Consider the following 54,810-nt stretch of genomic DNA (forward strand, 5'->3'; position numbering starts at 1 on the left):
CGTCCAGCACGGCGCCGTCGGCCAGGGCGACGAAGCCGCCCGCGCCTGGGCCGAGTTACGCCCCGTCGCCGTCCTCGCCCCCGGCTCCGGGCTCGGCCCGCACGGGGTCGCGGTGCTCAAGCGGGCCGGTGCCCGCGCGGTGGTGACCCTCGGTCCCGCGCGCGTCGAGGGCGCGCACGCCCTGCTGATGGACCACACGGTCGTCGGCCACCGCGCCGCCGCCCACCTGTACGACCGGGGGCGCCGACGCATCGGCGTGATCCTCCCCGAAGAACCCGGCCTGGAGTTCTTCTCCCACCCCCGCCTCACCGGCGTCCGCCGCGCCCTCACCGGCACCGACGCGACCGTGACCGGGCTGCCCCTCGGATACACGGAACGGGCGGCCGGTGAACTGGCCGCCCGTCTGCCCGAGTTGGACCTCGATGCCGTCTTCGCCCACAACGACGAGTACGCGATGCTCCTGATGCGCGCCCTGGACGACGCCGGGCTGCGCGTCCCGGAGGACATCGCCGTGGTCGGCGCCGACGACCTGATGCTCGGCCGCCTGCTACGACCCCGGCTCAGCACCGTCCGCCTGGAACTGCCCTCCGGCCGCGAACTCGCCGAACTGGTCGACCACGCCGTACGTCATCCCGGCGCCGGACCCGAGGTCCGCACCGTGCTGGACGCCACGCTGGTCCACCGGGAGTCGAGCTGACTCACTCCCCGCCGGGCTGCTGACCCTGGCCCTGGCTCTCCTGGGCCGCGATGTCCTTGCGGACCTCGTCCATGTCCAGCTTGCGGGCCTGGTCGATGACGTCCGTGAGCGCGGGCTCGGGCAGCGCGCCCGGCTGCGCGAAGATGGCCACCTGATCGCGGACGATCATCAGCGTCGGGATGGACTGGATGCCGAACGCCTGTGCCAGCTCGGGCTGGGCCTCGGTGTCGACCTTGGCGAACACCAGGTCGGGGTTCTCCTTGGCCGCCTTCTCGTACACCGGCGCGAACTGCTTGCACGGTCCGCACCAGTCGGCCCAGAAGTCGATGAGGACGAACTCGTTGTCCGCCACCGTCTGGTCGAAGTTCTCCTTGGTCAGCTCCACGGTGCCGCTCATGGTGTGATCCCTCTTCCTGGTGTGGAGGCAGTGCCACCGGCGGAAACATGTCCGCCAGGGCGCCTATTCCGGGCCGTCGTGCCCCGCCTTCCCTGCATCGGTCCCCTACAGCTTCCCCTCATGGAAACCTTTCGGCATTCCCGCGCCCCGGATCATGTGGCCACCGAGGCGCCCACCCACCACACTGGCCGCATGACGGAAACGGAAACCATCGCGTACGACGTCGTGGTGCTCGGGGCCGGGCCCGTGGGGGAGAACGCCGCCGACCGCGCCCACGCGGCCGGGCTCAGCACCGCGATCGTGGAGAGCGAGCTGGTGGGCGGCGAGTGCTCGTACTGGGCCTGCATGCCCAGCAAGGCGCTGCTCAGGCCGGTCATCGCCCAGGCCGACGCCCGCCGCCTCCCCGGCCTCGCCCCCGCCAACCAGGGCCCGCTCGACGCCGGGGCGGTGCTCGCGCGCCGGAACGACTTCGCCTCGCACTGGAAGGACGCCGGCCAGGTCCAGTGGCTGGACGGCGCCGGGATCGCGCTGTACCGGGGTCACGGCCGCCTCGCCGGACCCCGCACGGTGACGGTCACCGCCGAGGACGGCACGGTCACCACGCTCACCGCCCGGCAGGCGGTCGTCGTCGCCACCGGCACCCGCGCCCAGCTCCCGGACCTGCCCGGACTCGACGAAGTACGGCCCTGGACCAGCCGGGAGGCCACCAGCGCGCAGACGGTGCCGGGCCGGCTGATCGTGGTCGGCGGCGGTGTCGTCGCCACCGAGATGGCCACCGCCTGGCAGGCGCTCGGCTCGCGGGTCACCCTGCTGGTGCGGGGCAAGGGCCTGCTCAGCCGGATGGAGCCGTTCGCCGGGGAGCTGGTCGGGCAGGGGCTCACCGAGGCGGGCGTGGACGTGCGCACCGGCACCTCGGTCGAGTCCGTCAGCCGCGAGAACGGCACCGTCGTGGCCGTCACCGGCGACGGCGCGCACATCGAGGCCGACGAGATCCTGTTCGCCACCGGCCGCGCCCCGCAGACCGACGACATCGGCCTGGACACCGTCGGCCTCGAACCCGGCTCCTGGCTGGAAGTGGACGACACCCTCCAGGTCCCCGGCACCGACTGGCTGTACGCGGTCGGCGACGTCAACCACCGGGCACTCCTCACGCATCAGGGCAAGTACCAGGCGCGTATCGCCGGATCGGTCATCGCGGCCCGTGCGTCGGGCACCCCGCTCGACAAGGCGCCGTGGGGCGCCGACGTGGCCACCGCCGACCACTACGCCGTACCCCAGGTCGTCTTCACCGACCCCGAGGCCGCCGCCGTCGGGCTCTCCCTCGCGGAGGCCGAGCAGGCCGGGCACCGGGTCCGCGCGGTCGACGTCGATTTCGGCTCGGTCGCAGGGGCGAGCCTGTACGGCGACGGCTACAAGGGGCGGGCCCGCATGGTGGTCGACCTGGACGAGGAGATCCTGCGCGGGGTCACCTTCGTCGGGCCGGGCGTCGGGGAACTCCTCCAGTCGGCGACCGTCGCCGTCGCCGGTCAGGTGCCGCTGGACCGGCTGTGGCACGTGGTGCCGCCCTTCCCGACGCTCAGCGAGGTGTGGCTGCGGCTGCTGGAGGCTTACCGGGACAACTGAGCTCCGGCTCAGGGAAGTTCGAAGCCCTGGCTCAGGGGAGTTCGAAGCCCAGTGCCTCGGCCGCGGTCTTGGGTGAGGGCTGCGCCCAGCGGGCTGCCACCGCCTCGTTGGTCGACAGCGAGCGGAGTTCGGCGCGGTCGAGGTAGAGGGTGCCGTTCAGGTGGTCCGTCTCGTGCTGCACGATCCGGGCGGGCCATCCGGCGACCACCTCGTCCAGCTCCCGCCCGGTCACATCCTGCCCGCGCAGCCGCACCCGTGCGGGCCGGGTCACCACGGCCTGCCAGCCGGGCACGCTCAGGCAGCCCTCGAAGAACGACGCGGTGTCGTCCCCCTCCGGCTCGTACGACGGGTTGACCAGCACCCGGAAGGGCTGGGGCACCCGGCCCCGCACCACCGCGATCTCCTCCGGCACCGGTGCCGGGTCCTCGATCACGGCGACCCGCAGCCCCACCCCGACCTGCGGCGCGGCGAGACCGACGCCGGGAGCGGCGTGCATGGTGTCGCGCAGAGCCTCCACGAAGCGGGCCAGCAGCTCGGGGGCGAGCTGGCCGTCGTACGGCTCGGCCGGGTGGCGCAGTACCGGGTGGCCGGCCGCGACGATGGGCAACGGGCCGCCCGCCGCGAGGAGTTCGGCCACCCGCTCGGCGACGGGAGGGTGATCACTGACAGGTGTCATCGCGCCAGGATGTCACGCCGGCCCGCACGGAAGAGGGGCGCGCCGCACAGGCGGCCGGTGCGAAACCGGCCGTTCACACGACGCGCCCTGGGTTCAGTCCTGCGGGAAGTCACCCGCGAGGGCGGCGGCGATCCGCAGGTGCGGCGCGGCCTCCTCGTGGCGGGACTGGCGCTCCAGCGTGCGGCCCAGCATCAGCCGGGCGTAGTGCTCCACCGGGTCCCGCTCCACGATGATCCGCAGCTCCGCCTCGGCACGGCCGAGCTGGGCGGAGTGGTAGTAAGCGCGGGCCAGCAGCAGCCGGGGCGCGGTCTGCTCCGGGACCTCCTCGACCAGCCCGGTGAGCACACGGGCGGCGTTCGTGTACTCCTTGGCGTCGAAGAACATCCCCGCCCGCTCCCAGCGCTCGGCGGCGGTGCCGTGGTCGTAGTACGTGATGTCCACTGAGACCTCCTTCGGCGGGTACAGCGCCTGTCGGTTGTTGAATATTCCACTGTTGAATATTCCATCAAAGCTAGGGGTGTCGCCGGAGGGGGCCGCAGAGGCAAGATCGTCGGTGTCCCGCTCGTCCACCGGACCCGGAAGGAACGTACGAGATCATGCGCGTCATCGTGGCCCACGGCCCGCTGGAGGCGATCGGATGACCGGCGCCGAGGCCCCCGTACTGGTGCACACCATCGGCCGGGCCGCCCATCTCACGCTGAACCGGCCGAAGGCGCTCAACGCGCTGAACCACGACATGGTCCGGCTCGTCGACGAAGCGCTCACCGAGTGGGAGCGGGACCCGACCGTGAAGACGGTGGTCGTCACCGGGGCGGGGGAGCGGGGCCTGTGCGCGGGCGGCGACATCCGCGCCGTCCACGACGACGCCCGCGACGGTGACGGCACCGCCTCGGCGGAGTTCTGGCGGGACGAGTACCGGCTCAACGCCCGGATCGCCCGCTACCCCAAGCCGTACGTGGCCGTCATGGACGGCATCGTGATGGGCGGCGGTGTCGGCATCTCCGCGCACGGCAGCGTCCGGATCGTCACCGAGCGGTCCCGGATCGCCATGCCCGAGACCGGTATCGGCTTCGTCCCGGACGTGGGCGGCACCTACCTCCTGTCCCGGACGCCGGGCGAACTCGGCACCCACCTCGCGCTCACCGGCGCGCAGATCGGGGCGGGGGACGCGGTGCTGTGCGGGCTCGCCGACCATTACGTACCGTCCGCCGCGGTCCCGGATCTCGTGGCCGGCCTCGACGCGCTCGACGTGGCGGAGGCGCTCGCCCGGCACGGGCGCCCGGCCCCGCAGGGCGAGCTTGCGGACCAGCGGGAGTGGATCGACTCCTGCTACGCCGCCGACACCGTCGAGGAGATCATCGTCCGGCTGCGCGAGCACGGCTCGCCCGAGGCGAAGGCGGCCGCCGACACCCTGCTGACCAGGTCACCCACCGCGCTGAAGGTCACCCTGGCCGCGCTCCGCCGCGCCCGTCGGCTCGGGTCCCTGGAGGCGGTCCTCGACCAGGAGTACCGCGTCTCCTGCGCGGCGCTGTCCACCCCCGACCTGGTCGAGGGCGTCCGGGCCCAGATCATCGACAAGGACCGCTCGCCGCGCTGGTCGCCCGCGACTCTCGCGGAGGTCACCGGCGTGGAGCGGTTCTTCGCCCCGCTGGGCGAGCGGGAACTCGGACTGGGGGGCGCCTCTCACTCCGGGTGAGCCACCCCCTCGGCGGGGTCAGCGCGCGTGGACCGACTCCACGCGGAAGAGGCGGGGCTGGACGTGGGTGGCGATGGTGGCCGCCTTGTCCATGTGCACCCTGGCCTCGGGGTCGGCCAGCATGGCTCGGTAGTGCTCCTCGGTCTCCCACTGGGCGTAGTTGACGACGCTCTCGCCGTCCAGGGAGGCGTGGAAGTTGGCGCAGATGAAGCCGGGCTGGTGCTTCATCGTCTCCTCGGTGGCGCGGGAGAGGAGGTCGATCAGTTCGACCTGGCGGTCCGGGGCGACGGTGAACACGTTGATGAGCGTGGCCACCGGGCGCGTGGTGTCGATGTGTGCGGTGAGGGTCATGCCGGAAGGCTCCCCGGTGCAGCGGACCCGGGTCGCTCACGCCCCACCGGATTCGCCCGTTCTCCGTACACTTCCCGCATGGCATGCCGCATCAGTGAGCTGGTCATCGACGCCGCCGACCCCGAGCGGCTCGCCGCGTTCTGGAGCGGCGTACTGGGTTACGTGGAGCTCGGCCGCGAGGACGACGGCAGCATCGAGATCGGGCCGCCCGGCGCCGGCTTCGGCGGCCCGCAGCCCACCCTCGTCCTCAGTCCCACCACCGACCCCCGCCCCGCCAAGCTCCGCCTGCACATCGACGTCAGCCCCACCGACCGCGACCAGGCCGCCGAACTCGCCCGCCTCCTCGCCCTCGGCGCCCGCCCGGCCGACATCGGCCAGACCGGCGAGGAGAACTGGCACGTCCTGCTCGACCCGGAGAACAACGAGTTCTGCCTTCTGCGCAGGCGCCTGAACCCGGCGTAGCCCGCGCCACCGCGGCCGGACGGACGCGGGACTCGCGCTGCCGGAGCGGGCTACTGGGTCTGTTCCACGCGGTCCTCCGTCGACTCCCGTTCCTGCGGAGACCGTTCCTCGTGGGACAGCTTGCTCGGCCACCACACGGCCGGGCCGATGTCGCGGACCAGGGCGGGGACGAGGAGGGAGCGGACCACGAGGGTGTCGAGGAGGACGCCGAAGGCGACGATGAAGGCGATCTGGACGAGGAACGCCAGGGGGATGACGATCAGGGCGGCGAAGGTCGCGGCGAGGACGACGCCGGCCGAGGTGATGACGCCGCCCGTGGCGATCAGGCCGCGCAGGATGCCCTCGCGGGTACCGTGGCGGACGGTCTCCTCGCGGACGCGGGACATCAGGAAGATGTTGTAGTCCACGCCGAGCGCGACCAGGAAGACGAACCCGTACAGCGGCACCGACGCGTCCGTGCCGGAGAAGCCGAAGCCGTGACGGAAGACCAGGCCCGCGATGCCCAGCGTGGCCAGGTAGTTGAGGGCGACCGTCGCCACCAGCAGCACCGGCAGCAGCAGGCTGCGCAGCAGCGCGATCAGGATCACCAGGATGATCAGCAGGACGACCGGGACGATCAGGTTCCGGTCGTGCTCGGCGGTGCGCTCGGTGTCGTACCGCTGGGCGCTGTAACCGCCCACCAGCGAGCCGGGATCGAGCGCGTGCAGCCGGTCACGCAGCCGCTCCACGGTCGCCTTCGCCGCGTCGCTGTCGGGCGCGTCGGTCAGGGTCGCGTCGATGCGTACCCGCCCGTCCACCACCCGAGGGGCGCCGCCCGGCCTGCCCGTCTCGCTCAGCGGGGCGGCCGAGGCGACGCCGGGCGTCTTCGCCGCAGCCGTGGTCACCTCCGCGCCCTTGGCCGCGTCCGCGATGACGACCACCGGCTGGCCGGAGCCGCCGGGGAAGTGCCGGCCGAGCGTCTGCTGCGCGGAGACGGACGGGGCGTCGTTGACGAAGAGTTCGTCCAGCGGGACACCCTTCGACTTGAGCGCCGGGAAGAACGCGGCGCCCACGACGAGCACGACACACGTCGCCGCCCACACCTTCCGGGGACTGCTGTCGACCCGGTGCGCCACCCGGCGCCACAGGCCGTGGCCGCCCGACTCCGCGTCCGCGGGGCGTGGCTCGGCCGGCCAGAACGCGGCGTGGCCCAGCAGGGCGAGCACCGCGGGCAGGAAGGTGAGCGTCGACAGCACCGCGCACCCGATGCCGATCGCACCCACCGGGCCCAGCGCCCGATTGTTCGTCAGGTCGCTGAGCAGCAGCGCCAGCAGCCCGAGCGCGACGGTGGCCGCGCTGGCGGTGATCGCGCCGAACGAGTTGCGCAGCGCGCCCCAGGCCGCCTCCGCCCGCCGGCCGCTCCTCGCCAGCTCCTCGCGGAAGCGGGCGGTGAGCAGCAGGGCGTAGTCGGTGGCCGCGCCGATCACCAGGATCGACAGGATGCCCTGCACCTGCCCGTCCACCCGTACGACGCCGTGGCCGGCGAGGACGTACACGATCGCGCAGGCGATGCCGAGCGCGAACACCGAGCTGAGGATGACGACGAACGGCAGCAGCACACTGCGGTACACCAGCAGCAGGATGACCAGCACCGCCGCCAGCGCCACACCCAGAAGGACGCCGTCGATACCGCCGAACGCGTGCGTGAGGTCGGCCTGTGTGGCCGCCGGACCGGCGACCTGCGCGCGCGTGCCGTCGACGCCCGCCGCCGTGCGCTCGACCCGGTCCACCACATCGGTGACCCGCTCACCCAGCTCGGGGCCGAGCGGGACGACACCGTCCAGCGCGGCCCCGTCCCCGGACGGCAGCGCGGGTGACGGCCGGCCCACCACACCATCGGTACCGGCGAGCGACGCCAGCGCGCGGGTGGCCGCCTCGCGCTGGGCCGGGGTGATCCTTCCGCCGTCCTTCCCGGTCCACACCACCACGGCCGGCAGCGTCTCCTGCCGGTCGAACGTCTTCTGGAGGGCGACGGCCTTGGTGGACTCCGCGCTGCGCGGCAGGAACGCGGTCTGGTCGTTGGTCGACACCTCGCCCAGCTTGCCCGCGTAGGAGCCGAAGGCCCCGCCGAGACCGAGCCAGACGAGCACGAGGACGAGGGGGACCAGCAGGCGGACCGGTCGGCGTACGGGGTTCATGCGCTCCCCAGGGAGGAGTGGGCGGATGCCGGGCAAGGTGGCTCAACCGTAAAGTATCTCAATGATCGAGGTAACTGGAGATCATATCCTGGGGACATGCAGCCCGAACGCCCGCAGGAGCGTCCTCCCAGCGACCTCCAGGGGTACGCCGTCCTCCTGCGCACCCTGAACAGCGAGATGAACCGCATCGCCCACGCGTTCGCCCACGCGCACGGCCTCCACGCCACGGACGTCCACGCGCTCGCCGCGATCATGGACGCCTCGGCTCTGGACGGCGAGCCGATGACCCCTTCCCGGCTGCGCGAGCGCCTGAACCTCACCTCGGGCGCCGTGTCGGCGTGTCTGGACCGCCTGGAACGCGCCGGTCACATCACCCGCGCCCGCGACACCGCCGACCGCCGGGTGGTCCATCTGCACTACAACCCCGGCGCCCGCACCCTCGCCCGCCAGTACTTCAGCCCCCTCGCCCGCGGCACGGAGGCGGCCCGCGGCCGCTTCACCCCGGAACAGCTCGACACGGTCGCGGAGTTCCTCGGCGCCCTGAACCGCGAACTCGCCGCGGAACGCTGAGATCGGGCCTCCCCCCCGGGGGAACGAGTGACGGGGCGTCCCTGACGCCGCCCGTGGAGTACGGCGAGCCCGACGGCACCGTCCCCCGGCTGCGGACCGAGTCCCGTGCGGGCGGCGGCCGGACCGACCTCGGCCGGCCCGTCGCCGACCTGCCGGGCGGCGACTGCGCGAACGCGTCGGTCCGGCCGCGCAGGGTGGGCTGACGCGGTGTCCGTCAGCGGCCGGGGAGCGGCCCCATCGGGCCGGGCGCGTGCGAACCGGCGCCGGGCAGACCGGTGCCCGGTGGCATCACCCGTGCCAGGTCGCGGTGTATGCGGTCGGCTTCGCCCCGCACCTCGGCGGGGACGTCACCGCGCTCGGCGACGAGACGGCTGAAGATGGGGGTGTCGGTGAACATGACGGAGGCTGCTCTTTCCAGTGGGTCGCCGGGTGGTGGGAGGGAGCGACGGGACGGGTGACGGTCACCTGCCGTGGCCGGACCGTCAGCGGGCCCAAAGACGGCGGCGCCGAGGAACGCCCGGCCAGGAACGGGCACACGACACCTTAAGGGGCGGTACCGGCAACGCGCGCCGAGGGGACCCGAGTCCAACTGGTCAGCTTAGATGATCATGCCTTCGTTATTCGAGGGTAGACGCGGCCGACGAGTCCGAAAGTCGTCGAATACGGAGTAGTCGTGCCGACACCGCACCTTTCCCCGCAGCCCAGCGCGTCCGGAGCCGTGCATCTGGCCGCGTCCTGGCCGGACTGGCTGGAGGCGCATACCACGGCACTGGTCGAGGTCCCCCTGCGCATCGTCCTGATCATCGTCGTCCTGGCGGTGATCCGGTGGGTGGCCAAGCGCGCCATCACCCGCGTCGTCCAGCACATCCTGCAACCCTCCGGCGACGAGCACGAGTCCCGCCCGCCGCGCCGCACCGGACGCGGGGCCGCCGTCCTGCTGCGTGACCGCTCCCGCTCCTCCCAGCGCCGCGAACAGCGCGCCCGCACCATCGGCTCGGTGCTCAGCAGCGGCGTCACCATAGTCCTGGCCCTGCTGGGTACGGCCATGATCCTCGACCAGGTCGGCATCGCCCTCGGCCCGCTGCTGGCCAGTGCCGGAGTGGTCGGCCTCGCCATCGGGTTCGGCGCGCAGAGCCTGGTCGCCGACTACCTCTCCGGCCTGCTCATCATGGTCGAGGACCAGTACGGCGTCGGTGACACCGTCGACCTCGGCGAGGCCGTCGGCGAGGTCGAGCACATCGGCCTGCGCCTCACCCACGTCCGCGACCTCAACGGCGGCCTGTGGCACATCCGCAACGGCGAGGTCCTCCGCGTCCGCAACGACAGCCAGGACTGGGCCCGCGCCGTCCTGGACGTCGCCGTCGCCTACGACGCCAACCTCGACACCGTCTACCAGGTGCTGGAGGACGCCGGCCGCAGCCTGCGCCAGGACCCGGCCTTCTCCGCCGTACTGCTGGAGGACCCCGGCGTGTGGGGTGTGCAGTCGCTGGACGCGGACGGTGTCGTCGTCCGCCTCGCGGTGAAGACGGTCCCGCTCCAGCAGTGGGGCGTCACCCGCGAGCTGCGCCGCCGGGTGAAGGAGGCGCTGGACGCGGCCGACATCGACATCCCGTTCCCGCAGCGCACCATCTGGCTGCGCAACGAGGACCCGGAGACGACGCGGCTCGCCGCCCGCTGAACCCTCCGCGCACGACGAGGGGCCCGGCCTTGGGAAGGCCGGGCCTCTCGTCATGTCATGCGGTGTGTGCGCGGTGCGCCTACCAGCGGTACCAGCGGCCACGACGGCCACCGCTGCCCGCCGGGCGGACGAAGAAGCCGACCAGCCACACGACCAGGACGATCACCGCTATCCACCACAGCGCCTTCAGGGCGAAGCCCGCGCCGAAGAGGATGAGAGCCAGCAGAAGAACCAGAAGCAAAGGAACCATTGTCATAACCTCCTGACCGTCGATTGCCCCTGACCAGCGAATACACGCACACAACTGCCAAGTTATCCACTCGACTTGAAGGGCATGTGGACGTGTTGCCGTGCAGGCCGTCCCGGCGGCGGTGCTCCGTTCGGTGCAGCGCGGGGGGCGGAGGAGGCTGACAGGGCCGGTGAGGAGGGATTCTCCGCGTGCGCGGGGGTAACCGCCCTGCATGAACATCGCTGCTGAATTCCTCGCCGCCTCCAGCAAGAGCGCGCTCTGGCTCCTGGTCGTGGGCGTGATCGTCGCCGTGATCCTGCTGGGCGGATTCCTGCTGGGCAGCCGACGGGCACGCGCGCGCCGCATGTCCACGCAGTCGCCCGGCGCCGACGCCCGCCGGGGCCCGCAGGACCAGTCGGGCGTCGGCTGGCAGACCCCGGAGGACAACCCGGAGAACCACTCCCACCGGCGCCACTGACGGCTCACCCGGTGTGCTGTCGCTCCAGTTCCCGCTTGAGGTTGGCCAGCGTCCTGCGGATGTTGCGGGCCTGGAAGTCGGGGAAGGTGCTGCCCGAGGTGACGACCCGGTCGAAGACGCCGGCCACGAAGTCGGGCCAGGTGCGGCGGTCGTCGGTCCAGATCTCGGTGACGCGCGTGCCGTCGCCCTCCGGCTCGAAGCGGTACTCCCAGGTGGCGATCGGGCCGCGCAGGCGCGGGCGGCCGACGCCGATGGCGTGCACCCGGAAGGCGAAGCGGCGGCCCGGCTCGGCGGCCGTGACCGTGCACCGGGTCACCCAGCGGAAGCGTCCGCGCTTGTTCCGGCCGACGAAGCTGGTGCCCACCTGGGCCGGGCCCGCCGCCGAGCCGGGGGCGGTGCCCAGGTTCTCCGGGCTCCAGCGGCCCATGTCACCGGGGTCGCTCACCGCCCGGTAGGCGGCGTCCGGCGAGACGTCGATGACGATGCTGTCGCTCACACTCAACACACGGGCCACTGCGCTGCCTCCTACCGCGGACATGAAGCTACTGCCGGGTAGGAATCATGGCACGGTCCCCCGGACCGGTCAGTCCCCGACGGCCGCCAGCGCGGCCGCGACCCGGTCGCACACCTCCGGCGGGGTCGAGGCGTGCGGGGAGAACCTCAGCGAGTCCGCGCGCACCGTGGGTGTCACACCTTCGGCGTGCAGCGCCTTCGCCACCAGCGCCGGGTCGCGGTCCGGCACCGTGAAGGACAGGATGCCCGCGCGCCGGGCCGGGTCGGCGGGGGAGAGGACATGGCCGCCGGACGCCCGGACGACCTCGGCGAGTTCGCCGACCCGCTCCGCGACGGCCGCCTCGATCGCGCCCACGGTGTGCCGCTCGACGAGGTCCAGCGCGGCCGCGAACGCGGCTGCCGTCACCGGGCTCAGGTTGGTGATGGACCAGCGGCCCGCGTCCGCGGCGGGCGGGTGCTCAGCGCCGTCGAAGTGACCGGCCTCCGCCACGCCCGTCCAGCCGGTGAGCACCGGTTCCAGGGTCTCCAGCGCACGGTCGGACAGGGTCGCGAAGCCCGTCGCCCACCCGGCGCGCAGCCACTTCTGGCCGCCGGCCACCACCACGTCCGCCGCGTCCCACGGCAGCCCGGCCGCGCCGAACGCCTGGATGGCGTCCACGACCAGCAGCCGGTCCGGCCCGATCGCCTCCCGCAGCCCGGCCAGATCCGCCCGGAACCCGGTACGGAAGTCCACCGCGCTCACCGACAGCGCCACGACGTCCTCGGTCAGCGCGGACCGCACCAGCTCCGGGGTCACCCCGCCACCCGGTTCCGGGTCGAGCCAGCGGGGCGTGACCCGGCCGAGCCCCGCGGTGCGGCGCCACGGGTAGTGGTTGGCGGGAAAGTCGGTGCGGGGCACGAGGACCGTGCCCTCCCGGAGGCCGAGCGCGGCGTGGAAGAGGCCGGTGGACGCGTTCGGCAGCAGCACGGTGTGCCGGGCGTCGGTCCCCGCGAGGCGCGCCGCGGTGTCCCGCGCGGCCGCTTCCGCCCGCATCAGGCCGTCCACCGTGGTGTGGTCGGCGCGGGCGGACTCCGCCAGGGCCCGCGCGGTGGCCTCCACGGCGTCCCGCGACGGCGGCCCGAACCGCGCGAAGTCGAGATACCCGGCCGGCGTGTCGAAGTGAGCTGCGTACGAAGTGAGCACGGGCCCATCCTCCCCGGTACGCCACGGGCCGGGCACCCCCGCCCTGGGGATGCCCGGCCCGTGCCGTCCGCTCCGTGCCGGCTCAGTGGCCGGCGGATTCCTCCGGGCGCGCCCGGCGCGGCAGGAGGAAGGCGAGCAGGAACGTCAGGACGAGCATCCCGTCCACGATCCACAGCACGGTCTTCATGACGGAGCCGAAGCCGCCCTTGAAGGCCGAAGTGGCGGTGGACCGGAGCGCGGCCGGTATCCGGGCGCCGTCCTGCGGCGAGGTGACGACCGACCGGGTGTCCTTCTCCAGCGTGGTGCAGGAGGCCGGGGTCGCGGCCGGGTCCTTGGCGACCGCGCGGTCCGAGGCACAGGTCCGCAGGTCCGCCACGACACGGTCCTGGGCGGCCGGCGCGACGTGCGCGGCGGTCAGTTCCTTGCGCAGGCCGTCGGAGCGGTGGTCGACGGCTGTGGCGATACCGCCACCCAGCAGGCCGAAGAAGACGGTGCCGAGGATGGCCACGCCGAAGGCGCCGCCGAGCTGCTGGACCGCCGTCATGGTGCCGGAAGCCGAGCCTGTCTCGTGCTGCTCGACGCTGGCCAGCACGATGTCGAAGAAGGGTGCCATCAGCAGGCCCATCCCGATGCCCGTGACCAGCAGCGAGGGCAGGAGCTGCCAGGGGCCGACCCCGCTGCCCGCGAGGTCCAGGGTCAGCCACACCGCGAACACACCGGCCGCCATGACCAGCGCGCCGCCCTGGAGCACGGCACGGCCGAACCGGGTGACCGCCTGCGCGAGCCCGAAGCCGACGATCATGCCGCCCGACCAGGGCACCATCACCAGGCCCGCCTTCAGCGGCGAGTAGCCGAGGCCGATCTGGGTGTACAGGTTGAAGACCAGCATGAAGCCCTGCATGGCCGAGAAGAAGACCAGGCCGAGGATCATGCCGCCGCTGAAGCCCCGCTTGCGGAACAGGCTGACGACCACCAGCGGGTCCAGCCCCGCCCGGCTGCGCCGCGCCTCGTACACCGCGAAGGCGGCGAAGACGACGACCGAGGCGGCCATCATCACGAAGGTCCACACCGGCCAGTCGTACTCGCGGCCCTGGACCAGCGGGAAGATGAGGAGCAGGGCGGCCAGGGAGACCAGGAGCATGCCGGGGATGTCGAGACGCGGCTTGCTCTCGGAGCGGGTCTTCGGCAGGTAGCGCACGGCACCCAGCAGGGCGGCGGCGCCCAGCGGCAGGTTGACCAGGAAGATCATGCGCCAGCCGGTGCCGAAGTAGTCGGCGTCCACGAGCCAGCCCGCCAGGATCGGCCCGGAGACCGCGGACAGGCCCATGACCGGGCCGAACATGCCGAACGCCTTCTGCGACTCCTTCGGCGGGAACATCTCCTTGATCATGCCGAGGCCCTGCGGCAGCATCACCGCGCCGAAGAGCCCCTGCACGACACGGGCGCCGATCAGCATCGCGGGCGACACCGAGACCGCGCACAGCAGCGAGCCCGCGGTGAAGCCCGCGGCGCCGACCAGGAACATGTTGCGGCGGCCGTGGATGTCGCCGAGGCGGCCGCCGGTGACCAGGCCGACGGCCATCGAGAGCGTGTACGCGGCGGCGAGCCACTGGAGGGTGGAGGCGCCGCCGCCCAGATCGGCCCGCATGGACGGGCCCGCGATGTTCGTGACCACGGCGTCCAGGAGGTCCATCACCTCGGCCGCGAGGATCACGAAGAGCGCAGCCCAGCGCCACCGGTAGGGCGCTGGTGAGTCAGTGGGCGTCTCGGCGGACGCGACACCGGTGGTGGACATCGAAAAACTCCTCGCGGAAGGGGCCGAAGCCGGAGAACACTGTTCACCGTAGCAGAACACTGCTCACCCGGAGAACGCTGTTCATCAAGATATAGCGCAAGCAGGTCGCGAGAACAAGATATATCGCGTCGACCGCCGGCGGGACAGCCCTGTGGACAACCGCTCGGAGAACGAGGAGCCGGGGGACACGCACCGCTCACCAGCCGTGAACACTGTTCTCCGGCGGCCCTAGACTGTTCCCATGAGCGACGCGGCCGCCGGCAACCCCGCACCCCCTCCGCCGTCCCCCTGGGATCGTGAGCGTCCCGCCCGCCCCCAGGCGGCGGCCCAGCGCACCCCGCTGTCGCGCGAGCGGATCGTCGAGGCCGCCTTCTCCGTACTGGACCGCCAGGGGCTCGACGGGCTCTCCATGCGCCAGGTGGCGGCCGAACTGGGCGTCACCGTCTCCGCGCTCTACGCCTACGTCAGCTCCAAGGACGACCTGCTGGAGCTGATGTACACCCGGCTCTTCGACGGCTTCCAGATGCCCGAGCCCGACCCCGAGCGGTGGCGCGAGCAGGTCCGGGACTACGCGCGCGCCGGACGCGAGCGCCTGCTGTCCCACCGGGACGTCGCCCGGATCTCCATGGCCCACGTCCCCTTCACGGCCGAACTGCTGCCTCACGTCGAGGGGCTGCTCGCCATATTCCGTACGGCGGGGCTCCCGGACCGGATCGCGGCGGAAGCCGGGGACCTCATCTCCACCTACATCGACGGCTTCGTGCTGGAGGAGGGCATGTGGCAGGACCGGGCCGACGCCCGGCCCGACGACGGTGACTCCTCACTGGCCCGCCCCGACTGGCGCGAGATGGCCGGCGAGATGCAGAACTACTTCGCGTCCCTGCCCCCGGCGGACTTCCCCCACCTGCGCGCGCTCGCCGATCTGATGGTGAACGACTCCTCAGACGAGCGGTTCGACATCGGTCTGGAGATCATCCTGCGGGGCCTGGCGAGCTACCTGCCGGACAAGGCGCCGGACGCCTGAGTCAGCGGCCGCCCGCCGCCCGCGCCTTCGACGTGTCGCCGAACGGCAGCGCGCCGCCGCTCAGGTGGGCCCGGATGCCGTCCCGCTCCACCGTGATCCGCTGGATACGGATGTCACCCGGCGTCTTCGGCAGCTCGAACGACAGGTTGAGCTGATCGGCGAGCTGCGGCTCGGTGACCCCCCGTACCGCCCCCATCAGCTTGGGGTCGACGCCGAGCTTCGCCGGCAGGTCGGGCTGGTCGGCGACCACGTCGAACAGATTGACCTTCATCAGCTTGCCCACGAACCCCGGTGTACCGGTGAGCCGCTCCAGCGCCGGTTCGCTGCGCAGCGCCCCGCGGATCTGCGCCCGGTCGATCCCGGCACGCTCCGCGATCACCGGTACCGCCAGCATGGCGCGTACCTTGTCCCGCTGTTCCGCGACCGCGCGCGCCGCCTTCGGGGTGAGCCGGAGCCCACCGTCGCGGCCGGGCCGGAAGACGGCCACGTCCCCGATGTCGAGCCGCATGCGGCTGATGTCGGTCGACACCCCGCGGTCGCCCGACCGCCCGATGCGCGCCTCCGCGTGCAGCCCGAGACGCTGCCCGCCGACCGGCACCTGCCCGTCCGCCTTGATCGCGTCCGGGCCCAGCTTGCTGAACTCCACCTGGGAAGCGCCCAGTTCACGGTCGAGATCCTCGAAGGAGAGCAGCACGTCGCCGTCGACCGAATCGACGGTGCCGCCCCTGAGGTGGGAAGGGAGGTCGCCGTCGAGCCGTACGTCGTGCGCCGTGGCGTGGACCCGCGCCAGGGAGACCCGGTCGGCGGCGAGGTCGGGGACGGTGACGTGCGCGGTGCCGATCCGCTTGTCCAGCACCTGCGTCAGGAACGGGAAGCCGTCGATCTCCACCTGCGGCGCGGCCTCCAGACGCAGCGACTTCTGCAACTGGTCCTCGGCCTCGCGCTCCGCGAAGAGCACCGCGAACCGGTCGCCCAGCACCAGGAAGGCCAGCGCGACGGCGACCGCGACCCCGGCCTTCACCAGGCGCCGCAAATTCTTGAACCGCCGGGTGCGCTTCCGTCCGCGCCCGCGGCGACCGGAGGGCCGCCCGTCAGGTTCCCCCCAGGGGCCGGCCCAGCCTTCTGACGAGCCGTCGGGCACGGGGTGTTCCTGGTCGTTCGTCGAGCGGTGGGACGCCATGCGAGTGGAGGAGCGCATCGCGCCACCCAAACACGTCACCGCAGGTCGGACGCAAGTTCAGCCCCTCGGGCGCGACGGTTCTCACACCGGGGTGACGAGGACGCGTGGCGCGGGTGAAGAAGACTGGCCGGTCATGTGGCGACCGTGTGCGCGGGGCCGGTACGAGGAAGCCGGCCGTCCGCCGGGCACGGAGCCGGTGGGCTGAGGGACCATGGAGGCAGAGCAGTGTTCCGCCTCCGGCTGCGAAGGAGGTCACCATGGCAGCCGAACCGCCCTTCGAGCCGCCCATCGGGCCTGTCGTGACGGTCTCGGCCACCGATGTCCGGCTGCCCGAGCTGATCCTGGCCGGCGACATCGGCGCCGGGGCCCTGCGCGATCTGGAGGACATCCTCGGCGCTCCGCCGCTGCACACGGCGACCGCCTGGACCGTCGACATGAGCCAGGTGACCCACATCGACCTGGCCTGCGCCTACGCCCTCCTGCGCGGAGCCACGCTGCGCCCGGAACCCGCCGAACTCACCATTCGCGGCCCCCGCCGGGCCGTCCAGCGCATCCTCCGCAACGCGGGGCTCGACGTGGTGGCCGTCATCGAGGAGTGAGGCCCGCCTACGCCGGTCCCTCCGCGACCTCGGCCGGCTCCCCACCGGTGATCCGCACCAGCTCCGGGTACGTCGTCCGGAACACCGTGTGCGGCATCCCGGCGCCCGCCCAGAGATGCTCGTACCCGGCCAGGGTCGCGTCGATCAGGGTGCGCACCGGCCGCGGATGGCCGACCGGGGCCACGCCGCCCACCTCCTGGCCGGTGGCCGTGAGGACGAAGGCCGGGTCGGCGCGCCGGACGCGATTGCGGGCCACGCCCAGCAGACCGGCGAGGCGCCGGGTGTCCACGCGGTGGGCACCGCTGGTGAGGACGAGCAGCGGGTCACCGTCGACGGAGAAGACCAGGCTGTTGGCGATCGCGCCCACCGGGCAGCCGACCTGGGCCGCCGCCGTGGCCGCGGTGGGCGCCGGGTCGGGGAGTTCGACCACCTCGGCGTCGCTGCCCAGTTCCCGCAGGGCCTCACTGACCCGCAGTACGCGCTCGTGCACGGTGACCTCCGGTCACTTGTCGTCGGTGTCGTCGGTGTCGTCGGTGTCGTCGGGCGACGGCCACTCCTCGGCGAGGATCGACCAGACCTCGCTGTCCTGCCGCACGCCCCGGTGGGGGTAGCGGCGGCGCAGGGTGCCCTCGTGGGTCATGCCGAGCCGGCGCGCGGCCGCGATGCTGCGGGTGTTGCCCGCCGCGACCCACCATTCCGCACGGCTCATCCCGCGCTCCGTGAACGCCCAGTCGATCAGGACCTGGCACGCCCGTGTCACCAGCCCGTGTCCCTCGCCGGCCGGCTCCAGCCAGCAGCCGATCTCACAGATGCCCGTGTCCGTGTCGAAGCGGTTGAACATGACTCCGCCGACCAGGACGCCGTCCAGCCAGATCCCGTAGATCCGGCCGCTGTCCTCGGCCTGCCGGTCGGCGTACCGCTGGAGGGTCGCGGTGGCCGAGGCGAGGTCGGTGCTGAAGCCCGCCCAGCGTATCCACGGGTCCACCGTGGGCCGGGCCCGGTCCATGTGGGCCAGGAACTCCGGTGCCCGCCAGGGCTCCAGCGGGCGGAGCCGGGCACGGTCGCCGAGCGGGAGAGAGAACACGGGCACCCTCGATCGATAGGTACGTAACAAGCGTTCGGTACGTAAGGTAGCAGCATGCCGCCCGCGCCCGGAGATCATGAAGCCCGCCGTGAGGACGTGAGCCGAGCCGTGTGGCAGGTGCTCGCGGACAAGGGGTTCGGCGGGCTGACCCTGCGGGCGGTCGCCGCCGCGATGGGGGTCTCGACCGGGATGCTGACGCATTACTTCCCGGCGAAACGGGCCCTGATCACGCACGCCCTGGATCTGCTGGAGAGCCGGTCCGCCGGGCGCCCGCGCCGCGAGCACCCCGCACCGGGCCTGGCCACCGTACGGGCCATGCTGCTCGACATCCTGCCGCTGACGCCGGGGGACACCGCCCGCAACCGGGTCTGGGTGAGTTCCTGGGACCTGTCCCTGGCCGACGACGGACTGGCCGCCGCACAGGCCGGCCGGTACACCCGGCTGCGCGCCTCGCTCCGCCCCCACCTGGAAGCCGCGCGCGAGCTGGGTGAACTCCCCGCGCACGCCGACCCGGAGCAACTCGCCGCCACCGCCGTCGCGTTCACCCACGGCCTGGTCGTGCAGGCTCTTTTCGATCCCGGCCGGTTCCCCGAGGATGCTCAAGTCGCCCTGCTTGACGGCTTCTTGACATCTCTCGCCGCGTCCTGAACCCGCCCCCTCGGGTAGTACCGCCGTTCGATTCGATCGCTCACGCATATGTGCGAGACCCACGGGCAACCGAAGCGGAAGGCGTAGAGGACAGGTGAAGGACCTCCTCGAAGACTCCCGTTCAGGGGAGGGGATCGTGGACAGAACAGACAGCAAGAACGAGAAGAGCGGTCAGGATTCGGACGAGCGCATGGACCTGCCGACCGTGATGCGGCAGGCGAGCGCACAGCTCTCCGAGCTGCTCCAGCGCGAAGTGGGCGCGGTCTCCGCCGTCAAGGCGACCGACGACGGCTGGGTGGCCGACGTCGAGGTCGTCGAGGTCGAGAAGGTGCCGGACACCATGAGTGTCATGGCGTCCTACCGCGTCGAACTCGACAAGCAGGGACGGCTCATGGCCTACGAGCGCGTACGCCGTTACGCCCGGGGTCAGATCGACCGCCGCTGAATCAGAGGGCGGCCGCAGCGAATCGAGCCGCGCGGCGCCCTGAACGGATCAACGGAAAGAAGTCAGGCATGGCACTCGTACAGCAGTCCAGCACCCAGTCCGGCGGAAGCGGCGGCGGTGGAGGCAATCTCTACGACGTCCTCGAACTCATCCTGGACCGAGGGCTCGTGATCGACGCGTTCGTGCGCGTCTCCCTCGTCGGCATCGAGATACTCAAGATCGACGTCCGGGTGGTCGTCGCCAGCGTCGACACCTACCTGCGCTTCGCCGAGGCGTGCAACCGCCTCGACCTGGAGGCGGGCCGCAAGGCGCCGGCCCAGCTCACCGACATCGTCGGCGACACCGTGGAGAGCGGGGCCAGGGGCAAGTCGAAAGGCGCACTGACCGGAGCCGTCGAGGCGTTCACCGAGTCGCTCGGGAGCAAGCGCGACGACTCCGAGGAGGAGGAGTCGCAGCCCCGTAAGCGCGCGCCGCGCAAGTCCACGTCCAGCCGGCAGTCCAGCCAGAACCGCGGGGAGTAATCGTGCCCACCTACGTATACGGCATCACCGGAGCCGACCATCCGCTGCACCTGGAGGAGGTCTTCGGCGTCGGCGAGACCCCGGCGCCGCTGCGCACCGTCCGCACCGGCAGCCTCACCGCCGTCGTCAGCGACGCGCCGGAGGGCCTGCGGGCCAAGCGCCGCGACGTGCAGGCCCACCAGCGCGTGCTGGAGGTCCTGATGAGCGACGGCGCGACCCTCCCCATGCGCTTCGGCCTGCTCGCCCCCGACGACGAGCAGGTCGCGAGCGCGCTGGACGCCGAGGGCGACCGCTACCGCGCCCGCCTGGAGGAACTGGACGGCCACGTCGAGTACCACCTCAAGGTCTCCCGCGACGAGGACGACCTGCTGCGCGAGATCGTGGCCGAGTCCGACCAGGTCCGCGAGCTGCGCGAGCGCACGCGGGACCAGCCCGGCGCGCACGACGAGCGGGTCGCGCTCGGCGAGCTGATCTCCCACGAGGTGAGCGCCCGCGGCAGCGCCGAGGCCGAGGAACTCTCCCAGCGGCTCTCGCAGGCGGCGACCCGTCTCTCGGCGGGCGAGCCCAGCTCGACGCACTTCCTGAACGTGTCCTTCCTCGTCCCCGCGGACGGGGTGGAGAGCTTCGTCAAGGCGGTGGAGCGCGAGTCGGACCAGCGCGGAGACGCGTACACCTTCACCCTCACCGGGCCGCTGCCGCCGTACAGCTTCGTCTGAACGGAACCGCCCGGCCGACGACGGAAGGGAGCGCCGGAATGGGACTCATCACCGGCATCGTGACCTTTCCCCTCGCCCCGCTGCGCGGCTCGCTCTGGGTCATCGACCAGGTGCTGACCGCGGCGGAGGAGGAGTACTACGACCCGGAACCCGTCCGGCGCGAACTGGCCGAACTCGAACGGGCGCTGACCAGCGGCCAGATCTCCGACGAGGAGTACGACCGCCGCGAGGACGAACTGCTCGACAGGCTGGACGAGATCGACGCCCACCGGCGAGGGAACGGAGGAAGTCGCTGACCGGACAGCGCAACAGACGACCCGCAGAGACTGAGGTGCTCGACGAATGACGAAGAACGCCAAGATAGCCGCCGCGCTGGTGGGCGGATACGTACTGGGCCGGACCAAGAAGGCCAAGATGGCCATCGGACTGGGCATGTTCCTGGCCGGCAAGAAACTCGACCTCGATCCGCGCCGTATCGGCACGCTGCTCGCCGAGTCGCCCGCCCTCGCCGGTCTCAACGCCCAGGTCCGCAAGGAGCTGGTGGAGACGACGAAGGCCGCGGCCACCGAGGCGCTGACCAAGCGCGCCGCGGGCCTCGCCGACTCGCTCGCCGACTCCATCTCCCAGCGCACCAAGGGGCTGGACGGCCCGCAGGCCGACGAGGCCGACGAGGGAGGGGCCGAGGAGGAGAAGCCCGCCAAGCAGCAGCGCTCCTCCGGCTCGGGCGGCACGCGCCGCAGGACCACGGCTGCCCGCAAGAGCACCGGCGCCGCGAAGTCGGCCGCCTCCCGCAGCGGCGCCTCCCGCGCCGGCGGGGCCGCCAAGAAGCGGGCCTCCTCCGCCACGCGCAAGAGCGGCGGTGACGGCAATGGCTGATTCCGCGCTGAGCAGGGCCAAGGACGAGGTCGTCCACAACGAGTCGACCGACCGCCTGAAGGAGGCGCTGGGCAACTATCTGCGGGCCCGCGCCGAGCACACCGTCAGCTCGCTCGGTCACAAGCTCGGCGAGAGCGTCACCAAGCTCGGCACGCCGGGCGAGGGCGGCGGCGGCCCGCTCAAGAGCCTCGCCAAGGGCGGGCAGGCGCTCGCCGACGGCAAGTCACCGGCGCAGGCCGCCATGTCGGCGGGCGTCTCCCACTTGAAGGACACCGTGAAGGACAAGGTCAAGGGTCTGTTCGGCAAGGGGCGCAAGTCCGGCGGCGGCAAGTCCAAGAGCGTGACCATCGTCGAGGACATCGAAGTCGGCGTGCCGGTGCGCGAGGCGTACGACCAGTGGACCCAGTTCCAGGAGTTCTCCACCTTCGCCAAGGGCGTGGTGAGCGTGGAGAAGGCGGACGACACCACGAGCAACTGGAAGGTGAAGGTCGCCAAGTCCACGCGCAGTTGGAAGGCGAACGTCACCGAGCAGGTGCCGGACGAGCGGATCACCTGGACGACCGAGGGCGCCAAGGGCACCGTCAAGGGTGTCGTCACCTTCCACGCGATCACCGACAACCTCACCAAGGTGCTGCTGGTCCTCGAGTACTTCCCCAAGGGGCTGTTCGAGAAGACGGGCAACATCTGGCGTGCCCAGGGCCGCCGGGCCCGGCTCGACCTCAAGCTGTACCGCAAGTTCATCATGATGCGCGGCGAGGCGACCGACGGCTGGCGCGGCGAGATCCGCGACGGCGACGTGGTCGTCAGCCACGAGGACGCCATCGAACAGGAAGAGGCGGAGCAGCCCGAGGAGGAGTCCGAGGAGGAGCAGGACGAGCCGCGCGCCGAGGAAGAGGGCGACGAGGGCGAGCCCACCGACGCGGACGCCGAGTACGAAGAGCCCGCCGAATACGAAGAGCCCGCCGAGGACGACGAGGACGAGTACCTCGACGAGGCCGACGAGGCCGACGAGGACGCCGAGCCCGAGGACGCCGACGAGTACGAGGCCGAGGCCGACGCGCCGGAGGACGAGGAGTCCTACGACGAGCCGGAGGAAGAGCCCGAGGCGGACGAGGAGACGGCTCCCCGGTCCTCCCGGCGCCGGCGCACCGCCGACGCCAGGGCCTGATCCGGGAACCAGCCGAAAGACAGGGTTGAGAACGTGTCCGATTCACTCGCCGGTCGAATGCCGGCCCCTCCGCGCCCCGCGTCCTACGCGGGGCAGGGAAGCAGCGCCAATCTGGCCGACATTCTGGAGAGGGTCCTCGACAAGGGAATTGTGATCGCGGGGGACATCCAGATCAATCTGCTCGACATAGAGTTGCTGACCATCAAACTCCGCCTGCTCGTCGCATCCGTCGACAAGGCGAAGGAAATGGGCATCGACTGGTGGGAGCACGATCCCTCGCTCTCCTCCCGCGCGCAGCCGCCCGCCCCCGCTCCCGCCGCGTCCGACCCGGCGCTGAGCGAGGAGAACGAACGGCTGCGGGCCGAGATCGCCCGACTGCGCGCCGCCTCCGGGCTGCCCGCCGGCCGGCAGGCCGACGGGGACACCCGCCCGGAGCCCGCGGAACGGGAGACCGGCCGTGAGTGAAACGGAGATGGAGTACGTGTACGCCGTCGGCCTCGGGGACCTGGCCCTCGACTCCGCGGCCCCGCTCACCGGGGTGGACGGCGTCACCGTACGCACGGTCGGCGGTGGACGGGGGCTCACCGCCCTGGTGTCCGCCGTCCCCGCCGACCGGTTCGCCGAGGAGCACCTCGCACCCCAACTGGAGGACCTGGAGCGGCTGGAGGCGATCGCGCGGGCCCACCACGCCGTGGTGGACGCCGCCTTCGCCCACGCCACGGTCCTCCCGATGCGCCTGGCCACGGTCTACCGCGACCAGGCGCGGGTGGCCGCCATGCTGGACGAGCAGCACCCCTCCTTCGAGGAGCTGCTGCGCACCCTGGACGGCCATGTCGAACTCGGGCTGAAGGTGTACGCCGAGCCGAGGGCCGCCTCGGCTGCCGAGGAGCCCGAGCCGGCGGGCGCGAGCCCCGGCCGCGCCTATCTGCAGCGCCGCCGCGCCGAGCGCCGCCGCGCGCAGGACACCTACGGCGCCGCCCGCGACACCGCGGAGCAGGCGGCCGGCGTGGCCTCGGCGCTCGCCTCCGCCCGTGCCGTCCACCGCCCCCAGCAGGGCGAATGGTCGGCCGGGCGGGGCGAGAACGTGGCCAACGAGGCGTATCTGGTGCCCCGGCGGGACGTGGACCGGTTCCGTACCGAGCTGGGCGCGCTCGCCGCGGATCTCCCGGGTGTCACCATCGAGGTGACCGGGCCCTGGGCGCCGTACTCCTTCGCGGGCGGGGTCGCGAGGTGAGCATGCGGCCCGCGAACGGACAGGGCGCCGAGCCGGTCGCCCAGCCGCCCGTCGCCCTGATCGACCTGCTGGACCGGCTGCTGAACGGCGGCGCGGTGCTCACCGGCGACATCGTGCTGAGCATCGCCGATGTCGACCTGGTGCACATCAACCTGCGCGCGGTGATCCGCTCGATCACGGGGGACGCGCCGGGGCCCGCCATCATTCCGCCGCGTGCCCGCCCCGAGGAGTACCGATGACGCCGGAAACGCCCGCGAACGCCCTCGCCGCCCATATGCGGACGGACCCCGACACGGTGGAGCGGGATCTGATGAAGCTGGTGCTCACCATTGTCGAATTGCTGCGCCAGCTCATGGAGCGCACCGCCATTCACCGGGTGGACCAGGGAGATCTCGACGACGACCAGGAAGAACGCATCGGTATGACGCTGATGATTCTCCAGGAACGCATGGAAGAGCTGTGTGACCGATACAACCTGACGATGGACGAACTGAATCTGGATCTCGGGCCGTTGGGGTCGTTGCTGCCCCGGGACCTGTGAATGCGAAAACCCTGTTTCACCGCCGGGGGAAAGGACATCAGGGCAATATGACTGACGACAAGAAGAACACCAGGAGCACCACCGCGGCGAGTGCCAAGAAGGCCGCTTCCTCCCGTACCGCCACGGCGCGGGCGACGGCCGGCAACGCCAAGGAGCAGGCGCAGGAGGCCAAGAAGTCGACGGTCTCCACCGCCCAGTCGGTCGGTGACACCACCCAGCGCGTGAGCCGCGCGGCCGTCGCCGGTCTCCAGACCGGCCAGCAGGCCGTCGTGGCCAACACCGCCAAGGCCGTCGAGGCCGCGGGCACCGCGTGGACGGTGATCAAGCACCGCAAGGCGGCCGCCGCCGCGGCCGCGGCAGGGGTGGCGGGCGTCGCCGGAGCGGCCTTCGCGATAGGCCGCTCGACGGCCAAGCCCCCGATGGGCCCGCTGACCCGGCTGGCGCGGGGCCGGATCTGAGCACACTCGCCCCGCGAGAACAGCGACACCCACGGCGACCTCCCTCGCGTCCGACGACGCGCGGGAGGTGCTCGTGTGTCCGGGGGCTTTCTGTGACGAACCGCACCATACGGGCGAAAGCGCAGGCAGGTGTGGGTACGGTGGCTGACCGTACTCGAACGTCACAGGCGGCGGCCCGGTCGGGGGGTCCGGGTCTGCCACGATGGTCGGGCCGCAGGCCGGGCCGGTCCCCTGGTGACCCCCGCCGCGGCAGCCGACCGTTCCGGCGGAACGACCGCGCAGGCCGACGAGGGCCCGCGGCCCCGCCGCCTCCGCCGAGACCCGCGCGCGTCACCGCGACCGGGCCCGTCCCATCGGGTACGCCACCATGTCCTCCTCCTCCGCCGGTGCCCCGCGCCCGCGCGCGCTCACCGACGACTCCTCGCCCTGGCGTTCCCTCAAGTACCGCAGCATGCGGTGGTGGTCCGTCGCCCATCTCGTCTCCAACACCGGCACCTGGATGCAGCTCACGGTGCAGAACCTGCTGGTGCTCCAGATCACCGGCTCGGCCGCGGCGACCGGCCTGTCCATGTCCGTACAGGCGGCCCCCGGCCTGCTGATGGGCCTGGCGGGCGGCACCTTCGTCGACCGGTGGCCGCGCAAGCTGACCGCCGCCGTCAGCCAGGCGCTCCTCGGCGTCGTCGCCTTCGTCACGGCCTTCCTCGTCGTCACGCACCGGCTCGATCTGCCCGCCCTCATGGCACTGGCCGCCGTGACCGGTCTGGTCGCCACCGTCGACGGACCGGCCTGCTCGCTGCTCGGCAACGACCTCGTCCGCGCCGAGGACGTACCCTCCGCCATCGGCGTCGGCTCCCTCGTGCACAGCGCCGGACGGCTCGCGGGCGCCGCGCTGGCCGGAGTCACCGTCGGCCTGCTCGGGACGGCCGCCGCCTACGCGGCCAACGCGCTGTCCTTCCTGTTCGTCGCCGCCGTGATCCCCTTCCTGCGGCCCCTGCGCCACACCGAGCCCTCCGCCCCGGACCGCGCCGCCGAGGACGCGCCGGACATGAGCGCACGGCAGGGTCTCCTCTTCTTCGCGCGCCGCCCGCGCCTGGTCGCCCTCGCGGGCATCACGGGGATCAGCGCGGTGTTCGGCCGCAACTACGCCCTCACCCTGGCGGTCCTGGTCACCGGGCCGCTCGCCGGCGGGGCCGGGTCCTTCGGCACGGTCTCCACGGTGCTCGCCGCCGGGGGCATCGTCGGCGCGGTGCTGGGCGCCCGGCTGCGCAAGCCGTCGGTCCGGCTGGTCGGCCTGCTCGCGGCGGCCGGGGGTCTGCTCCAGGTGGTGGCCGGACTCGCGCCGTCGCTCGCGGTGCTGCTGGTGCTCGTGCTGCCCATGGCCGTGGTGGAGTCGGTCTCGGACACCGCCGGGACGACCGTGCTCCAGACCGACCCGCCGCCCCACCTGCGGGGACGCGTGCTCGGCGTCTGGAACACCGTATCCACCCTCTGGGGGCTCGCGGGTCCGCCCGTCCTGGGCCTGCTGATGCAGCACGCCGGGGCGCGGGGTGCCCTGGTCGCGGGCGGGCTGCTCATCGCCGCCGCGGTCGGCGCGGGCCACCTGTTGCGCGGCCGGTGGGCCACCGCGCCGGTGCCGCCCGCCAAGGACCGGGCGGCGGATCTGGTCACCGCCGCCTGACGGTCATTCCTCGCCGGTGCGGCGCACACACTCGGTGACGACATCGCGGAGGCTGCCCGTGCGGGCCAGGATCTCGCGCTGGGCCATCGCGCCGTTGCCGTGCTTCAGCAGGCTCGCGAGGCTGTCCTGGACGCCCTTGGCGTCGCCGTGGTCGTCCAGGGCGTCGCGTACGTGGTCGAACAGCGCGCGCACCACCGTCTCCGCCGGGGCCGGGCGCATGGTCAGGGGGTGCAGCAGGTGCTCCTCCAGACCGAAGCGGGCGGCCTGCCAGCCGGCCAGCCTGAGCAGGGAGGTGCCGAGCCGGGCCGGGGGTTCGCCCGCCTGCCACTCGCGGGCGGCCGTCTCCACCAGAGCCCGGCACAGCAGGGCCAGCAGGACCGTGGTATCCGGGTCCAGGCAGACGTCGGCGACCCGGATCTCGACCGTGGGGTACCGGGCGGAGAGCCGGGCGTCGAAGTAGATCATCCCCTGGTCCCTCAGCACCCCGGTGCCGACCATGTCCCGTACCCGCTCGTGATACCGGTCGGCGGAGCCGAAGAGGTCCGTCGGCCCGGCCGAGGGCCACCGGCCCCACACCTGGCTGCGGTAGCTGTTGTAGGAGCTGTCCTGGCCCTGCCAGAAGGGGGAGTTGGCGCTCAGGGCGAGCAGGACGGGCAGCCAGGGCCGGATGCGGTCCAGGACGGCCACGCCCTCCTCGTCCGAGTCCACCGAGACGTGCACATGACACCCGCAGGTGAGCTGGTCCGACAGGGTCAGCCCGAAACGGTCGGCCATCCAGCGGTAGCGCCGGTCGGGGGTCAGGGCCGGGCCGACCGGCAGGGGAGAGGTGCCGAGGGCGGCGACCGCCGCCCCCGTGCGCCCGGCGAGCCGTCCCGCCTCGGCGCGGCACCGGCGGATCTCGGCGCCGAGTTCCTCGGCCCGGGTCTGCGGGGCGGTGGCGAACTCCACCTGCTGGCGTTGCAGCTCCGACTCGAAGACCTGCTCCCCGTCCGCCCGGGCGGCTCCGCCGGCCTGCGCCAGCACCGCCCCCGCGACCGCCCGCGGCTCGCCGCTCCCGGCGTCCACCAGGAGGAGTTCCTCCTCCACTCCCACGCTCCGCACCCGGCCCGTCCTCCCTGCCCGGTCCGGGGACCGGTCCGGTTCCTCACGTTCCTCACGTCAATCGGTCACTCGCCGCCCGAACCGGGCTCGGCCAACCTGCGATGGGCCTCGGCCTTGAGCTTGTCGGGAACCACCTTGGCGGCCGTTCCCTGCGCCTTCGTACTGGCGGACCCGGCGATTACTTTGTCCTTGCCCTCGAAAAGGGCGTCCAGTCCCTCGCGCGCGACCTCGGCGGGGTCGTCCTTCTCCTGCCGGCCGACCTGCGTGTCGTCCATGTCGGCCCGGTGGAAGAACTCGGTCTCGGTGGGTCCGGGCATCAGCGCGGTCAGGGTGACGCCGGAGTCCTTCAGCTCGCTCTGCAACGCCAGGGTGAAGGACTGCACGAACGACTTCGACGCGTTGTACACCGCCTGGAAGGTACCCGGCATGGTGGAGGCGATGGACGAGGTGACGAGGATGCGGCCCCGGCCGCGGGAGACCATCTCGCGCACCACCCGCTTGCCCAGATGCACCGTCGAGCGCACATTGAGGTCGACGATCTCCAGCTCGTCCTCCAGGTCGGTCTCCGCGAAGGGGCCGCCCTGGCCCACCCCGGCGTTGAGCACCGCGACATCGAGGGGGCGGCCCGTCGCGGTGACCGCCGTCCACAGTTCCTCGGCCTGGTCGTAATGGCGCAGGTCGGCCCGGACCGGCTCCACCGACGCCCCGGTCTCCGCCCGGATGTCCTGGACCGCCTGCCGCAGCCCGGTGTCGTTCTCGGCGTTGACGATCAGGTCGTAGCCGCGCTCGGCCAACTGCTTGGCCAGCTCGAAACCGATACCGCTGGACGCCCCCGTGACCAGGGCGAGAGGCTTGCGATCGTTCATGGCCGGGTCTCTTCTCTGTACGAGGTTCTCCTGTAAAAGGGCGGTGCGGGCGGGGCGCGCCTCGCGTACCTCCCGCAGTTCCCATATCGGCCGGTCCTGAACGGCCCGCGCGCACGCCGGCCCCGATCGAGGGCGTTTTCAGTGGTCCCGTCGGGGGGACTCGCTGTCCATGGTGGCCAACCGCGTGCCGGTCCTGCGGGCCCGCTGGCTGACGCAGACCTTCCTGAGCTGGCCCTACGCACCGGCGACGGTCCAGGCGTTGCTGCCCGAGGGGCTGGTCGTGGACGAGTTCGAGGGCGCCGCGTGGGTCACCCTCACGCCGCTCCTCATGGCCGACGTCCGCGTCCTCGGTACGCCCCCGCTCCCCGTCTTCGCGGAGACCAACCTGCGGACCTATGTGCGCGGGCGGGACGCGGTGTGGTTCTTCTCCCTCGACGTGACCTGCCCGCTGCTGCTGGCGGGGCGCGCCCTGGGCGTTCCCTGCCAACTGGCCGACCTGCGCGTCCTGGTCACCGGGGACACCGTCACGTACACCGGGGCGCGCCGCACCGGCGACGCCGGGTACCGCCTGGTCGTCCGGCCCGGCGCGCCCGTGGAGCCGACCGGGCTGGACGTGTGGCTGACCTCGCGGTGGCGGGCGTACAGCAGGCGGCTGGGCCTGTTCTGGGAGACGCCCGTGGGGCACGAGCCGTGGGCGCCGGCCGGGGTCACCGTGGCGGCGCTGGAGCAGACGGTCACGAACGCGGCCGGGCTGCCCGCACCGCGCGGAGCACCCGTGGCGCTGTTCTCCCGGAGCGTCAGCCACGCATGGGTGGGGCCGGCCCGGCCCGTGCGATCCCCGAACCCACCGAACCCCCCGACAGGAGGCCGGACATGAGTGAGCAAACCCCGACCCCGTCCCAGGCGGAGGGCGAGCGGGAACCGGACCCGGAGACCGAGGGCCGTCCCCGCCGCGCCGTCCACCCCGACGTGCCCCGCACCACACCCTCGCAGGCCGAGGGCGAACGGCTGCCGGAGGACGACGAGTAGCCGCCCTTCGCCCCGGACTACCGGAGCGCGTGCACCGCCGCCGCGAACACCGGCGGCATCCGGGACGCCACCGGCACGATGAGCCGGGCGGTGCCCGGACGGTTGCTCGCGGCCAGCAACGCCCTGGTCAGCAGGCGGTGGCGGCGCGTGATCAGCGCCCACTCCCGCTCGTACCGCTCCGGCCGCCCGGCCGCGAGGCACCGTACGGCGGCCTCGGCCGTCGCCAGCGCGAGAGCCACGCCCTCGCCGGTGAGCGCGTCCACGTAACCCGCCGCGTCGCCGACGAGCAGCACCCGGCCCGCGACCCGGCGCCGCACCCGCTGGAGCAGCGGCCCGGCACCGCGCACCTCGGTGGCGGGCGCCCCGCGCAGCGCGGCGGTCAGCGCCGGGAAGCCGGCCAGATGCTCGTCGTAGCCGCGCCGGACCCGGCTCAGCACCGCGACCCCCACCAGGCCGTCGGCCACCGGGGTCACATAAGCCTCGCCCTGGCCGGACCAGTGGACCTCCACGAAGTCCGTCCACGGGGCGAGGCGGTAGTGGCGGCGCAGTCCGTACCGGCCCCGCGTGCCGCCCGGCAGGTCCAGGCCGAGGCGGCGGCGGACGGGGGAGTGCAGGCCGTCGGCGGCGATCAGCCAGCGGGCCGTGATCCCGGCGGCGGTGACGCCGTCCCGCGTCTGGCGCACCTCGCCGACCTTGCCGGGCACGATCCGCACGCCGAGGGAGAGGGCGCGCTCGTGCAGCGCGTGGTGCAGGGTCGTACGGCGGACGCCCAGCCCCGGCCGGTCACGGAAGGGGGCTTCGGCGCGGCGGACGCCGTCCACGTAGCGGATGCCGCGCAGCTCCCGGCCCGCCGGTGCCACGCCGAGCGCCCTGAGGGCGGCGACCCCGCCGGGCATGACCCCCTCGCCGCACGCCTTGTCCACGGGCGCGGTGCGCGGCTCGACCACCACCGCCGTCAGCCCGGCCAGCCGGGCGTGCACGGCCGCCGCGAGACCGGCCGGGCCGCCGCCGGCGACCAGGACGTCGATCACGCGGCCAGCGCCTGGTTCTCGCACCGGATGCGCACCGTCAGTACGGCGGCGTTCAGCACCGTGAAGGCGACGGCGGTCAGCCAGGCGGTGTGCACCAGCGGCAGCGCCACCCCCTCGGCCACCACGGCCACGTAGTTCGGGTGCCGCAGCAGCCGGTACGGCCCGCGCGTCACCAGCGGCAGACCCGGGACCACGATCACGCGGGTGTTCCAGCGCGGCCCGAGCGTCCCGATGCACCACCACCGCAACGCCTGCGCGCCCACCAGCACGGCCAGCATCGGCCAGCCCAGCGCGGGCACGAACGGCCGCCCGCCGAGCCAGACTTCGAGCGGGCAGCCCACCAGCAGACCCACGTGCAGCGCGACCATCGCCGGATAGTGACCGTCGCCCGCCACGATCGCCCGACGGGCCCTGCTCCACCGCTCGTTGCGGCGGGCCACGACCAACTCGGCGACCCGCTCGCCCGCGACGGCGGCCACCAGCAGCGCGTACCAGATCATGTGTCCTCCTGTCGGGCTCACCAGCTCAGCAGCACCAACTCGCAGGCCAGGCCCGGCCCGATGGCCAGCAGCAGGCCCGGAGTGCCGGGAGACGGGCGGCGTTCGGTGAGGGTGTCGCGCAGGACGTGGAGCACGGAGGACGAGGAGAGGTTGCCCACCTCGGCCAAGTGACGCCAACTGGCGGCGAGTTCCTCGGCCGGGAGATCGAGCGCCTCGGTGACGGCCTCCAGGATGCGGGGGCCGCCGGGGTGGCACACCCACGCGGTCACGTCCTGCGGCTTCAGCCCGTGGTCGGCGAGGAACTCCCGTACGTCGTCGGCCAGATGGTGCCGGAGCACGTGCGGGATGTCCGGATCGAGGACGACCTTGAAGCCCGAGTCCCCGATGTCCCAGCCCAGTACGCCCCCCGCGTCCGGGTACAGACGGCTGCGGGAGTCCACGATCGCCGGGCCCGTGAACGCGTTCGCGCGCTCCGCCCCGCAGGCCACCACCGCGGTCGCGCCGTCGCCGAAGAGGCCGGTGGCGACCAGGTTGGCCGTCGAGGCGTCGCCCCGCTGGAAGGTGAGCGAGCACAGCTCGACCGACAGCAGCACCCCCACCTGGTCGGGCCGCCCCAGCAGGAAGTCGTGCACCCGACCCAGCCCCGCCGCGCCCCCGGCACAGCCCAGCCCGAACAGCGGCACCCGCCGCACGTCCGCGCGCAGCCCGAGCCGGCCCGCCACCCGCGCGTCGACCGACGGGACGGCGACCCCGGTGACCGAGGTGAAGACCAGCAGGTCCACGTCGGCCGCCGAAAGACCGGCGGCGCGCAGCGCCTCCCGTACCACCCTGGCGCCCAGGTCGGTGGCGGTGCCGATGAAGAGGTCGTTGGCGGCGCCGAAGCCGTCCAGCGTCTCGTACCGGTCGAGCGGCAGCGTCATGTGGCGGGCGCGGACCCCGGCGTTGCGGTGCAGCCGGTCCAGCAGCCGGCGGTCGCCGCCCGCGGGCAGACAGGCACGGGCCACCATGTCGGTGATCTCGGCCTGGGCGAAGCGGTACGGCGCGAGAGCACCGTGCACGGCGGCGATCCGCGTCATGAGGCTCCCGTACGTCGGCCGATCCGGGGTGGACTCCGCAGTCCTTCCCTGGGCGGCCGACCCGGCACCAGAGATCGCCCGTCCGGCCGTTCCGGCTGGTGGCCCTGCCCGCGCGCTCCTAGGATCGCCGGGTGGTGACCCCCGAGCAGCCGACGATCCCGGCCCGCAAGCTCTCCGCCCTCGCCGGGTCCTGCCACCCCGGACCGCTGGTCGTGGTCACCGCGCTGACGGCGGCGCTGGCCGTGACGGCCGGTCAGGAACCGGGCCGCTGCCTGCTCACCACCGGCGCCGTGCTCACCGGGCAGCTCTCCATCGGCTGGTGCAACGACGCCTTCGACGCACGCCGGGACCTCGCCACCGGCCGCCGGGGCAAGCCCGTCGCGGAAGGCAGCGTCGGGGCCCGCGAGGTGTGGACGGCCGCCTGTGCCGCGCTGGCCCTGTGCGTGCCGCTCTCCTTCGCCTGCGGATGGGCTGCGGGCGCCGCGCATCTGACCGCCGTCGCGGCGGCGTGGGCGTACGACCTGCGGCTCAAGGCCACCCGCTGGTCCTGGGCGCCCTACGCGGTCGCCTTCGCCGCGCTACCCGCCTTCGTCACGCTGGGTCTGCCCGGGCGGCCGTGGCCCGCCTGGTGGGTGCTCGCCGCCGGGGCGCTGCTGGGCGTCGGCGCCCACCTCGGCAATGTGCTCCCCGACATCCCGGGCGACCTGGCGACCGGCGTACGGGGCTGGCCACAGCGGTTGGGCCCGGACCGGGTGCGGCTGCTGCTGCCGGTGCCCCTGGTCACCGCGTCCGCCCTGCTGGCGCTCGGGCCCGCCGGACCGCCCGGCGCCCGGCAGACGGCCGCGCTGGCGGGGGCCGCGCTGATCGCGGTGGCGGGGACGGTGCTGGGGCGCCGACGGGAGCGGGCCGCGTTCGCGGCGGCGGTCGCCGTGGCGGCGCTGGACGTGGCCCTCCTGCTGAGCGGCGGGGGGCTCGGGACCGGGGCATCCTGAGACTGGGGCAGTCGCGTCCGAGCGGCGCTCCGGGACCGAGGTACGCCATGTGCCGCCCGCTGCCAGGAGGTGAACCATGCCCGACTCACTGCCCCCGCCCGAGCCACTGCCCCCGCCCGGCGAGACCCCGCCCGTCGAGGGATCGACCGCCGAGGCCCACCCCGAGCGGCCGGACGGCGGACCCTTCGAGCACCCCCGGCTCTGGCTGGGCCTCATCGTGCTCGGCTGCGCGCTCATCGCCGCGTACTTCCTGGTCAGGATGATCGACCTGTGAGAGCCGCTCACTTCAGGCCGCTGAGCATGATCCCCCGTACGTAGTGCCGCTGGAGCAGCAGGAAGAGCACCAGGACCGGCAGGATGCTCAGCACCAGGCCCGCCATCACGATCGGCATCGTGCGCGTCGGGTCGACGTAGTCCTGGAGCATCTGGATGCCGACCGGCAGGGTCATCACGTCCGGGTTGGCGGTGGACACGAGCAGCGCCCAGATGTACTCGTTCCACGCGTCCACGAACGTCAGCAGCCCCAGTGTCACCATGACCGGCTTGGTCTGCGGCACCACGATCCGCCACCACACCGCGAACTCTCCGGCGCCGTCGATCCGCGCGGCCTCCAGTACCTCGTCCGGGATCGAGACCATGAACTGACGCATCAGGAAGATCCCGAAGCCGTTGACCAGGAACGGCATCGCCAGCGCCACGATGCTCACGGTCAGCCCCGCACCGCCCCGGCCCAGCAGGTCGTTGCCGCCCGCCAGCGGCCAGTGCACCAGGATCAGGAAGTGCGGGATGAAGAAGAGGAACGGCGGGAACATCATCGTCGACAGCACCAGCCGGAAGATGAAGTCCCGTCCGGGGAACCGGAGTTTGGCGAGGGCGTAGCCCGCGAGCGACGACGTCAGCAGCACCGACGCGTTGATCAGCGTCGTGGCGACGACGCTGTTGCGGAACAGCACCGGCAGATCGAGTTGATCCACCGCCGCCCGGTAGTTGGAGAGGTCGAACGCCTCGGGCAGGAACCGGTACGGCAGTGTGCCCGACTCGCCCGGCCCCTTGAACGAGGTCATCACCATGTCGAGGAACGGCACCACCGTGAGCACGGCGCCCGTCACGACCAGCAGATACGACAGCCACGGGAAACGGCGGCGGCTCACGCGTCCTCCCCCTTGCGCCGGAAGATCCACAACTGGGCCAGGGTGACCAGCAGGATCACCACGAACAGCACGAAGGCGGCGGCGCTCGCGGTGCCCCAGTCGCCGTAGGAGAACGCCTGCCGGTACATCTCCAGCGCGGCCACATTGGTCGCGTCACCCGGACCGCCCTTGGTCATCACGATGATCAGCGCGAACGACTGGAGCCCGGTGATGAACTGGGTGACGCACACGAACAGCAGCGCCGGCCGGAGCAGCGGCAGCGTGATCCGCAGGAAGACGGTCACCGTACCGGCGCCGTCCAGCGCGGCCGCCTCGTAGTACGACTCCGGGATCGACTTCAGCCCGGCGGTCAGGATGAGGATCGCCGACCCGACCGACGCCCACGCCTGGACGACCACCACGGCGGGCAGCGCGGTGTCCGGGTCCTGGAGGAAGGCCACCGAGTCCAGCCCGACGGCGTTCAGGGCGCCGTTGACCAGGCCGCCCGGCTCGTACATGTACTTCCACACATTGCCCACCGCGACCACGGTCGTCACGATCGGCAGCAGATACAGGGTGCGCCACAAGCCCTGGAAGCGGAGGTTGTCGATGCAGGTGGCGACCAGCACCGAGCCCGCCAGCGCCAGGGCCACCGTGCCCAGCGCGAACAGCAGGGTGTTGGTGAGGATGGGGGTCAGGAACGTCGAGCCGTCCGCGAAGAGGCTCGTGAAGTTGTCCAGGCCGACCGGCCGGATGTCCCCGAGGTCGAACCCCGCCCAGCGGGACATCGACAGCAGCAGCGCGAACCCGAGCGGCAGGATCAGGAAGACGGCGAAGAACAGCAGCACCGGCGCCAGGAACAGATAGGCGACGACCGCCTGACGACGCCGGGCCCGGCCGCGCGGGTCCACGGCCGTCCGGGCCGGGACGGCGGAGCGCGGGCGCGGTGGCCGCGCGGTCGTCTCCGGGGTCAGGGCGTTCACCATGAGCGCGACACCTCCTGGTCGACCTGGCGGCGGATGGTGCGCAGCGACTCCTCCACCGACTGCTGACCGGTCCACAGCGCCTCGACGTTCTTCCGCAGCAGCGACTTGGCCTGCTGCGCGCCCGGCACGTTCGGCTCCGGCACGGCGTACTCCAAGGCATCGAGGAAGGGGCGCAGGTTGGGGTCACCGCCCTTGCCGAGCAGCGTCCGCATGTCGTCGGCTCGGCCGGTGAGCGAGCCCACCGACACCTGGAGGGCGCTCATCCGGGTCACCGTCGCGCCCCTGCCCACGCCCACCCGGTCGGTGTTGAGCCAGCGAAGGAACTCCCACGCCTCGCGCGGGTGCCGACTTCCGGCGTTGACGCCCAGCATGAACCCGGTGGCGAGCGTGGCCCGCTTGTCGCCCAGCTCCGGGACGGGCACCGGAGCCACGGCCACATCCCGGTACGCCTCGCCCATCTGGGACTTCAGACTGCCGGTCCACCATCCGGCGCTGATCACCATCGCCACCTGCCCGGACTGGAACGCCTTGTACACGTTGACGCCGGGCTCGCTCGCCCCTCTGCCGACCAGGCGGTGCTCCAGATCCAGCACCGCACGCCCGGCCGGTGAGTCGATGGCGGTGCGCCTGCCGTCCCCGGACACGAACGCGCCCCCAGCCGCGTTGAGCAGGGCGAGGGTCTGGCCGACGGTGGTGGAGTCGTCGTAGGTGGAGAGGCCGAAGCCCTGGACCAGGGTGTTGCCGTACCGGTCGCGCCGGGTGGTGCGGTACGCGGTGTCCTCCAGCTCCCGCCAGGTTCGCGGGGGACGGGTGATGCCGGCCTCGCGGAGCAGGCGCTTGTTGTAGTAGAGGGCGTACGTCTGCGCCTCGGTGGGATAGCCGTACACCGTGCCGCCGACCGACGCGGAGCCGACGGCCGCCGCGCCGTAGCCGCGGGTGATCTCCGCCGCGTCCTCGGGCGGGGCGGGGCGCAGGACGCCGGCGCGTACGAGCTGGCCGTTCCACAGGCAGTACGGCTGGAGGATGTCGGCGCCCCGGCCCGCCGCCTGCCGGACCATGAACGTGGTCAGCAGGTCGTTGAACTCCACCGCCTCGGTGCGCACCTTGACCCGGTCGTGCGTCGCGTTCCACTCGTCCACCGGACCCTCAAGGGCCGCCTTCAGCTCACCGCTCGCGTAGTGGGAGAGCAGCGTGAGCACGATCGGGTCGCCGGGGCGTCCGGTGCCCTGGCGGGGCGCGGCGCAGCCCGCGGCGAGTAGCGACACGGGCAGTGCGAGCGCGAAGCGGCGGCGGCTCAGCCCGTGCGGTGCGCCGGTCACCGGGCCGCCTCCCGGCGCAGCACCCGGAACACCCGCGTCGTACCGAACCCGGCCCGGCGGTACAGATGGGCCGCCGAGGACGCGTGATCCGTCCACAGGAACCACGCCGACCCCGCGCCCAGCGCCCGCATCCGCTCCAGCACCAGATGCAGCAGCACCTTCCCCAGCCCGGTCCCGCGCATCTCGGCCAGCACCCCGAACGGGCCGAACCGCTCGACGGCCGACTCGTACGCGCCATGCATCGCCCAGCCCACCAGGCGGCCCGACGGGTCCCGCGCGACGACGATCCGGTCCAGCGGGGTGCCCCTCAGCAGGCACTCCCGGACGGCGCGCGCCCAGTCCGGGGTGAAGCGGGCGGCCAGGGCGAGGAGTTCGGGCAGGTCGTCGTCTGCCGGGGTGCCGAACCGGTGGCCCAGCGCGGTCAGTTCGGCGGCCCGCCGCCGGACCTCGGCGGGGAACTCGTAGCCGGTCAGACGGCGGTCCATCGCCACCGCCTCGTCCACGGTGCGGAAGCCCAGCGACTCCAGCAGCCCGGCGGCCTCGGGGTACGTCTCGGCGTCCAGGCCGGGGAGGAAGTAGTTCGGGGTGTACGGGGCGAAGTCGACGCGGGTCCGGCCGTGGGCGAGGAGCCAGTCCAGGGCGTCGGTCAGCAACTCCCGGCCCACACCGCGGCCGCGGGCGGCCGGGTCGACGAAGAAGAAGGGGAGCCAGCCCTGGTCCGGTTCCAGGTCGGTGCCGGTCAGCGGGATCAGCCGGCGTACCGCGTAGGCGGCGCCGACGAGACGCCCGTCCTCCACGGCGACCCGGAGGCCGGCCGGGTCGAAGTTGGCGTCGAGCAGCACCAGGGAGCGGAAGCGGTCCGCGGTGACCGGGTCGGCGGGCGCGCTCCGGCACCACGCCGCCACCAGTGGCGGACCGTCTCCCGGCCGGAACCCGCGGATCAGGGTCCGGGCTCTCGTCGTGGGATCGGTCATCGACGTCCTTCCGTCTCAGGGGTAGAGCAGTACGTCCTCGCCGGCCCACCGGTCGGGCGGTGCGGGCGGCGCGCACAGCGGCAGCGGGTCCTCGCCCGCGTCGACCGTCCGCCGCAGTTCGTCGGAGCCCCAGAGGCGGTCGATGAAGTCGCCGGACCAGGCGAAGTCGTCCGGGTACAGCCGCCGCAGCGTGCCGAGCATGGCGACGGCCGTCCGCACGGGGGCGAACGCCTCGCGGTCCAGGACATGGAGCTGGACCCCGCGCACGGGGTGTCCGGCGTGCTTGCCGAAGGTGGGTACGTAGCGCACCTCCCGGAAGTGCACGCCGGGCAGGCCGAGTTCGGCGAGCGCGGGGGCGAAGCGGGCATCGACGTACGGGGCGCCGACGGTCTCGAACGGCTGGGTGGTGCCCCGGCCCTCGGAGACGTTGGTGCCCTCGAACAGGCAGGTGCCGGGGTAGACGACGGCGGTGGCGTACGTCGGCATGTTGGGGGAGGGCGCGATCCAGGGGAGACCGGTGGCCTCCGCGTCCATCCTCCGCTCCCACCCGGCCGCCTTGATCACCGTCAAGTCGGCCTGGCGACCGGCGACTTCGGCCACGGCCGACCTGTTGAGACACCAGGCCAGCTCCCCGCAGGTCAGCCCGTGCCGGATCGGCACCGGCGCGCGCCCCACGAAGCTCGCGAACGCCGGGTCGAGCACCGGCCCCTCGCTGACGAGCCCGCCCAGCGGATTGGGCCGGTCGGCCACCACGAACCGCACGCCCGTGCGCGCGGCCGAGACCATCAGGTCGAACATCGTCCAGACGTAGGTGTAGAAGCGCGCCCCGACGTCCTGGAGGTCGTACACCAGCGCGTCCACGCCACTGGTGATCAGCAGCTTGTCGAGCCGCTCGCCGTCGCACCGGTACGTGTCGTAGACCGGCAGCCCGGTGGCCGGGTCGACCTCGTCCGGTTCGCTGCCGCCCGCCTGGGCGGTGCCGTACAGCCCGTGCTCGGGGCCGAACAGCGCGCCCAGGTTCACCCCCGCCTCCATCAGCGCGGGTGCCGTCGGGCTCAAGTCGGGCAGCACGCAAGTGTGGTTGGTCACCAGCCCGAGCCGGCCCGGCCCGGCGAGCCCGGGCGCGGCGCACAGCCGGGCGATCCCGGTCGTCACCATGAAGCGGTCGTCCGCAGTACTCATTTCTTCGCCCCTTATCGGAAATTCTCTTGAATGTCCCGGAATTGGGCAATGCTGCGGACACTACCTCCCGGTACCCGCGCCCCCCTGGCGACGACGTTCCCCCGCCAGGGGGAAAACCCGTTCGACTCCGCCCTCTTCGCGGCCGATCATCCGCTCCGGTGACCGCGTGTCGGTTGGCTGGAAAGGGTTCCCTCTCGAGGGGGTTGACGTCTCGGGAGGGGTTTGCGGCCGTTATCGCGAGGGCAGGGCATCGGGGGCGCATGGGGTGTTTCCGGGCCCGGTACCAGGGGTGGAGCCCGCCCGGCCCTCTATCACGCCCCGCCGTCGCAATGGTTGCTTCACGACGACTTCAGGTCCGGGGGCCCAGGAGGGGCCATTCGGAACGTGGCGCACTCCGGTGTGACTAGCATGTGGGCGTAACCGGCTGGAAGATCGCCTTCCTCCGAGGGCGGCCGTTTCCGGACCCGCGATCGAGGCGTTCGGTCGCCGATTCTTCTGCTCGCAGACCGAGGGACCGCGGAATGTCAGTTCCTGCACCGTCCGTTCAACACCGCTCGACGGCCGCCCGGCGCAGTTCGTGGGCGGTGCCCGCGGCCGTGGTGGCGGTGACCGCCGTCGCGGCCGCCGTCGCGGTCGGGACGGCGCCGTCCGGCACCCGCAGATGGACCCTGATCGTGGCGGGCGCGGGCTGGGCCTGCGTCGCCGTGGCGGTGCTCGTCGGACACCTCCTCGTCCGCCGGGCCAGGCTCGCCGCCGCCACCCAGGCCGCCGAGAACGACCGGCTCCGCGCGCAGGCGCAGCAAACCGCCGCGCAGACCGGCCACTTGGTCAACGTGACGCTGCCCTCCCTGCACAACCTGGTGCTGTCCGACAGCGGCGCCGCCGACGCGCTCGCGGGCGTGTCGATGCCCAACGACCAGAATCTGCGCCGGCTCGCCCAGCTCTCCGCCGGCGCTCTGGAGGAGGCCGTGGGCCGCGCGGCCGCCGCCGACGAGGAGCGCGGGCGGACCCAGGACGCGCTCGACGAGGTGCTGGCCGAGGTGGACCGGCTCGGCCGGGAGACCCTGCCCGCCGCCGTCGCCCGGCTCGCCGAGGGCCGCTCGGCCGACACCGTCCTCGGTGAACTCACGCTGCCGCGGATGCCGTTGATGCACGACCTGAGCGAGCTGGTCGTCCGCGAACTGGCCCGCAGCGAGCGGCGCGCGGGCGGTGCCCGGATCGCCTCCACCAAGGCGCTCAGCCGGGTCCAGGCCAAGGCCGTCAGCATGCTCGCCGACCTGCGGGCGATGCAGGACGAGCACGACGGCAAGATGCTCGGCGACCTGATGCGGCTGGACCACAAGACCTCCCAGCTCGTGCTGATCGCCGACCGGCTGGCGCTGCTCATGGGCGGCAAGACCAGCCGTACCTGGAACAGGCCGATCCGGATGGAGAGCATCCTCCGGGGCGCCATCGGCCGCATCGCCGCCTACCAGCGGGTCCGGCTGCACTTCACCTCCCAGGCCGCGATCTCCGGCTTCGCCGCCGAAGGCGTGATGCACCTCCTCGCCGAACTCATCGACAACGCCGCCAACTTCTCCCCGCCCACCGACGAGGTGCACGTCTACGTCGAGGAGCACCGGGCCGGGATCGTCGTCACCGTCGAGGACAGCGGGCTGACCATGTCCGAGGCGGCGATGCGGCACGCCGAGGGCGCGGTGGCCGGCAGCATGGCCGACCTCGCCTCCCTCCAGGGCACCCGGCTGGGCCTCGCCGTGGTCGGACTGCTCGCGCTCAAGTACCGGATCAACGTCAGCTACCGCCCCTCCTCACGCGGCGGCACCGGCGTGGTCGTCCTGCTGCCCCGGCACCTCATCGCGCAGCAGCGCGACCCGTGGCCCGCGCAGCGGGAGGCGGCAAAGGCGGCCACCGCCCGGCCGGCCCCGGCACCCGAAGCGCCGGCGCCCGCCCCGGCCCCCGTCGCCGAGGCGCCCGTCATGGAGGCGCACGTACGCCCCGATCCCCCCGTGAAGCTGCGGCAAGTCCCCGAGCAGACCCGGCACGAGCCGCCCGCCGCCACGCCCGACGCCGCCACCCCGAACGGGCTCCCCGTCCGCAAACCGGGCCACACCATGAGCGACGCCGAGCGCGCCCAGCGCCCCGCGAGCGCCCCCACCCCGCCCCGCAAGCGGCCCGCGCACGACGTCGGCTCCCGCTTCGGCGCCTTCCACCGCTCGCGCAAGTCCTCGGGCGACACCCTGGGCGGCCGCCCCGACCCCGAGCCGCCGACCGCCGGGTAGCCCACCACCCCGAACCCCCCGCCGGGCCCGCGCCCGGCAGCCACGCCCCCCTCGTGCCCATGAGATTGGAGGAACGGGCCGGTGACCGAACAGCCGGACACCACCGTCCCATCACCCATCATGCAGACCACCGACAACAGCCTCGTCTGGCTGCTGCAGAACCTGCTGGAGCAGACGCCCGGTGCCCGGCACGCCCTGGTCCTGTCCCGCGACGGCCTCAAGCTGTGCTGGACCCCCGATCTGGCCGCGGACCAGGCCGACCAGCTCGCCGCGATCTGCTCCGGCCTCCAGGCCCTGTCCCACGGCGCGTCCGTGGAGTTCGGGGACGGCACCGGCGGAGTGCTGCACGCCATGACCGCCTTCCACGGCGGCCTGCTGTGCATCGTCGGCGCCGGTGAGGGCGCGCACCTCGCGGTCGTCGCCGCCGAGGACGCCGACCCCGGCCGCCTGGGCGAGGAGATGACCGCGCTGGTCGACAAGATCGGCGAGCATCTGCGGGCCGCGCCCCGGCAGCCGTTCCAGGGGAGTACCCGGCCGTGACCCGCAAGCCGGTGGACACCGGTGCCCCCGACCGGCTCTACACGGTCACGAACGGGCGCAGCAGCGTCGACGACACCCTGGACCTGGTCACGCTCATCGTCGCGGAGTGCCAGCCGGCCACGGGAATGCAGTCGGAGCACGCCCGCATCCTGACCCTGTGCCGCCATCCCACCTCGGTGGTGGAGATCTCCGCCGAGCTGGAACTGCCGATCACGGTCTGCCGCATCCTGCTGGCCGACCTGCTCGACACCGGCCGGATCACCGCACGCCACCCACCGATGAACCCCTCGCTCCCCGATCCCGCCCTTCTCGAGGAAGTGCTCCATGGGCTCCGCAATCTCTGAGCTGCCCGCCCACCGCACGCCACTGGCCGACGCGGCGGAAACCGGTCTGAAGATCGTCGTCGTGGGCGGCTTCGGCGTCGGCAAGACCACGCTGGTCCGCTCCGTGAGTGAGATCCGGCCGCTGAACACCGAGGAGGTGATGACGGAGGCCGGCGTCGGCATCGACGAGACCAGCGGCGTCGCCGCGAAGTCGACCACCACCGTCGCCTTCGACTTCGGCCGGATCAGCCTCAACGACACCATGGTGCTCTACCTGTTCGGCGCGCCCGGTCAGAAGCGCTTCTGGTTCCTGTGGGACCGGCTCTTCTCCGGCACCCTCGGCGCCGTCGTCCTCGTGGACACCCGCCGGATGGACGACTCCTGGTACGCGATAGACCGGCTCGAACACCACGGCACGCCCTTCGTGGTGGCCGTCAACCGGTTCGACGACGCGGTCCACCACTCCCTGGACGAGATCCGGCAGGCCCTCGCGCTCCCGGATCACGTGCCGATGATCGACTGCGACGCACGGGTCCGGCAGTCCGGCAAGGACGTGCTGATCACTCTCGTGGACCATGTGTACACGCTGGCCACCGCCCAGGAGGCGACCCCGTGACCGATCCCGCCCCCTTCTCCGCGCAACCGGCCCCGCCGCCCGGCTGCCCCGCCCACACCGACGCCGTGCGCCTGGCGGGCCTGGAGTACCAGCAGACGCCGTCGCAGATGTACCGGGCGCTGCGCCGTGAGCACGGCGCGGTCGCGCCGGTCCTGCTGGACGGCGACATCCCGGCCTGGCTGGTGCTCGGCTACCACGAGGTCGCCCAGGTCACCAGCCACGACGAGCTGTTCGCGCGGGACTCCCGCCGCTGGAACCGGTGGGACAACATCCCGCCGGACTGGCCCCTGTTGCCTTTCGTCGGCTACCAGCCCTCGGTGCTGTTCACCGAGGGGGAGGAGCACCGGCGGCGGGCCGGGGTGATCACCGAGGCGCTGTCCGGGGTGGACCAGTTCGAGCTGGCCCGCGACTGCGAGCTGATCGCCGACGAGCTGATCGCCCGGTTCGCCGGCAGCGGCCAGACCGAGCTGATGGCCTCCTACGCGCACGCGCTGCCGATGCGGGCCGTGGTGCAGATGTGCGGTATGCCGGTCTCCGGCGCCGACACCCAGCAGCTCGTCGACGACCTGCGGATCTCCCTGGACGCGGCCGAGGGCGACGACCCGGTGGCGGCCTACGGGCGGGTGGGCGAGCGGCTGGTGCGGCTGGTCCAGGACAAGCGGGCCGACCCCGGCAAGGACGTCACCTCGCGGATGGTGCTGCACCCCGCGGGGCTCAGCGACGAGGAGATCGTGCAGGACCTGATCTCGGTCATCGCCGCCGCGCAGCAGCCCACCGCCAACTGGATCTGCAACGCGCTCAGGCTGCTGCTCACCGACGAGCGGTTCGAACTCAGCGTGTCCGGCGGCCGGGTCAGCGTGGGCGAGGCGCTGAACGAGGTGCTCTGGCTCGACACGCCCACCCAGAACTTCATCGGCCGCTGGGCCGTACGGGACACCCAGCTCGGCGGCCGCCAGATCCGGGCCGGCGACTGTCTGGTCCTCGGGCTGGCCGCCGCCAACACCGATCCGAGTCTCTGGCCCGAGGGCCATGTCGGCGCGGAGAACGCCGCGCACCTGTCGTTCAGCAACGGCGAGCACCGGTGCCCGTACCCGGCCCCGCTGCTCGCGGACGTCATGGCGCGCACCGCCGTGGAGACGCTGCTGGAGCGGCTGCCCGACCTGGTGCTCGCGGTGGACCCGCACACGCTGACCTGGCGGTCGTCCATCTGGATGCGGGGGCTGACCACCCTGCCGGTCCGCTTCACGCCGGTCGACGGTTAGAGCCTGTCGTTTGGATCATGCCGGCGTCGCGGGGCGTGGCACGCCCTCCCCCAAGCTCTGCGAGCAGGGGGGACCCCCAGCGGCGTTGTCGTCGGTTGTCAACGCTCCGCGTTGACGCCCTCCTCCGCCTTGCATCTGCACGCACCACGCCCCGCTCGGGTCGGCCAAGAGGCGCAGTCACTCTCGGCCGATCTGATCCAAACGACAGGCCCTAGCCGGTGGCCCGCTGGGCCCTCGGGGGAGGGGCCCAGCGGCGCGGCAGGGGTCAGGCCGTGGTGGGGGTGAACCGCACCGGGAGGGCCTGGGGGCCGCGGGTGAACACGCCTTGCTCGACCGGGTCGAAGCCGTCGGCGAAGCGCAGGTCCGGCATGGCGTCCAGCAGTTGGGCGACGCCGATCTCGACCTCCGCCTTGGCGAGCAGCGCGCCCACGCAGAAGTGCCGGCCCAGCGCGAACGCCAGGTGGTCGGCGGCCGCGGAGAAGGCGTTGGTGGCGGTGAGGTCCTCGCGGAAGATGTCGAAGCGGTCGGGCTCGCGGTAGCGGTTCTCGTCCCGGTTGGCCGAGCCGATCAGGCAGGTGACGGTGACCCCGGCGGGGATGGTGCCGCCGCTGAGCTTCACCTCGGTCGCGGACTGCCGCATGATCATGTGCACCGGCGGGGTGAAGCGCAGGGTCTCCGCGAACGCCCTGGGGATCAGGCTGTGGTCGGCTTGGACGGCGGCGAGCTGGTCGGGGTGGCTCAGCAGGTTGGCGAAGATGCTGGCGATCGCCTTGTCCGTGGTCTCACCGCCGGCGGCGAGCAGCAGGCTGCAGAACGCCTTGATGTCCTCGTCGCTCATCCGCACCCCGTCGACCTCGGCGGCGCACAGCACCGACAGCAGGTCGTCGCCGAGGTTCTCCCGGCGCTCGCGGATGATCGGCAGCATGTACTCCGCGAACTCCACGCGGGTGCGCTCGCCGGCCGCGGCCACCTCCTGGTCCCCGGACAGGTTGCCGAGGAAGGCGATGACCGTGGTGTACCAGCGGTGGAAGCGGGCGTGGTCGGCCTTGTCCAGGCCCAGCATGTCCGCGATGACATTGACCGGGAACCGGGTCGCGTAGTCGGTGACGATGTCGGCGGAGCCGGAGTGCCGGAAGGCGTCGATCAGTTCGCGCGAGTTGCGCTCGATGACGGGCAGGAACTTCTCCTGGAGCTCCCGGCCGCGGAAGGCGGGGGCGACCAGGGCCCGGCGTACGGCGTGCTCACGGCCGCTGAGCTGGAGGATCGTCTTGCCGTGGACCGGCTCGATCTGCCAGTCGTAGTTGTCGGTGGTGAACTCGCCGTCCTTGTCCTTGAAGACGCGTTCGACGTCGTCGTAGCGCGAGACGATGTAACTCCGCGTGGCCTCGTGCCAGATGAGGGGCGCGGTCTCCCGCATCTGGCGGTAGGCCGGGTAGGGGTCCGCCGCGAACTCGGGCGAGAGGATGTCGGGTATCTGTGCCGCAGTGGTCATGATGCTCCGTCGAGACCGGGAATGACGTGTTCCGTAAGGTTATTGATCATTCGTCAGCCATGACAGACCCCTAAGGGTTCGAGTGGGGCGCAGTGCCCCCCTTGGCCGGAAACCGGCTGTCCCGAAAGCGGGGCGCGCGGTCGGTTCTTCGGTCCGGCTGTCTTGATCTGGCCGGTGCGGCGCGGAGTCACGGGTGAAAACGGGGCGCACGGTCGGCGCACGGGAGCGTGGTGCGGAGTCACGCGTGCTCAAGTGAGGGCGTGGCGGCACATGCGCCGGATCGGCTGGATCGTCCTGGGTCATACGCGGCCGAACGGGCTTTATTCGGGCGTCCGTTGACCAAATGGCGGACCCTGAATGCTGTTTGGCATATGCCTGGGGCAGCGTAGGCGGTTATTGCGTGCTCTATTACCCATCGGTAATCAATCGAACGAGTACCTCCGGTCGTGGACTTTCCCTTAGTGTGATGAGTGTGAATGAACAGGGTCCGGGCAGTCTGGTTCCGACCGGACGCACGGGAACTGTCATCTCGGGGATGGAGCGCTTCGCTCCCTCGTTCGATCTGACGCACTGCGCGGATCGGGCGAGCAGTCCGGGGGCCGCGGAAACAGAATGCGCGGCGGCCCGGAAAAACAAGCTGATGTACGTGCTGCCGAGGGGGGCGTCGTGGTCAATCCTTTCGACGATGAGTCGGGCAAGTTCCTGGTGCTCGTGAACGAAGAGGGTCAGTACTCGCTCTGGCCGGCGACCCTCGCCGTGCCGGGCGGCTGGCGGGCCGAGGGCCCGGAGGGGTCGCGCCAGGAGTGCCTGGACGCGATCGAGGCCAACTGGACCGACATGCGGCCCGCCAGCCTGGTGCGGGCGATGGCGGCCGACGGCTAGGCCGCCCGCGGCCCCGGCCCGTCCGGGGTGTCATGCCTGGTCGTACGGCATTTCGCCGCCAAGTGATCCCCTGGGCGCCGCTCTCGCCCTGGGGGTCGCCGGGTAGGCGTGCCGGGCGGCCGTCATCGCCGGCGAGACGCTCGCGCCGGTTCCCGTTCCCGCTCGCGGAGGTCCCGGCGGCCCGCCCGGCCGAAGGGTCGACGCGCGTGGATACGACGGGCACTCGTGCGCCGGTAAGCGGAAGTGCGGATGGGCGCGGCCCTGTTCGACATCTCGCAGATGCACTTTCTTCCTTTCACCGTCACGGAAACGCCATGGGGCGAGCCGCTGTGCGCGTGTTCGTTTTCCCAGGGCTTTCCTTACCGTCCCCGGAACCTCTCCCCAAAGGTTGATCCCGCATGCGTGAAAACCGCTCGGCCGCGTTCGCAGTGACGCCCGAAGAACCGTTCGAATTGACCGCCGCCCAGCAGGGCGTGTGGTATGGGCAACTCGTCGATCCGGACAGCCCCAAATACAACATCGGGGAATGCCTGGAGATCCGGGGCGGCCTCGACGAGCGTTTATTCGCTGCCGCGGTGGACCGGGCGGTGCACCTCCACGACAGCTTTCACCTGGAGTTCGTCACTCACGGTGAAACGATTCGCCAGCGGGTGGTGCGCCCCGGACCGGACGCCCCGAGCCGGCTTCACCGGGTCGATCTGAGCGGCGAGGAAGACCCGACCGCCGCGGCCGAACGGTACATGGCCGACGACATGGCCACCGTCGACCAACTGCACGCCCCGCGCCACCACTTCGCGCTGCTGCGCCTCGGCCCCGCGCTGCACTACTGGTACATCCGCTACCACCACATCGCCGTCGACGGCCTCAGCGGCGCCCTCTTCGCCCGCACCGTCGCCGACCTCTACACACGCGCGGTACGCGGCGAGAGCACGGACGAGATCACCGCCGCGCCCCTGCGCGACCTGGTGGACGAGGAGGCCGCCTACCGCGCCTCCGGCCGCACCGAGGCCGACCGCGCCTACTGGACCGGCCGGTTCACCACCCCGGCCGGGGACGACCCGGATTCCGGCACCCGCGCCGCCGCCCCGCTCGTCCGCCGCCGCACCGGCGCCCCCGCCGCGCGCGCCGCCTCCGGCGCGCAGGTGGAACTGCACTCCGGCGAGACCCTCCCCGTGGCCGTCCTGGACGAGCTGCGCCGCCTGGCCGGGGACAGCCGCACCACCTGGACCGCCGTCCTCGTCAGCGCCGTCGCCGCCTACGTCGCCCGTGTCACCGGGACGCAGGACGTGAGAGTCGGCCTCGCCTCGCACGGCCGGCACGCGGGGCTGCGCCACATCATGGGCATGACCTCCAACATTCTCCCGCTGCGGCTGGCCGTCACCCCGGACATGACGGTCGGCGCCCTGGTCCGCGCGGTCGCCGCCGAGATGCGCGGCGCCATGCGCCACCGTCGCTTCTCCCGCGAACAGCTCGCCCGCGAGCTGAACATGGCCGACGACGGGGCCCGCCTCACCGACGTCGTCGTCAACATCATGGGCTTCGAGTACGGCCTCGACTTCGCCGGCAGCACCGCCACCTCCCGGCTGCTGTCCATCGGCCCGGTGGACGACGTGTCCCTCTTCGTCTCCGAACGCTCCGAGGGCCAGGGGCCGTTGATCGGCTTCGACACCAACCCGGAGCTGTACCACCCGGACGACGTCCGGCTCCACCAGCACGCCGTCGTCTCCTTCCTGACGGCCCTGGCCGGGGCGGACGCCGAAACCCCGCTCGCCGAGATCCCGTTGCTGGACGACACCGCCACCGCGGACGTGCTCGCGCAGGGGCGCGGCGCCGAACTCCCCGCCGGGGACACCGCGCTGCCGCAGGCGTTCGCCGCGCAGGTCCGCGCCACCCCGGACGCCCCGGCCGTCGTCGCCGGGGCGCACACCCTCACCTACCGCGAACTGGCCCGGACAGCGGCCGAGTTGTCCGGCGCGCTGAGCGGCTGGGGCATCGGTGCCGAGGACGGTGTCGGGGTGCTGGTCGACCGCTCGGCCGCCGTGGTGACGGCCACGCTCGGCACGGTGGGCGCCGGTGCCGCGTACGTACCGATGGACGCCGCGTGGCCCGCCGAACGGCTGGACCGGGTCGCCGGGACCGCCCGGGTCCGCGCTCTGATCGTGGACGCCGCGAACGCCGGCACCGACTGGGTCAAAGCGCGGGCCACCACCCTCCCCGTCCTCGTCGTCGACGAGCGCGGCGCCCTCCTGCACGGCGCCCCGGACCGGCCCGGTACCCCGCCCGAGGTGCAACGGGGTGACCGCCTCGCCTATGTGATGTTCACGTCGGGCTCCACCGGCCTCCCCAAGGGCGTCGGCGTCACCCACGCCGACGTGCTCGCGCTGGCCGCCGACCCGGCCTGGCGGGACGGCGTCTCCGACGCGGTGCTGATGCACTCCGCGTACGTCTTCGACGCCTCCACCTTCGAGATCTGGACACCCCTCCTCAACGGCGGCCGGGTGGTCGTCGCACCCCCCGGCGGCCTGGAGCCGCGCGTCCTGCGGGAGATGACGGAGCGGTACGGGGTCACCGCGCTGTTCCTGACCACCTCGCTGTTCAACCTCGTCGCCGAGACCGACCCCGCCGCCTTCGCCGGGCTCCGCCTGGTCGCCACCGGCGGCGAGGCGGCCGCCCCCGGCCTGATCCAGCGCGTCGCGGGCGCCGTCCCCGCCACCCGGGTGCTGAACGTGTACGGCCCCACCGAGACCACCACCTTCGCCACCCGCCACCGGGTCGCCGCCGACACGACGGGCGTGCCCCCCATCGGCCGCCCCCTGGACGGCATGAACGCCTACGTCCTCGACGACCGCCTGCGCCCGGTGCCGCCCGGCGTGGTGGGCGAGCTGTACGTCAGCGGCCGGGGCGTGGCCCGCGGTTACCTGGGCCGCGCCGGGCTCACCGCCACCCGCTTCGTGGCCGACCCGTACGACACGGGCAGCGCCCGGATGTACCGCACCGGCGACCTCGCCCGCTGGACCGCCGACGGCGCCATCGAGTACGCCGGACGCGTCGACGGACAGATCAAGCTGCGCGGGTTCCGCATCGAGCCCGCCGAGATCGAGAACACCCTGCTCACCGACCCCGCCGTACGCTCCGCGCGTGTCCTGGTCCGCGAGGACGTGCCCGGTGACCCGCGCCTCGTCGGCTACGTCGTCCCCGAACCCGGCACCGCCCCGGACGCCGCCGCCCTCGCCCGGACCGTGGGCCGCGCGCTGCCCGCCTACATGGTGCCCTCGGCGTTCGTCCTGCTCGACGCGCTGCCCCTCAACGCCAACGGCAAGCTCGACCACCGCGCCCTGCCCGCGCCCCGCGCCGCCACGGCCGCCGGGCGTGCCCCGCGCACCGCCCACCAGGAGGTGCTGGCCGGCCTGTTCGCCGATGTGCTCGGCCTGGACACGGTCGGCGTGGACGACGACTTCTTCGCCCTCGGCGGCCACTCCCTGCTCGCCACCCGCCTCGCCGGCCGGGTACGCACCGCGCTCGGGGCCGAACTCGACCTGCGCACCCTCTTCGAGCACCCCACGGTCGCCTCGCTGGCCGCCGTGCTCGACACCTCCGGCGGGGCCCGCCCCGCGCTCGTCCCGCAGGACCGGCCCGGCACCGTGCCGCTGTCCTTCGCGCAGCAGCGGCTCTGGTTCCTCAACCGGGCCGAGGACTCCGGCGACACCTACAACGTGCCGCTCGTCCTCGACCTGGAAGGCCCGCTGGACACCGACGCCCTGCGTGGCGCCCTCGCCGACGTGGTGGCCCGGCACGAGAGCCTGCGTACCGTGTTCGCGGAGGAGGACGGGGTGGCCCGCCAGGTCGTCCTGGACGCCGCGCACGCCGCCGCGCTGGTCCCGCTCGCCGTGGAGGAGCCCCCGGCCGGGGCGGACGCCGAGGCGTGGGCCGAGGTGGCGGTGGCCCGGCTGGCCGGCGCCCCCTTCGACCTCGCCGGGGGCGTCGCCTTCCGCGCCGGGCTGCTGCGGCTCGGTGCCGACCGGCACATCCTGGTCCTGGTCCCGCACCACGTCGTCGCCGACGGCTGGTCCCTCGCCCCGCTCGGCCGGGACGTCGGCGCCGCCTACCGCGCCCGGCTGGCGGGGGAGGACACCCCCGACTGGCCCGCGCTGCGGGTGCAGTACGCCGACTACGCCCTGTGGCAGCGGGAGCTGCTCGGGGAGGACGGCGACCCGGACAGCCTCGCCGGGCGGCAGCTCGCCTTCTGGCGCGAGGCCCTGCACGGCGCCCCCGACCTGCTCGAACTCCCGCTGGACCGGCCGCGCCCGGCCGTCCCGAGCCACCGGGGCGGGGCGGTGCCCTTCGAGCTGCCCGCCGAGGTGCACACCGCGCTGACCGGGCTGGCCCGCGCGGCCGGCTGCACCCCGTTCATGGTGCTCCAGGCCGCGCTCGCGGTGACCCTGGGCGCCCATGGCGCGGGCGAGGACATCCCGCTCGGCACCGCCGTCGCCGGACGCGCGGACGAGGCGCTGGACGACCTGGTCGGCTTCTTCGTCAACACGCTGGTGCTGCGCACCGACCTCTCCGGCGACCCGACGTTCCGGGAACTGCTGGGCCGGGTCAAGGAGTTCGACCTCGCCGCGTTCAGCCACGGGGACATCCCGTTCGAGCGGGTCGTGGAAGCGGTCAACCCCGAGCGGTCCAGCGACCACCACCCGCTCTTCCAGACCATGCTCGTCCTGCAGAGCCAGGAGAAGGCCGGGATCGACCTGCCCGGCATCACCAGCCGCGACCGCTCCGGGCACACCGGGATCAGCAAGTTCGACCTGACCTTCTCGCTCACCGAGAACGCGGCCTCCGCCGACCGGGCCGGGGCCGCCCGCGGTATCGGCGGCTACCTCGAGTACGCCACCGACCTCTTCGACGAGGCCACCGCCCGCGAGCTGTGCGACCGGTTCGCCCGCGTCCTCACCGAGGCCGTCCACGACCCCGACCGGCACCTCGGCGACCTCGACCCGCTCGGCCCCCGCGAACGCGACCGCCTCCTCGCCCAGGGCCACGGCACCCGGCGCCCGCTCCCCACGGTCACCGCACCGGAAGCGGTCCGCCAGTGGGCCGCCCGCACCCCGGACGCGACCGCCGTACGGGACGCGGACACCAGCCTCACCTACGCCGAACTCGACGCACGGGCCGACAGGTTGGCCCACGCTCTGCGCGAGCGCGGGGCCGGACGCGACACGCTGGTCGCGCTCGCCCTGCCGCCGTCCGTCACCTCCGTCGTCGCCATGCTGGCCGTGCTGCGCGCCGGTGCCGCCTACCTGCCCGTGGACCCGCGCTACCCGGCCACCCGCGTCCGGCACATGGTCACCGACGCCCGCCCGGTCCTGCTGCTCACCACGCATGACGTCCACGAGACGCTGCCGCCCACCGGCGTACCGTGGCTCGACCCGGACCGACTGGGCGCAGGGGAAGCCCGGTCGGGGCAGCCGGTCCACCCCGCCGACCCGGCCTACGTCATCTACACCTCCGGCTCCACCGGGCGGCCCAAGGGCGTGACCGTGCCGCACGGCGCGCTCGCCAACCACATGGCCTGGATGGCGGGACACCTCTCGCTCACCCAGGGGGACCGGGTCCTCGCCCGTACCTCCACCAGCTTCGACGCCTCCGTGTGGGAGCTGTGGCTGCCGCTGATGAACGGCGCCGAGGTGTGCGTGCTGCCCGACGGGGTCAACCAGGACCCGCGGGCGCTGGTCGACTGGATGGGCCGGTTCGGCGTCACCGTCGCCCAGTTCGTGCCCTCGCACCTCGCGCTCGTCCTCGCCGAGGCCGCCGACGCGGCACCGCTGCCCGCGCTGCGCGCCGTCCTGTGCGGCGGCGAACCGCTGCCCCGCGCCCTCGCGGACGACATCGCCCGCACCTGGCTCGCCGAGGCGCACAACCTGTACGGCCCGACCGAGGCCACCATCGACGCCACCGCCCACCGCGTCCCCGACGACGGCGAAGTCCACGCCTCGGAGACCGTGCCGATCGGCCGGCCCGTCGACACCATGCGCGCCTACGTCCTCGACACCCGGCTGCGCCCCGTACCGACCGGTGTCACCGGCGAGCTGTACCTCGCCGGGCCCAATCTCGCGCGCGGCTACCTGGGCCGCCCCGGCCTGACCGCCGAGCGCTTCGTCGCCGACCCCTTCGCCACCACCGGTGGCCGCATGTACCGCACCGGCGACCTCGTCAAGTGGAACCGGCACGGGCTGATCGAGTACGTGTCCCGCGCCGACGACCAGGTCAAACTCCGGGGCTTCCGGATCGAGCTGGGCGAGGTCGAGGCCGCCCTCCTGGCCCGGCCCGGCGTCACCTCGGCCTGCGCCGTCATCCGCGAGGACGCCCCCGGCCGACGCCGGCTGGTGGCGTACGCCGTCACCGCCGACGGGGCCCCGCGCGGCCGCACCCTGCGCGACGACCTCGCGGAGACGCTGCCGCACTACATGGTGCCCGGCGCCGTCGTCGTCCTGGACGAACTCCCGCTGCTGCCCAACGGCAAGGTGAACCGGCGCGCCCTGCCCGCACCCGAGCCGGAGCCGGAGGACGGCACCCCGGTCGCCCCCGGCCGGGGCACCCCGCAGGAGGAACTCCTCGCCGGGATCTTCGCCGACGTGCTGCAACGCCCCGCCGTCGGCCCGCACGACAGCTTCTTCGACCTCGGCGGCCACTCCCTGCTCGCCATGCGCGTCGTCAGCCGCGTCCGCGCCGTCCTGGGGGCGGAGGTCGCGGTGCGCACCCTCTTCGAGCACCCGACCGTCGCCGGCCTGGCCCGCGCCCTCGACACCCCCGGCAAGGCCCGGCCCGCCGTGCTGCCCATCGCCCACCGCCCCGAGCCGCTGCCGCTGTCCTACGCCCAGCAGCGGCTGTGGTTCCTCAACCGGCTGGAGGGCCCCAGCTCCACCTACAACATCCCGCTCGTCCTCGAACTCGACGGCACCCTCGACCCGGACGCCCTCCGGGCCGCGCTGGGCGACGTCATCGAGCGGCACGAGGCGCTGCGCACGGTGTTCCCCGAGCGGGACGGCGTACCGCACCAGACGATCCTGCCCGCCGAGGCGGCCACGCCCGAGCTGCCCGTGGTGAGCACGGCGCCGGCCGACATGGACGCCACCGTGCTGGCCGCCGTGCGCGAGACGTTCGACGTCACCACCGAGCTGCCGCTGCGCGCCCTGCTGCTGCGCTCGGCGCCCGAACACCATGTGCTGGTCCTCGTCGTCCACCACATCGCCGGTGACGGCTGGTCCCTCGCCCCGCTCGCCCGCCACCTCGGCACCGCCTACCGGGCCCGCCTCGAAGGCGCCGAGCCGGGGCTGACCCTCGGCACCCCGCTCCAGTACGCCGACTACACTCTCTGGCAGCGCGCCCTCCTCGGCGAGGGCGACGGCGAGTCCGGCGAAGACGCCGTACTGCGCGACCAGCTCGACCACTGGAACACCGCGCTCGCCGGGATGCCCGGCCTGATCGACCTCCCGCTGGACCGGCCCCGCCCGGCCGCCGTCGACCCCCGGGGCGGCGTCCACACCTTCGAGGTGCCCGCCGAGCTGCACGCTCGGCTCAAGCGGCTGGCAAGGGAGTCGGGCAGCAGCCTCTTCATGGTGCTCCAGGCGGCCGTGGCCACCCTGCTGCACCGGCACGGCGCCGGCGACGACATCCCGCTCGGCTCGCCCGTCGCGGGCCGCACGGACGAGGCGCTGGAGGACCTGGTCGGGTTCTTCGTCAACACCCTCGTCCTGCGCACCGACGTCTCCGGCCGCCCCACCTTCCGTGAACTCCTGGTACGAGTGCGGGAGTTCGACCTCGCCGCGTACGCCCATCAGGACGTGCCCTTCGAGCGGCTGGTGGAGCACCTCAACCCGGTCCGGGCCCGCGACCACCACCCGCTGTTCCAGACCATGGTGGTGCTCCAGAACCAGGACAGCGTCCGCCCCGCCCTGCCCGGCCTCACCGTCGAGGACCGGCTCGTGCACAACGGGCTGAGCAAGTTCGACCTCACCTTCGCCTTCACCGAGGAGCGGGACGGCGGCCTCGGCGCCGGTGTCGAGTACGCCACCGCGCTGTTCGACCGCAGCACGGTCGTGGAACTCACCGCCCGGCTGCTGCGCCTGCTGGAGCGGGTCACCGCCGAACCCGAACTCCCTGTCGCCGCACACGACTTGATGACCCCGGACGAGCACACCCGCGTCGCCCGCTGGGGCACCGGCCGCGCCCTGCCCGCCGCCGACGAGCCCGCCGTCCTGCCGGCGCTGTTCGCCGCCCGGGCCGCCCGCACCCCGGACGCGGTGGCCGTCAGCGCCGACGACGCCTCCCTCACCTACGCCGACCTGGACACCCTCTCCGCCGAACTCGCCGCCGCCCTCGCGGGCCTCGGCGTCGGTCCGGAGACCGGTGTCGGCGTGCTGCTCGGCCGGTCCCCGGCCGTCGTGACCGCCTCCCTCGCCACCGTCCGCGCCGCCGGGGCCTACGTCCCGCTGGACGCCCGCTGGCCCGAGGAGCGGCTCGACCAGGTCGCCGG

At 72.9% G+C, this 54,810-nt stretch carries 58 protein-coding genes (2 of these 58 running past the window's edge); 34 read left to right on the forward strand and 24 right to left on the reverse strand.

The genetic code is table 11. The features are described 5' to 3' along the window. Positions 1-697: the 3' portion of a LacI family DNA-binding transcriptional regulator gene (locus ACZ3HQ_RS06280; RefSeq protein ID WP_467508503.1), read on the forward strand. 302 nt of this gene lie to the left of the window's left edge; 697 of the gene's 999 nt are visible here — the last part of the coding sequence; the start codon falls outside the window, past its left edge; it ends in the stop codon at positions 695-697. A 1-nt stretch (position 698) separates the two neighbouring features. Here the strand turns inward: ACZ3HQ_RS06280 and trxA are convergent, their stop codons facing one another. After that, complete coding sequence (trxA, locus tag ACZ3HQ_RS06285; protein WP_467508505.1) at positions 699-1,094, reverse strand: thioredoxin; 396 nt, start codon at positions 1,092-1,094, stop codon at positions 699-701. 192 nt (positions 1,095-1,286) lie between these two features. Here trxA and ACZ3HQ_RS06290 point away from each other — a divergent pair, with 192 nt between their 5' ends. Then, positions 1,287-2,717, forward strand: coding sequence for a dihydrolipoyl dehydrogenase family protein (locus ACZ3HQ_RS06290; RefSeq protein WP_467508507.1), 1,431 nt, complete (start codon positions 1,287-1,289; stop codon positions 2,715-2,717). Positions 2,718-2,748: 31 nt separating this feature from the next. On the opposite strand, the gene ACZ3HQ_RS06295 is transcribed toward ACZ3HQ_RS06290, so the two are convergent. Together ACZ3HQ_RS06295 and ACZ3HQ_RS06300 are read right to left on the reverse strand one after the other, a co-directional pair. Next, a complete protein-coding gene (locus tag ACZ3HQ_RS06295; protein ID WP_467508508.1) occupies positions 2,749-3,393 on the reverse strand; it encodes a peptide deformylase in 645 nt (214 codons plus the stop codon). Positions 3,394-3,486: 93 nt separating this feature from the next. Then, a complete protein-coding gene (locus ACZ3HQ_RS06300; protein ID WP_467508510.1) occupies positions 3,487-3,834 on the reverse strand; it encodes a tetratricopeptide repeat protein in 348 nt (115 codons plus the stop codon). A 196-nt stretch (positions 3,835-4,030) separates the two neighbouring features. On the opposite strand from ACZ3HQ_RS06300, the gene ACZ3HQ_RS06305 reads away from it, so the two are divergent. After that, complete coding sequence (locus ACZ3HQ_RS06305) at positions 4,031-5,089, forward strand: enoyl-CoA hydratase/isomerase family protein (protein WP_467508512.1); 1,059 nt, start codon at positions 4,031-4,033, stop codon at positions 5,087-5,089. 18 nt (positions 5,090-5,107) lie between these two features. Here the strand turns inward: ACZ3HQ_RS06305 and ACZ3HQ_RS06310 are convergent, their stop codons facing one another. Next, entirely contained in the window at positions 5,108-5,440 is a 333-nt protein-coding gene (locus ACZ3HQ_RS06310; protein ID WP_467508514.1) for an antibiotic biosynthesis monooxygenase family protein, read from the reverse strand. Positions 5,441-5,518: 78 nt separating this feature from the next. Between ACZ3HQ_RS06310 and ACZ3HQ_RS06315 the strand changes: the two genes are divergently transcribed. After that, positions 5,519-5,902 carry a VOC family protein gene (locus tag ACZ3HQ_RS06315; protein WP_467508516.1) on the forward strand — a complete coding sequence of 128 codons (384 nt, stop codon included), beginning with the start codon at positions 5,519-5,521 and terminating at the stop codon, positions 5,900-5,902. Positions 5,903-5,952: 50 nt separating this feature from the next. Here the strand turns inward: ACZ3HQ_RS06315 and ACZ3HQ_RS06320 are convergent, their stop codons facing one another. After that, entirely contained in the window at positions 5,953-8,079 is a 2,127-nt protein-coding gene (locus tag ACZ3HQ_RS06320) for an MMPL family transporter (protein ID WP_467508518.1), read from the reverse strand. A gap of 96 nt (positions 8,080-8,175) precedes the next feature. Here ACZ3HQ_RS06320 and ACZ3HQ_RS06325 point away from each other — a divergent pair, with 96 nt between their 5' ends. Both ACZ3HQ_RS06325 and ACZ3HQ_RS06330 read left to right on the forward strand, forming a co-directional pair. Next, the gene (locus tag ACZ3HQ_RS06325) at positions 8,176-8,649 is read left to right on the forward strand and encodes a MarR family winged helix-turn-helix transcriptional regulator (protein ID WP_467508520.1); all 474 of its coding nucleotides are present in this window, start codon (positions 8,176-8,178) and stop codon (positions 8,647-8,649) included. A 53-nt stretch (positions 8,650-8,702) separates the two neighbouring features. Beyond that, complete coding sequence (locus tag ACZ3HQ_RS06330) at positions 8,703-8,852, forward strand: hypothetical protein (protein WP_467508522.1); 150 nt, start codon at positions 8,703-8,705, stop codon at positions 8,850-8,852. A gap of 11 nt (positions 8,853-8,863) precedes the next feature. Here the strand turns inward: ACZ3HQ_RS06330 and ACZ3HQ_RS06335 are convergent, their stop codons facing one another. Further along, positions 8,864-9,046 (reverse strand): hypothetical protein, encoded by a 183-nt coding sequence (locus tag ACZ3HQ_RS06335; protein WP_467508524.1) that lies wholly within the window; start codon positions 9,044-9,046, stop codon positions 8,864-8,866. A 276-nt stretch (positions 9,047-9,322) separates the two neighbouring features. On the opposite strand from ACZ3HQ_RS06335, the gene ACZ3HQ_RS06340 reads away from it, so the two are divergent. After that, positions 9,323-10,327 carry a mechanosensitive ion channel family protein gene (locus tag ACZ3HQ_RS06340; protein ID WP_467508526.1) on the forward strand — a complete coding sequence of 335 codons (1,005 nt, stop codon included), beginning with the start codon at positions 9,323-9,325 and terminating at the stop codon, positions 10,325-10,327. A 79-nt stretch (positions 10,328-10,406) separates the two neighbouring features. Here ACZ3HQ_RS06340 and ACZ3HQ_RS06345 read toward each other — a convergent pair whose 3' ends face one another. Beyond that, positions 10,407-10,577, reverse strand: a complete 171-nt coding sequence (locus ACZ3HQ_RS06345) for a DUF5670 family protein (RefSeq protein WP_030805655.1) — start codon at positions 10,575-10,577, stop codon at positions 10,407-10,409. Between the two features lie 211 nt (positions 10,578-10,788). Between ACZ3HQ_RS06345 and ACZ3HQ_RS06350 the strand changes: the two genes are divergently transcribed. Beyond that, entirely contained in the window at positions 10,789-11,034 is a 246-nt protein-coding gene (locus ACZ3HQ_RS06350; protein ID WP_467508528.1) for a DUF6479 family protein, read from the forward strand. A gap of 4 nt (positions 11,035-11,038) precedes the next feature. Here ACZ3HQ_RS06350 and ACZ3HQ_RS06355 read toward each other — a convergent pair whose 3' ends face one another. The 3 genes from ACZ3HQ_RS06355 to ACZ3HQ_RS06365 all read right to left on the reverse strand — a co-directional run bounded on the left by ACZ3HQ_RS06355 (position 11,039) and on the right by ACZ3HQ_RS06365 (position 14,525). After that, positions 11,039-11,548 carry an SRPBCC family protein gene (locus tag ACZ3HQ_RS06355; protein WP_467508530.1) on the reverse strand — a complete coding sequence of 170 codons (510 nt, stop codon included), beginning with the start codon at positions 11,546-11,548 and terminating at the stop codon, positions 11,039-11,041. A gap of 69 nt (positions 11,549-11,617) precedes the next feature. Next, positions 11,618-12,730 (reverse strand): aminotransferase class V-fold PLP-dependent enzyme, encoded by a 1,113-nt coding sequence (locus ACZ3HQ_RS06360; RefSeq protein ID WP_467508532.1) that lies wholly within the window; start codon positions 12,728-12,730, stop codon positions 11,618-11,620. A gap of 82 nt (positions 12,731-12,812) precedes the next feature. Then, complete coding sequence (locus ACZ3HQ_RS06365; protein ID WP_467508534.1) at positions 12,813-14,525, reverse strand: MFS transporter; 1,713 nt, start codon at positions 14,523-14,525, stop codon at positions 12,813-12,815. Positions 14,526-14,766: 241 nt separating this feature from the next. Here ACZ3HQ_RS06365 and ACZ3HQ_RS06370 point away from each other — a divergent pair, with 241 nt between their 5' ends. Beyond that, positions 14,767-15,549: a TetR/AcrR family transcriptional regulator gene (locus tag ACZ3HQ_RS06370; protein WP_467508536.1), complete on the forward strand. Its 783-nt coding sequence runs from the start codon at positions 14,767-14,769 to the stop codon at positions 15,547-15,549. 1 nt (position 15,550) lies between these two features. Here ACZ3HQ_RS06370 and ACZ3HQ_RS06375 read toward each other — a convergent pair whose 3' ends face one another. Beyond that, positions 15,551-16,582: an LmeA family phospholipid-binding protein gene (locus ACZ3HQ_RS06375; RefSeq protein ID WP_467508538.1), complete on the reverse strand. Its 1,032-nt coding sequence runs from the start codon at positions 16,580-16,582 to the stop codon at positions 15,551-15,553. A gap of 404 nt (positions 16,583-16,986) precedes the next feature. Between ACZ3HQ_RS06375 and ACZ3HQ_RS06380 the strand changes: the two genes are divergently transcribed. Further along, positions 16,987-17,328 (forward strand): STAS domain-containing protein, encoded by a 342-nt coding sequence (locus ACZ3HQ_RS06380; protein ID WP_467508540.1) that lies wholly within the window; start codon positions 16,987-16,989, stop codon positions 17,326-17,328. A 7-nt stretch (positions 17,329-17,335) separates the two neighbouring features. On the opposite strand, the gene ACZ3HQ_RS06385 is transcribed toward ACZ3HQ_RS06380, so the two are convergent. Further along, entirely contained in the window at positions 17,336-17,818 is a 483-nt protein-coding gene (locus tag ACZ3HQ_RS06385) for a YbaK/EbsC family protein (protein ID WP_467508542.1), read from the reverse strand. Positions 17,819-17,830: 12 nt separating this feature from the next. Next, positions 17,831-18,418 carry a GNAT family N-acetyltransferase gene (locus ACZ3HQ_RS06390; protein WP_467508544.1) on the reverse strand — a complete coding sequence of 196 codons (588 nt, stop codon included), beginning with the start codon at positions 18,416-18,418 and terminating at the stop codon, positions 17,831-17,833. Positions 18,419-18,466: 48 nt separating this feature from the next. On the opposite strand from ACZ3HQ_RS06390, the gene ACZ3HQ_RS06395 reads away from it, so the two are divergent. The 13 genes from ACZ3HQ_RS06395 (at position 18,467) to ACZ3HQ_RS06455 (ending at position 26,697) form a co-directional block, all read left to right on the forward strand. After that, entirely contained in the window at positions 18,467-19,060 is a 594-nt protein-coding gene (locus ACZ3HQ_RS06395) for a TetR/AcrR family transcriptional regulator (RefSeq protein ID WP_467508545.1), read from the forward strand. Between the two features lie 136 nt (positions 19,061-19,196). Then, positions 19,197-19,505 carry a gas vesicle protein GvpO gene (locus ACZ3HQ_RS06400; protein WP_467508546.1) on the forward strand — a complete coding sequence of 103 codons (309 nt, stop codon included), beginning with the start codon at positions 19,197-19,199 and terminating at the stop codon, positions 19,503-19,505. Positions 19,506-19,573: 68 nt separating this feature from the next. Continuing rightward, positions 19,574-20,026: a gas vesicle structural protein GvpA gene (locus ACZ3HQ_RS06405; RefSeq protein WP_467508548.1), complete on the forward strand. Its 453-nt coding sequence runs from the start codon at positions 19,574-19,576 to the stop codon at positions 20,024-20,026. A 2-nt stretch (positions 20,027-20,028) separates the two neighbouring features. After that, positions 20,029-20,742 carry a GvpL/GvpF family gas vesicle protein gene (locus tag ACZ3HQ_RS06410; protein ID WP_467508550.1) on the forward strand — a complete coding sequence of 238 codons (714 nt, stop codon included), beginning with the start codon at positions 20,029-20,031 and terminating at the stop codon, positions 20,740-20,742. 38 nt (positions 20,743-20,780) lie between these two features. After that, positions 20,781-21,038, forward strand: a complete 258-nt coding sequence (locus ACZ3HQ_RS06415) for a gas vesicle protein GvpG (RefSeq protein WP_467508552.1) — start codon at positions 20,781-20,783, stop codon at positions 21,036-21,038. Positions 21,039-21,084: 46 nt separating this feature from the next. Further along, the gene (locus tag ACZ3HQ_RS06420; protein ID WP_467508553.1) at positions 21,085-21,618 is read left to right on the forward strand and encodes a hypothetical protein; all 534 of its coding nucleotides are present in this window, start codon (positions 21,085-21,087) and stop codon (positions 21,616-21,618) included. Next, positions 21,611-22,786, forward strand: coding sequence for an SRPBCC family protein (locus ACZ3HQ_RS06425; protein WP_467508555.1), 1,176 nt, complete (start codon positions 21,611-21,613; stop codon positions 22,784-22,786). The genes ACZ3HQ_RS06420 and ACZ3HQ_RS06425 overlap by 8 nt, the downstream gene beginning before the upstream one ends. A 57-nt stretch (positions 22,787-22,843) precedes the next feature. Next, a complete protein-coding gene (locus ACZ3HQ_RS06430; RefSeq protein ID WP_467508557.1) occupies positions 22,844-23,251 on the forward strand; it encodes a gas vesicle protein in 408 nt (135 codons plus the stop codon). Further along, the gene (locus ACZ3HQ_RS06435; protein WP_467508559.1) at positions 23,244-24,020 is read left to right on the forward strand and encodes a GvpL/GvpF family gas vesicle protein; all 777 of its coding nucleotides are present in this window, start codon (positions 23,244-23,246) and stop codon (positions 24,018-24,020) included. Before ACZ3HQ_RS06430 ends, ACZ3HQ_RS06435 begins: the two co-directional genes overlap by 8 nt. 2 nt (positions 24,021-24,022) lie before the next feature. Then, complete coding sequence (locus ACZ3HQ_RS06440; protein WP_467508561.1) at positions 24,023-24,259, forward strand: gas vesicle protein; 237 nt, start codon at positions 24,023-24,025, stop codon at positions 24,257-24,259. Beyond that, positions 24,256-24,561, forward strand: coding sequence for a gas vesicle protein K (locus ACZ3HQ_RS06445; RefSeq protein ID WP_350906968.1), 306 nt, complete (start codon positions 24,256-24,258; stop codon positions 24,559-24,561). Before ACZ3HQ_RS06440 ends, ACZ3HQ_RS06445 begins: the two co-directional genes overlap by 4 nt. A gap of 47 nt (positions 24,562-24,608) precedes the next feature. Further along, positions 24,609-25,019, forward strand: coding sequence for a hypothetical protein (locus ACZ3HQ_RS06450; RefSeq protein ID WP_467508564.1), 411 nt, complete (start codon positions 24,609-24,611; stop codon positions 25,017-25,019). A 367-nt stretch (positions 25,020-25,386) separates the two neighbouring features. Next, positions 25,387-26,697, forward strand: coding sequence for an MFS transporter (locus ACZ3HQ_RS06455; protein ID WP_467508566.1), 1,311 nt, complete (start codon positions 25,387-25,389; stop codon positions 26,695-26,697). Between the two features lie 3 nt (positions 26,698-26,700). On the opposite strand, the gene ACZ3HQ_RS06460 is transcribed toward ACZ3HQ_RS06455, so the two are convergent. Further along, on the reverse strand, positions 26,701-27,798 hold the full coding sequence (locus ACZ3HQ_RS06460; RefSeq protein ID WP_467508568.1) for a glutamate--cysteine ligase 2: 1,098 nt from the start codon (positions 27,796-27,798) through the stop codon (positions 26,701-26,703). A 65-nt stretch (positions 27,799-27,863) separates the two neighbouring features. Next, entirely contained in the window at positions 27,864-28,664 is an 801-nt protein-coding gene (locus ACZ3HQ_RS06465; protein WP_467508569.1) for an SDR family NAD(P)-dependent oxidoreductase, read from the reverse strand. Positions 28,665-28,833: 169 nt separating this feature from the next. Here ACZ3HQ_RS06465 and ACZ3HQ_RS06470 point away from each other — a divergent pair, with 169 nt between their 5' ends. Both ACZ3HQ_RS06470 and ACZ3HQ_RS06475 read left to right on the forward strand, forming a co-directional pair. Then, the gene (locus ACZ3HQ_RS06470; protein WP_467508570.1) at positions 28,834-29,541 is read left to right on the forward strand and encodes a YqjF family protein; all 708 of its coding nucleotides are present in this window, start codon (positions 28,834-28,836) and stop codon (positions 29,539-29,541) included. Beyond that, entirely contained in the window at positions 29,538-29,693 is a 156-nt protein-coding gene (locus ACZ3HQ_RS06475) for a hypothetical protein (protein WP_467508571.1), read from the forward strand. The genes ACZ3HQ_RS06470 and ACZ3HQ_RS06475 overlap by 4 nt, the downstream gene beginning before the upstream one ends. Before the next feature lie 17 nt (positions 29,694-29,710). On the opposite strand, the gene ACZ3HQ_RS06480 is transcribed toward ACZ3HQ_RS06475, so the two are convergent. Genes ACZ3HQ_RS06480 through ACZ3HQ_RS06490 form a run of 3 tightly spaced genes read right to left on the reverse strand, consistent with a single transcriptional unit; the run spans position 29,711 to position 32,300 of the window. Continuing rightward, complete coding sequence (locus ACZ3HQ_RS06480; protein WP_467508572.1) at positions 29,711-30,724, reverse strand: NAD(P)/FAD-dependent oxidoreductase; 1,014 nt, start codon at positions 30,722-30,724, stop codon at positions 29,711-29,713. Further along, positions 30,721-31,224: an isoprenylcysteine carboxyl methyltransferase family protein gene (locus tag ACZ3HQ_RS06485; RefSeq protein ID WP_467508573.1), complete on the reverse strand. Its 504-nt coding sequence runs from the start codon at positions 31,222-31,224 to the stop codon at positions 30,721-30,723. Before ACZ3HQ_RS06485 ends, ACZ3HQ_RS06480 begins: the two co-directional genes overlap by 4 nt. 17 nt (positions 31,225-31,241) lie before the next feature. After that, positions 31,242-32,300 (reverse strand): type III polyketide synthase, encoded by a 1,059-nt coding sequence (locus tag ACZ3HQ_RS06490; protein ID WP_467508574.1) that lies wholly within the window; start codon positions 32,298-32,300, stop codon positions 31,242-31,244. Between the two features lie 131 nt (positions 32,301-32,431). Here ACZ3HQ_RS06490 and ACZ3HQ_RS06495 point away from each other — a divergent pair, with 131 nt between their 5' ends. Then, the gene (locus tag ACZ3HQ_RS06495) at positions 32,432-33,292 is read left to right on the forward strand and encodes a UbiA family prenyltransferase (RefSeq protein ID WP_467508575.1); all 861 of its coding nucleotides are present in this window, start codon (positions 32,432-32,434) and stop codon (positions 33,290-33,292) included. Positions 33,293-33,368: 76 nt separating this feature from the next. After that, complete coding sequence (locus tag ACZ3HQ_RS06500) at positions 33,369-33,566, forward strand: DUF6480 family protein (RefSeq protein ID WP_467508576.1); 198 nt, start codon at positions 33,369-33,371, stop codon at positions 33,564-33,566. Positions 33,567-33,573: 7 nt separating this feature from the next. Here the strand turns inward: ACZ3HQ_RS06500 and ACZ3HQ_RS06505 are convergent, their stop codons facing one another. From ACZ3HQ_RS06505 to ACZ3HQ_RS06525, 5 genes are read right to left on the reverse strand one after another with little or no spacing between them, the layout of a single operon-like run. After that, entirely contained in the window at positions 33,574-34,443 is an 870-nt protein-coding gene (locus ACZ3HQ_RS06505) for a carbohydrate ABC transporter permease (protein WP_467508577.1), read from the reverse strand. Then, a complete protein-coding gene (locus ACZ3HQ_RS06510) occupies positions 34,440-35,408 on the reverse strand; it encodes a carbohydrate ABC transporter permease (protein WP_467508578.1) in 969 nt (322 codons plus the stop codon). Before ACZ3HQ_RS06510 ends, ACZ3HQ_RS06505 begins: the two co-directional genes overlap by 4 nt. Continuing rightward, on the reverse strand, positions 35,402-36,727 hold the full coding sequence (locus ACZ3HQ_RS06515; RefSeq protein WP_467508579.1) for an ABC transporter substrate-binding protein: 1,326 nt from the start codon (positions 36,725-36,727) through the stop codon (positions 35,402-35,404). The genes ACZ3HQ_RS06510 and ACZ3HQ_RS06515 overlap by 7 nt, the downstream gene beginning before the upstream one ends. Then, positions 36,724-37,701: a GNAT family N-acetyltransferase gene (locus ACZ3HQ_RS06520; protein WP_467508580.1), complete on the reverse strand. Its 978-nt coding sequence runs from the start codon at positions 37,699-37,701 to the stop codon at positions 36,724-36,726. Before ACZ3HQ_RS06520 ends, ACZ3HQ_RS06515 begins: the two co-directional genes overlap by 4 nt. A gap of 15 nt (positions 37,702-37,716) precedes the next feature. After that, positions 37,717-38,883, reverse strand: coding sequence for an exo-beta-N-acetylmuramidase NamZ family protein (locus ACZ3HQ_RS06525; protein ID WP_467508581.1), 1,167 nt, complete (start codon positions 38,881-38,883; stop codon positions 37,717-37,719). 521 nt (positions 38,884-39,404) lie between these two features. Here ACZ3HQ_RS06525 and ACZ3HQ_RS06530 point away from each other — a divergent pair. The 5 genes from ACZ3HQ_RS06530 to ACZ3HQ_RS06550 all read left to right on the forward strand — a co-directional run bounded on the left by ACZ3HQ_RS06530 (position 39,405) and on the right by ACZ3HQ_RS06550 (position 43,903). Then, complete coding sequence (locus tag ACZ3HQ_RS06530) at positions 39,405-41,162, forward strand: sensor histidine kinase (protein WP_467508582.1); 1,758 nt, start codon at positions 39,405-39,407, stop codon at positions 41,160-41,162. An 81-nt stretch (positions 41,163-41,243) separates the two neighbouring features. After that, positions 41,244-41,702 (forward strand): roadblock/LC7 domain-containing protein, encoded by a 459-nt coding sequence (locus ACZ3HQ_RS06535; protein ID WP_467508583.1) that lies wholly within the window; start codon positions 41,244-41,246, stop codon positions 41,700-41,702. After that, on the forward strand, positions 41,699-42,046 hold the full coding sequence (locus tag ACZ3HQ_RS06540) for a DUF742 domain-containing protein (RefSeq protein WP_467508584.1): 348 nt from the start codon (positions 41,699-41,701) through the stop codon (positions 42,044-42,046). Before ACZ3HQ_RS06535 ends, ACZ3HQ_RS06540 begins: the two co-directional genes overlap by 4 nt. Further along, a complete protein-coding gene (locus tag ACZ3HQ_RS06545) occupies positions 42,027-42,641 on the forward strand; it encodes a GTP-binding protein (RefSeq protein WP_467508585.1) in 615 nt (204 codons plus the stop codon). The genes ACZ3HQ_RS06540 and ACZ3HQ_RS06545 overlap by 20 nt, the downstream gene beginning before the upstream one ends. Continuing rightward, complete coding sequence (locus tag ACZ3HQ_RS06550; protein ID WP_467508586.1) at positions 42,638-43,903, forward strand: cytochrome P450; 1,266 nt, start codon at positions 42,638-42,640, stop codon at positions 43,901-43,903. Before ACZ3HQ_RS06545 ends, ACZ3HQ_RS06550 begins: the two co-directional genes overlap by 4 nt. Positions 43,904-44,168: 265 nt before the next feature. Here the strand turns inward: ACZ3HQ_RS06550 and ACZ3HQ_RS06555 are convergent, their stop codons facing one another. Then, entirely contained in the window at positions 44,169-45,395 is a 1,227-nt protein-coding gene (locus tag ACZ3HQ_RS06555; RefSeq protein ID WP_467508587.1) for a cytochrome P450, read from the reverse strand. A 666-nt stretch (positions 45,396-46,061) separates the two neighbouring features. Here ACZ3HQ_RS06555 and ACZ3HQ_RS06560 point away from each other — a divergent pair. Together ACZ3HQ_RS06560 and ACZ3HQ_RS06565 are read left to right on the forward strand one after the other, a co-directional pair. Continuing rightward, on the forward strand, positions 46,062-46,277 hold the full coding sequence (locus ACZ3HQ_RS06560) for an MbtH family protein (RefSeq protein ID WP_389005473.1): 216 nt from the start codon (positions 46,062-46,064) through the stop codon (positions 46,275-46,277). A 398-nt stretch (positions 46,278-46,675) separates the two neighbouring features. Further along, positions 46,676-54,810 carry the 5' portion of an amino acid adenylation domain-containing protein gene (locus ACZ3HQ_RS06565; RefSeq protein WP_467508588.1) on the forward strand. 6,181 nt of this gene lie beyond the right edge of the window, so only the first 8,135 of its 14,316 coding nucleotides appear in the window; the start codon lies at positions 46,676-46,678; its stop codon lies off the right edge, out of view.

Source organism: Streptomyces sp. NPDC018263, assembly GCF_055562575.1.

Coding starts and splice junctions, on each gene's coding strand:
- trxA (WP_467508505.1), bottom strand. CDS start 1,094: ATGAGCGGCACCGTGGAGCTGACCAAGGAGAACTTCGACCAGACGGTG.
- ACZ3HQ_RS06290 (WP_467508507.1), top strand. CDS start 1,287: ATGACGGAAACGGAAACCATCGCGTACGACGTCGTGGTGCTCGGGGCC.
- ACZ3HQ_RS06295 (WP_467508508.1), bottom strand. CDS start 3,393: ATGACACCTGTCAGTGATCACCCTCCCGTCGCCGAGCGGGTGGCCGAA.
- ACZ3HQ_RS06305 (WP_467508512.1), top strand. CDS start 4,031: ATGACCGGCGCCGAGGCCCCCGTACTGGTGCACACCATCGGCCGGGCC.
- ACZ3HQ_RS06310 (WP_467508514.1), bottom strand. CDS start 5,440: ATGACCCTCACCGCACACATCGACACCACGCGCCCGGTGGCCACGCTC.
- ACZ3HQ_RS06315 (WP_467508516.1), top strand. CDS start 5,519: ATGGCATGCCGCATCAGTGAGCTGGTCATCGACGCCGCCGACCCCGAG.
- ACZ3HQ_RS06320 (WP_467508518.1), bottom strand. CDS start 8,079: ATGAACCCCGTACGCCGACCGGTCCGCCTGCTGGTCCCCCTCGTCCTC.
- ACZ3HQ_RS06325 (WP_467508520.1), top strand. CDS start 8,176: ATGCAGCCCGAACGCCCGCAGGAGCGTCCTCCCAGCGACCTCCAGGGG.
- ACZ3HQ_RS06335 (WP_467508524.1), bottom strand. CDS start 9,046: ATGTTCACCGACACCCCCATCTTCAGCCGTCTCGTCGCCGAGCGCGGT.
- ACZ3HQ_RS06345 (WP_030805655.1), bottom strand. CDS start 10,577: ATGGTTCCTTTGCTTCTGGTTCTTCTGCTGGCTCTCATCCTCTTCGGC.
- ACZ3HQ_RS06350 (WP_467508528.1), top strand. CDS start 10,789: ATGAACATCGCTGCTGAATTCCTCGCCGCCTCCAGCAAGAGCGCGCTC.
- ACZ3HQ_RS06365 (WP_467508534.1), bottom strand. CDS start 14,525: ATGTCCACCACCGGTGTCGCGTCCGCCGAGACGCCCACTGACTCACCA.
- ACZ3HQ_RS06370 (WP_467508536.1), top strand. CDS start 14,767: ATGAGCGACGCGGCCGCCGGCAACCCCGCACCCCCTCCGCCGTCCCCC.
- ACZ3HQ_RS06380 (WP_467508540.1), top strand. CDS start 16,987: ATGGCAGCCGAACCGCCCTTCGAGCCGCCCATCGGGCCTGTCGTGACG.
- ACZ3HQ_RS06395 (WP_467508545.1), top strand. CDS start 18,467: ATGCCGCCCGCGCCCGGAGATCATGAAGCCCGCCGTGAGGACGTGAGC.
- ACZ3HQ_RS06405 (WP_467508548.1), top strand. CDS start 19,574: ATGGCACTCGTACAGCAGTCCAGCACCCAGTCCGGCGGAAGCGGCGGC.
- ACZ3HQ_RS06415 (WP_467508552.1), top strand. CDS start 20,781: ATGGGACTCATCACCGGCATCGTGACCTTTCCCCTCGCCCCGCTGCGC.
- ACZ3HQ_RS06420 (WP_467508553.1), top strand. CDS start 21,085: ATGACGAAGAACGCCAAGATAGCCGCCGCGCTGGTGGGCGGATACGTA.
- ACZ3HQ_RS06425 (WP_467508555.1), top strand. CDS start 21,611: ATGGCTGATTCCGCGCTGAGCAGGGCCAAGGACGAGGTCGTCCACAAC.
- ACZ3HQ_RS06430 (WP_467508557.1), top strand. CDS start 22,844: ATGCCGGCCCCTCCGCGCCCCGCGTCCTACGCGGGGCAGGGAAGCAGC.
- ACZ3HQ_RS06440 (WP_467508561.1), top strand. CDS start 24,023: ATGCGGCCCGCGAACGGACAGGGCGCCGAGCCGGTCGCCCAGCCGCCC.
- ACZ3HQ_RS06445 (WP_350906968.1), top strand. CDS start 24,256: ATGACGCCGGAAACGCCCGCGAACGCCCTCGCCGCCCATATGCGGACG.
- ACZ3HQ_RS06450 (WP_467508564.1), top strand. CDS start 24,609: ATGACTGACGACAAGAAGAACACCAGGAGCACCACCGCGGCGAGTGCC.
- ACZ3HQ_RS06455 (WP_467508566.1), top strand. CDS start 25,387: ATGTCCTCCTCCTCCGCCGGTGCCCCGCGCCCGCGCGCGCTCACCGAC.
- ACZ3HQ_RS06465 (WP_467508569.1), bottom strand. CDS start 28,664: ATGAACGATCGCAAGCCTCTCGCCCTGGTCACGGGGGCGTCCAGCGGT.
- ACZ3HQ_RS06470 (WP_467508570.1), top strand. CDS start 28,834: ATGGTGGCCAACCGCGTGCCGGTCCTGCGGGCCCGCTGGCTGACGCAG.
- ACZ3HQ_RS06475 (WP_467508571.1), top strand. CDS start 29,538: ATGAGTGAGCAAACCCCGACCCCGTCCCAGGCGGAGGGCGAGCGGGAA.
- ACZ3HQ_RS06485 (WP_467508573.1), bottom strand. CDS start 31,224: ATGATCTGGTACGCGCTGCTGGTGGCCGCCGTCGCGGGCGAGCGGGTC.
- ACZ3HQ_RS06490 (WP_467508574.1), bottom strand. CDS start 32,300: ATGACGCGGATCGCCGCCGTGCACGGTGCTCTCGCGCCGTACCGCTTC.
- ACZ3HQ_RS06500 (WP_467508576.1), top strand. CDS start 33,369: ATGCCCGACTCACTGCCCCCGCCCGAGCCACTGCCCCCGCCCGGCGAG.
- ACZ3HQ_RS06510 (WP_467508578.1), bottom strand. CDS start 35,408: ATGGTGAACGCCCTGACCCCGGAGACGACCGCGCGGCCACCGCGCCCG.
- ACZ3HQ_RS06520 (WP_467508580.1), bottom strand. CDS start 37,701: ATGACCGATCCCACGACGAGAGCCCGGACCCTGATCCGCGGGTTCCGG.
- ACZ3HQ_RS06525 (WP_467508581.1), bottom strand. CDS start 38,883: ATGAGTACTGCGGACGACCGCTTCATGGTGACGACCGGGATCGCCCGG.
- ACZ3HQ_RS06530 (WP_467508582.1), top strand. CDS start 39,405: ATGTCAGTTCCTGCACCGTCCGTTCAACACCGCTCGACGGCCGCCCGG.
- ACZ3HQ_RS06545 (WP_467508585.1), top strand. CDS start 42,027: ATGGGCTCCGCAATCTCTGAGCTGCCCGCCCACCGCACGCCACTGGCC.
- ACZ3HQ_RS06555 (WP_467508587.1), bottom strand. CDS start 45,395: ATGACCACTGCGGCACAGATACCCGACATCCTCTCGCCCGAGTTCGCG.